A 53,349-nucleotide genomic window follows, 5' to 3' on the forward strand; every position below is an offset into this window, starting at 1 on the left:
GTTGCAGCAACGCGACCACCTCGGCAAACGGATCGACCATGGCCGGACTCTCGAACATGAGTTATGGACTCTGGATGGTAGCAAGTACGGCCCCGGCCACCTATCGTGAAGGCATTGCCATCCAAACCATCCACACGAAGGAAACCTCATGAAAACCGTATTGATCACCGGCTGCTCTTCCGGCTTCGGCCTCGAAACCGCGCGCCACTTTCTCGCGCAGGGCTGGCAGGTGGTCGCCACCATGCGCACGCCACGCGAGGACGTGCTGCCGCCATCCGAGCGCCTGCGCGTGCTGCAGCTCGACGTGACGGATGCACAGAGCATCCGCAACGCCGTCGAGGCTGCGGGGCCGATCGACGTGCTCGTCAACAACGCCGGCTTCGGCGCGCCCGCGCCGCTCGAACTCACCTCCATGGAGACGGTGCGCGCGCTGTTCGAGACCAACACCTTCGGCACGATCGCGGTCACGCAGGCGGTGTTGCCGCAGATGCGCGCGCGCAAGTCGGGCGTCGTGGTGAATGTGACGTCGAGCGTCACGTACAAGCCGCTGCCGCTGGTCGGCATCTACCGCGCGGCCAAGGCGGCGGTGAATGCGCTCACCGAATCGATGGCCAGCGAGGTCGAGCCGTTCGGCGTGCGCGTGCACATCGTGCTGCCCGGGTCTTCGGGCGAAACCAGCTTTCGCGACACCGCGCGGACCCGCCTGCGCGGCATCGACGACGAGGCCTATGGCGATTTCATGCAGCAGACCGTCGCCCGCATGCTCGCGTCCACGGGCCCGGGGACGCGCGCGAAGGACGTGGCCGAGGCCGTGTGGCGCGCGGCGACCGATCCGTCGGCCCCGATGCACATCCCGGCCGGTGCGGATGCCGTGCAGTGGGCCGCAGAAGCCCGCTGATCCGTCCGATCGTCGTCAAGGCCGCAGGGCCGGAGGCTCAGGCCGTGGCAAGAACCTGAGCGGCGCGCGCGCGGCGCGTCCGCGCGTCGGGTTGCAGCGGCCGGAGATATTCGTGCAGGGCGAGCGCGGCCGCGCCCACCGCCGGCGCCAGTGCGTCGTAGCGCGCGGTGCGCAGGTCGGGCGCCGGCATGCCGGCGCCGTCGGCGTGGTGCTTGACGCCCTCGAACGCGGCCTGTGCAAAGCCGCGATGTTCCGCGCAGGCCTTGCCGCCGAGCACGATGGCGCGCGGATTGAAGGTGACCCACAGGTTCTGCAGCAGCACGCCGAAGAAAGCGGCGGCGCGTTGCACGTCGGCGCCCTCGCGCTCGAGCACGCGCGAGCCGAAGAAGGCTTCGGCGCAACCGCGCCGGCCGCATGAGCACAAGGGGCCGTCGAGCTGGAGGATGGTGTGGCCGATCTCGCCGGCCATGCCCTGCGCACCGGTGAAGAGGCGGTCGTTCAGCACCACGCCCGCGCCCACGCCCACGTCGCAGTTGACGAAGATCAGCGGGTCTTCGCCCTCGCCCGCCGCGAACTCGTATTCGCCGAGCACTGCGGCATCGGCGTCGTTCTGCAGTTGCACGGTCACGCCGGGCAGGCCGACCGCGGCAAAGGCTTTTTCGAGTGCCGGCAGCAGGTTCACGTTGCGCCAGCCGAGGTTGGGCGCGAAGCGGACCACGCCGGTGCAGTCGTCCACCGCGCCGGGCACGCACACGCCGATGCTCGACAGGCGCAGGCCCAGTGCCTGCAGATGCGCGTGCGCCGCCGCCGCCATGCGCGCGACCTGCGCGCACACGCCGGCCGGGGAGCCATCGGTCAGCGCATGCGTGTCCGAGTACAGCACCTCGCCCTGCAGCGAGACGCACACGAGGCGCACAGTCTCGACGGCGATCTCCACGCCCATCAATGCGCGCACGCCGACGTTGATTTCGAGCGGCGTCGAGGGCCGCCCCAGGCCATCGGCCACGGCGGCGCCCGATTCGCTCAGCCAGCCTTCGTCGATCAGCTCGCGCACCAGCAGGCTCACGGTCGACTTGGTGAGGCCGCTCTCGATGGCCAGCCGCGCGCGAGACAGGCCCGGCTGCGCGCGCAGCAGCCGCAGCAGCACGCTGCGGTTCATGCGCTTGAGCAGTTGCTGGTCGCCGATGGTCTTCACGTCAGGCAGCCACGGCGGTACCGGCGGTGTCGGCGTGGTGGGCTTGCTCTTTTCCTTCGGGCCGCTTGCCCGCGATGATCATGCCCAGCACTTCGTCTTCGGTCACGTCGGCGGTGCGGTAGGTGCCCACCAGCTTGCCATTCTTCATGACCGCGAGGCGGTCGCTCAGCGAGAACACATCGGGCATGTCGTGCGTGATGAGGAAGATGCCCACGCCATCGGCCTTGAGCTGCTTCACGAGGCCGCCGACCATCGCGGTTTCTTCGGGGCCGAGCGCGGCGCAGGGCTCGTCCATGATGAGGATGCGTGCATTGAAGTACAGCGCCCGCGAGATCGCCACCACCTGCCGCTGCCCGCCCGAGAGTCGGCGCACCGGCACGCGGATGTTGGTGAAGTTCTTGTTGAGGCGATGGAACACCTTGCGCGCCTGCACTTCCATGAAGTGATCGTCGAGCGTGTTCCAGCGCGTCATCTTCTCGCGGCCGAGGAAGAGGTTGGACACGGAGTCGAGGTTGTCGGCCAGCGCGAGCGTCTGGTAGATGGTCTCGATGCCCTGCGCCTGTGCTTCGGAGGGCGTACGGATGTGGACCTTTTCTCCGGCGATGAGCGTGTCGCCCGAGTCGATGGGGTAGGCGCCCGCGAGCATCTTCATGAGCGTGGACTTGCCCGCGCCGTTGTGGCCGAGCAGCGCGACCACTTCGCCGGGGTAGAGGTTCACGCTCACGCCGTCCACGGCCTTCACGCCGCCGAAGGACTTGCGGATCTCGCGCAGTTCGACGAGGGGTTTGGAGGTATCGATGTCGGCCATGTCAGTTCTCCCCGAACTTGCGGCGGTAGAGCACGTCGAACACGACCGCCACGATCAGCACCTGGCCGATGATGACCATGCGCTTGCCGATGGGCACGTCGAGCAGCAGCATGCCGCTGTCGAGCGATTGCATGATGAGCGCCCCCAGCACCGAGCCGAAGATCGAGCCGCTGCCGCCCGCGAGCGCCGTGCCGCCGATGACGGCCGCCGCGATCACGTACAGCTCCATGCCCGTGCCCAGCGAGTTGGTGCCCGCGTTGAGCCGCGCGATCGACACGATGGCCGCGATGGTGACCAGCACCGCCAGCAGCGCGAACAGCATCAGCGTGACGCGCTTGACCGGAATGCCCACCAGCGCCGCCGCGTCGGGGTTGCCGCCCATCGCGAACACATAGCGGCCGAAGCGCGTGCGGTGCACGATGAACGACAGCACGATGGCCACCGCGGCCCAGATCAGCACCGGGATCGGAATGCCCTGCGGCTCGCTCTTGGACGAGATCTGGTAGTTGTTCATGACCGCCGCGAAGACGAACACCACGGCCACCGGCACGGCCGTGAGCAGGATGTCGAGCCACAGCGCCTCGGTCGGCATGTCGTAGCGCTGGCGCGCGCGGCGCTTTTGCACCATGCGCCCGAACAGCACCAGCGCCACCAGCCCCGCGAGCACCCAGCTCGCCGTGGTGCCGATGCCGCCGTCGTAGCCGCCGCCCAGGCGCTGGAAGAATTCGTCATTCACCGGTTGCGTCTTGCCGTCGGCCACGAGGAAGGCCGCGCCGCGGAACGACATCAGCCCGCCCAGCGTGACCACGAACGAAGGCACGCCCAGCACCGCCGTGAGCCAGCCCTGGTAGATCGACACCAGCAGCGCCACCGCGAGCCCCGCAAGGCAGGCCGTGGGCCACGACCAGCCCGAGGTGTATTGCAGGTACGCGATGAGCACGCCGACAAAACCCATCACCGAGCCGACCGACAGGTCGATGTGGCGCGCCACGATGATGAGCACCATCACGGTCGAGACGATGCCGACCACGGCCGTCTGCTGCGCGACGTTGTAGAGATTTTCGGGCGACAGGAACACGCCGCCCGACATGACGCTGAAGACCACGCCCATCGCCACCAGCAGCAGGCACATCAGGATCAGCCGCAGGTCGATGCCTGTGCGGCGCCACCAGCCTGGCGTTTCATTGCTCATTTTTTGGATACCCCCTTGAAGCGGATGCGCGAGAGCGTCCCGGCCGGGCCTCGGGAGCCCGGCCTGACGCCTGCATCGCGCGGATTGACGACTGCCGGTGTCGGCCTGCCTTGCCTTACTTGCAGGCCGCGGGCGCGCTGGCGCCCGTGGCGCCCTTGCACAGCTCGTCCTTCTTGATCCAGCCGGCCTTGACGATCACGTCGAGGTTGTCGCGCGTGATCGGCACCGGCGTCAGCAGCCGCGAGGACAGCGAGATCTTCTTGGCGCCGCCGGCCCACGGCGCGGCCTTGTCGACCGGCTTGCCGGCCGCCAGTGAAACGGCGGCGATGGCGGCTTCGCGGCCGAGTTCGCGCGAGTCCTTCCAGATGGTGGCGGTCTGCGTGCCGAGCGCGATGCGATTGAGCGCGGCGAAGTCGGCGTCCTGCCCCGACACCGGAATGCCGCGGATGCCCTTGGCCGTGAGCGCCGCCACCGCGCCGCCGGCCGTGCCGTCGTTGGCCGCGACCACCGCATCGACCTTGTTGCCGGCCTTGGTGAGGATCTGCTCCATGTTCTTCTGCGCGACCTCGGGCTTCCAGCCTTCGGTGTATTCGTCGCCGACGATCTTGATGTCGCCCTTCTTGATGGCGTCCGCCAGCACCTCTTGCTGGCCGGCACGCAGGAAGTCGGCGTTCGGGTCGCTTGGCGAGCCCTTGATGATCACGTAGTTGCCCTTGGGCTTGACCTTGAAGACCTCGCGCGCCTCCATGCGGCCGACCTCGACGTTGTCGAAGGTGATGTAGAAAACGCCGGGCGCCTCGATCAGCCGGTCATACGCGATCACGGGCACCTTCTGGCGCGTGGCCTTGGTGACGGCGGGCAGGATCGCGTCCTTGTCCATCGCCAGCACGATGAGCGCCTTGGCGCCCTTGGACATCAGGCCCTCGATGTCGCCCAGCTGCTTTTCGGGCGAGCCGCCCGCATCGGCACTGATGTACTTGGCGCCGAGCTTTTCCAGCTCTGCCTTGATCGCGGCTTCGTCGGTCTTCCAGCGCTCTTCCTGAAAGTTGGACCAGCTCACGCCGACCACGGTCTGCGCCAACGCGCCCACTGCCGTGAGACCGAAAGCCATGGCGGCCAGGGTGTGTTTCAGTTGCATCGATGTCTCTCCAGAGTTGGTTCGCCCGACAAGAAAGCCGAGTAAGAAATTAGTTAGTTTGAAGGGCGAACTAACTATCCCATCTGGGCTGGGCACTGGGCACCCGGGAATTCCCGGAGCGCTTTCCGCAAGTGCGTTGCGCCCGCGCGCGGCCGGCGAACGGCTGTTTCGCAGGCGGTTTCAGCCGATGTGCCAGGCCTGCGTCCACACGGCGATGCCGTCGAGCAGTTCGTCCAGCGCGTCCTCGTCGGTGCGCCCTGAGCGCTTGAGCACCTGGAACGAGTGGTCTGCGCCATCGATCTCCAGCACGGTGGCGATGGGGCCCAGCGCCTGTGTGACCGCATCGAACTGCGCCGGCTCGGCCAGCGTGTCGCGCGGACCGTGCGCGAAGAGCATGGGCACATCGACGTCCTGCAGATGCGCCGCCCGCGCGGCCGAGGCCGATGGCGCGCCCGAGGGATGCAGCGGAAAGCCGAGAAAGACGAGCCCCTGCACGCCGGGCAGCGGTTCCAGCGCGTGGGCTTGCGAGGTCATGCGCCCGCCGAACGATTTGCCGCCGGCAAAAAGACGCAGCCCGCCGAAGTGCCCCGACGCACAACCCACCGCCGCGCGCACCGTGGCGTGCGCCAGGGCCGGCGCGTCGGTGCGCTTGCTGCCGCGCTCCATGTAGGGAAACTGGTAGCGCAGCGTGGCGATGCGGCGCTGCGCGAGCCCTTCGGCCACCGCTTGCATGAACGGATGCGTCATGCCCGCACCGGCGCCGTGTGCCAGCACATAGCAGGCTTCAGGCGAGGGCGGCGACACGGCGAGGGCCGACACGACGGTGTCGGGTGCCACGGAAATGGAAAGGGGATGGGTGGTGATCACGGCCGCAGTTTGCCCAAGATCCAGAACCCCAAAACCGAAGACTCGCGAACGGCGCGCGGCCGCCCGCTCAATCGATCAGCTGCGTCTTGATGGCGTAGTACGTCAGGTCGCTGTTGGTGGAGAGGTTCATCTTCTCCATCAGCCGCGTGCGGTAGGTGCTGATGGTCTTCACCGACAGCGACAGCGCCTCGCCGATGCTGCCCACCGACTCGCCCTTGGCGAGCTTGAGGAACACCTGGAACTCGCGCTCCGACAGGTGCTTGTGCGGCGCGCCGTCCTTGCGTTCGAGCTGGCCCGCGAGCAGATCGGCGACCGAGGCTGAGATGTAGCGGCGCCCCAGCGCCACCGTGCGGATCGCCCTGGCGATTTCTTCCGGCTCGCATTCCTTGTTGAGGTAGCCCGACGCGCCCTGGCGGATCAGGTTGACCGCGTAGTGCTCCTCCGGGTAGCCGCTGAGGATCAGCACGCCGAGTTCGGGCGCCTTGGCGCGCACCATCGCGAGCGCGTCGATACCGCTCTGGCCGGGCATGGACAGGTCCATCACCAGCACGTCCATGTCGGCGGTGCGCACGAGGTCGATGGCTTCGCGGCCGGAGCCGGCTTCGCCGACCACGCGGAAATCGACGAAGGTTGAAAAGAAGGCCTTGAGGCCCGCGCGGACGACGGCGTGGTCGTCGACGATGCCGATCTTGATCATGGAATGTGTGCCTCCGGGCAGGTTCATGGACGCAAGAAGCGCCGGGGAATGCCCCACCATGCCACACGCATCCGCCGATCGGGCGGTGCCGGAGCGGGTCGGGCTGTTGTCCTGCACCGGAATGCTGGCATGTCTTTCGGCGGCGTAGGAGCCGTGCGCGTTCGGGCGTGCCTGGCGCACCGGTCGTCACCTGAATGCGGCATGCTGCGGCCGCTCAACCCCGGAGAAAACACGTGAAGCATTCGAACCCACCTACCCTGCACACACCGACCGGCTACAGCCATGTGGTCGAAGTCGTTGCGCGCCGCACGCTCTACGTGTCGGGCCAGATCGCGCTCGACGCCGAAGGCCGACTGGTCGGGCCCGACGACCTGCACGCGCAGACGACCCAGGTGTTCGAGAACCTGCGCACCGCGCTCGCAGCCAGCGAGGCCGGCCTGCGCGACGTGGTGAAGCTCACGGTGTTCGTGACCGACATGTCTCGGCTCGCCGCGTTCCGGGAAGCAAGGGACCGGTTCTTCTCGGCGCCGCTGCCCGCATGCAGCCTCATGGAAGTTTCGAGGCTTGCGCGACCGGACCTGCTCATCGAAATCGAGGCGGTGGCCGTCCTCGAATGAGCCGCTTTTTCACCGTGCAATGCCACATCGCTTCCGCGCTTCTTCTTTCTTAATTCTTCTTAATTAAATTAGTAGTAGTAGATAGGGGTAAACCCGATCTGTGGACAGCGCACTTTTTCCCTTGGCTGACAACGACTTGTCATGCCCGTGTCACTGTGTGCACCCGTGCTTCCGAGCTGTCTCGAAAAGAAGAACAACTTGGGCGCGGTCGATCCGACTGTGGATAACCGTGACTTTGTGCCGAAACTGTCCCCAGAGTTTTCCCTTGCATGCGGCGCGCGAGGCGCCAAGGGCCTGCGAACGGAAAAACAGGTGTGCCTTATGAGTCCGATGTGGTCAGCGGCGGCAAGAGGTCGGTGAGGAAGTCCACGAGCGACCTGACCGAAGGCAACATGTAGCGGCGCGAAGGAAAGACAAGGTGCAGCACCAGTTCCGGGGTGCTCCACCCATCCAGCACCTTGACCAGCTTCCCCTGATCCAGTGCCGTCTTGCATGCGGCGTCCGGCAACATGGCAATGCCCAAACCATGAACGGCGGCATTGAGAACGGCCTCGCTGTCCATGCATGTGAGCATGGGCCGGTGCTTCACGGTCACGGGCTGGCCGTCGGAGTTCACGAGCAGCCATTCCTGCCATTCGTCTCCGGCACCGTAGACGAGGGTCCGCTCCTCGCGCAGATCCTCCGGATGGGAAAGCGTCGAACGTTGCATGTAGCCCTTGCTTGCAACCAGGATGCGTCGGCTGACGCCAAGACGCTTCGTGACCAGATCGGGCTCCATGTCATCGGACCGGTAGAGCCTGATCGCAACGTCGATGGATTCGGCCAGCAGATCCACCCGTCGGTCTGTCGTGATCACCTGCAAGCGAACGCCGGGGAACTTGTCCATGAAGGTCGGCAAGTGCGGGGCGAGGTACAGCCTCGTTGCCAATGCAGGACAGCAGATGCGAACCATCCCGTTCGGCACCGCGCTGGCAACGTCGACCACTTCCTGCGCAGACAGTGCCTGTTCGATCGAAGCCTGGGCATGCGCAAAGAAGCGAGCCCCCAATTCGGTCAGCGTGACGTTCCGGGTGGTTCGATGCAGCAAGCGGGCGCCCAACCGGTTTTCGAGCACGGCGACCCGGGCACTGAGCCGTGACTTGGGGATGTCGAGCATGCGGGCCGCCGCGGAAAAGCCCCCGTGCTCGGCCACCATCGCAAAGTAGTAGAGGTCGTTGAGGTCTTCGAGGATGGGCTGACGGGCCATGGGATTGTCCGATTGCGGGTAACGGGTCGTCCGGCGCTGGCAGCTATGTGCGCAAGGTTTGAAGTTCTAACCTGCAGTGGCAGGCCCTTCGTGGCCAACCTCGTCAACTTCAGGAACGCCTTTCAATGCCAATAGTTTCCACTGCCACCTTGCGCCACTACGGAGATCCACATCCCCGCAGAAGAATCCATGTTCTGGATTCGGTGATGAGCTACGTCGACGTCGGGCAAGGCCGCCCCATCGTGTTCCTTCACGGCAATCCCACCTGGTCGTATGTATGGCGGAACATCATTCCGCATGCACAGCCCCATGGCCGGTGCCTGGCGCCCGATCTGATCGGGATGGGATTGTCAGCCAAATCTCCTTCGGGGAGCTATCGCTTCCAGGATCAGGCCCGATACCTGGATGCCTGGTTCGAAAGCCTCGCGCTGGAAGAGCAGGTCGTGCTTGTTTCCGACGATTGGGGGACGGCGCTTGCAGCCCATTGGGCCAACCGGAATCGCTCGCGTGTCAGCGGGTTCGTCTACATGGAAGGCGTCATACGACCGTCGACCTGGGCCGACTACCCGGAGGGGCCTCGACGTGTCTTCCAGGCACTGCGCTCGGAGGAAGGCCGCCGCATGGTCATCGAGAAAAACGCCTTCGTGGAAGACATATTGCCCCGCACCGTCGTGCACCCGCTGAGCCCAGCCACGATGGCAGGTTTTCGGGCGCCTTATCTCCACCCTGAAGATCGTGAAGCCATGCTGGCATGGCCCCGGGAGCTGCCTATCGAGGGCAGCCCTGCCGATGTCGTCGACATCGTGAAAGCGTCCGGCGACTGGTTGTCGAAGGCTCCCGTTCCGAAGCTGCTGATCGTCGGATCTCCCGGAGCAGCCCTGACGGGCGAAGCCCTCAGCTACGCAAGGAGCTGGTCGCATCAGGAGGAAGTCACGGTCACGGGTGCCCACGTCCTTCAGGAAGACTCTCCGCATGAAGTGGGCAAGGCTCTTTCGGCGTTCCTGCAAGCGCACGGCAATGGCAAGGGAGCTGGATCGTGAGTCAAGTGCTGCACGACCGTTCCGTTCCAACGCAAAGGCGCCATGCCATGAAGAAGATAGGCATCGCCGGCACGGGCCGGCTGGGGGCGGCCCTGGCATCGCGTCTCGTACAGGCGGGATACGAGGTGGTTCTTGCGAACAGGCGAGGCCCCGGGTCGCTCGGAAATCTGATTCGGGAGCTGGGACCGAACGCCTACGCGGGCACTCTGGAAACGGTTGCCGCCCAAGCTGTTGTCGTTCTGGCCATGAGATGGGAGGACATGCGCGAAGCGATTGCGGGCCTCGGCACGCTGGCTGGAAGGATCGTCATCGATACAACCAACCCCTACATGGAAAAAGACGGACAGCTTTCACTCATCGATATCGGCAAGCGAACGTCCAGTGAGATCGTCGCCAGCCTCATCCCTGATGCGCGCCTGGTCAAGGCATTCAATACCTTGGCCGCCAACACCCTCGCGGCCGATCCGGAACTGGCCGGAGGAGGTCGCCGGGTCATGTTCGTGTCGGGCGACCACGTGCCCTCCAAGGAATTGGTGAAGAACATCGCATCGACGGTGGGCTGGGTGCCGTTGGACCTGGGAGGGCTGGTCGCGGGTGGTCAACTGCAGCAGGCAGGCGGCCCTCTCGCTGGCATCGATCTGATCCGGGTCGCTTGAACATCAGGTGAGGGCCGGCCTGCGCCCCGTAGCAAGTGCCCGTCGAAGTGAGCGTTGGCAAAGGCCGGTTTCACCTTCTGGCTTTCTGTTGGCAAAACCTCGCTGCGGCCGCGCCGGGGTAAGCCCGCTGCATCCATTCCATCTCGCTTGATACGATTTTTGTCAAAGCGCCGATTCCCAGGGCGTTGGAGACAAGATGGACCCGAGCATTCCTGGCCGCGCCGGCGAGGCGCTGTACCGCGTCATGGTGCGCATCCGCGCCTTCGAGAACGCCGCCGAAACGGCCAGCCAGGGTGGCGTGAGTGCCTACGGCCAGCAGGCCGCCGGTGCCGCCAAGGTGCGCGGGCCGCTGCACCTCTCGACCGGGCAGGAGGCGGTGCCGGCCGGCGTCTGCGCGCACCTGCGCACGAGCGATTACCTCACCTCCACCCATCGGGGTCACGGCCACACGCTGGCCAAGGGCGCGGACCTCACGCGGATGATGTGCGAGCTGTTCGGCAAGGCCACGGGCTTCAACGGCGGCAAGGGCGGCTCGATGCACATCGCTGATTTTTCGGTCGGCATGCTCGGCGCCAACGGCGTGGTCGCCGCCGGTTTGCCGATAGCGGTGGGCGCGGCGCACGCGCAGAAGCTGCTCAAGAAAAGCGACGACATCACCGTCTGCTTCTTCGGCGACGGCGCCATCAACCGCGGGCCCTTTCTCGAAGCGCTGAACTGGGCGCGCGTGTACGAGTTGCCGGTGCTCTTCGTCTGCGAAGACAACCGCTGGAGCGCGACCACCGCGAGCGGCCCGATGACGGCCGGCGACGGCGCCTCGGCGCGCGCCGCGTCGATGGACATCGCGGCCACGCAGGTCGATGGCAACGACGTGTTCGCGGTGCACGCGGTAGCCGCGCGGCTGGTGGCCGAGGTGCGCGCCGGCGGCGGGCCGCGCCTGCTGCACGCGCTGACCTACCGGGTGAAGGGCCATGTGTCGGTCGACCTCGCGGCCTACCGCGACCCGGCCGAACTGGCCGCCGCGCTGGAAACGGACCCGATCGCGCGGGCGCGCGGACATCTTCTTTCAACGGGCATCGCCGCCGCGACGCTCGACGCCATCGAGAACGCGGCGCGCGACGAAGTCGACACCGCGCTGGCCGTGGCCGATGCCGCGCCCTGGCCCGATGCCAGCGCCGCCTTCACCGACGTGCAGACCATCGGAGCAGGCCAATGGCGCTGAAGAAAGAACTGAGTTATTCCGAGGCCGCGACGCTCGCGATCCAGCGCGAGATGGAGGCCGATGCACGCGTGGTCGTGCTCGGCGAAGACGTGGGCCGCGGCGGCATCTTCGGCCAGTACAAGGGATTGCAGCAGACCTTCGGCACCGAGCGCGTGATCGACACGCCGATCAGCGAGGCCGCGATCATGGGCGCCGGCGTGGGCATGGCGCTCGCGGGGCTGCGGCCGGTGGTCGAGATGCGCGTGGTCGACTTCGCGTTGTGCGGCATGGACGAGCTGGTGAACCAGGCCGCCAAGAACCGCTTCATGTTCGGCGGCCAGGGTCGCGTGCCGCTGGTGGCGCGCATGCCCGGCGGCATCTGGGACGCCTCGGCGGCGCAGCATTCGCAGTCGCTCGAAGCCTGGTTCACGCACCTGCCGGGTGTGGTGGTGGTGAGCCCGTCGACGCCGCAGGACAACCACAGCCTGCTGCGCGCCGCGCTGCAATGCGGCGACCCGGTCGTCTACATCGAGCACAAGACGCTGTGGGGCCTGCGCGGCGAAGTCGACGAAGACATCGCCGTGCCGCTGGGCAAGGCCGCGCGGGTGCGCGAAGGCAACGCGCTCACGCTGGTGAGCTGGAGCAAGCAGATGCAGGCCTGCGCCGCCGCCTGCGATGCGCTCGCGGCCGAAGGCATCGCGGTCGACCTGATCGACCTGCGCACGCTCTGGCCATGGGACCGCGACACGGTGCTGTCGTCCTGCGCGCGCACCGGCCGGCTGCTGGTCGTCCACGAGGCGGTGCAGGCCGCGGGCTTCGGCGCCGAGATCGCGGCCAGCGCGGCGGAAGCCACGGGCTGCCGCGTGGCGCGGCTGGGTGCGCCGCGCATTCCGGTCGGCTATGCGCCGGTGCTGGAGGCGCAGTCGCGCGTCGGCACCGAGGCCATCGTGGCCACCGCGAAGAAGCTGCTCGGCTGACGACGGCGCCGCGCCATGGACCCGCTCTTCTTCAAGCTGGTTCGGGTGGTCAACCTCACGGCGCGGCCGTTTCACGAACGCGTCGGCCACGCGCACCAGCTCACGCTGAACGAGTGGCGGACCATGGCCGTGCTCGCGACGCAGCCAGGGCTCAGCGCCACGCAGATCGCTGACCAGACGGGCCTCGACAAGATGGCGGTGAGCCGCGCGCTGGCCGGCCTGAAGCACCACCAGCGCGTGCAGCGCCGCGGCGACCCGACCGACCAGCGCCGTGGCCGGCTCTACCTCACGGCCACCGGCAAGGCGCTGCACGACACGGTGAGCGCGCTCGGCCGGCAACGCGAGGCCGAGCTGTTCGCCGGGCTCGATGCGAAAGAACTGGCCCGGCTGGACGCGACGCTCGACAAGCTGATCGCCGCCGTGCAGCACGCCGGATAGCCCGGCGCAAACGACTCAGGGGGCTCAGGCGGCAAAACCACCGTCGATGTTGATGCTGGCGCCCGTCACGAACGCCGCTTCCGGGCTCGCCAGATACGCCACCATGCCGGCGATTTCTTCCGGGCGTCCGTGGCGCGGCAGCGCCATCAGGCCATGCATCGCGGCGGCGTTCGGGCCGTCGACCGGGTTCATGTCGGTGTTGACCGGGCCCGGCTGCACGTTGTTGACCGTGATGCCGCGCGGTCCGAGATCGCGCGACAGGCCCTGCACCAGCCCGACCAGCGCCGACTTGCTCATCGCGTAGGCGCTGCCGCCGGGCCAGGGCATGCGCTCGGCGTTGGTGCTGCCGATGTTGATGACGCGGCCGCCTTCGCCCATGTGGCGCGAGGCCGCCTTGGCCGCCACGAACACGGCGCGCACGTTGATGTCCAGCGTCTTGTCGAAGTCTTCGAGCGAGAACTCGTCGAGCGTGCCGCCGAGGAACACGCCGGCGTTGTTGACGAGGATGTCGATCTTGCCGAGCGTGCGGGCCGCGTCGTCGATGCCGGCGGTCAGCGCGGCGGCGTCGGCGCTGTCGATCTTCAGCGCAAGTGCGCGGCCGCCTTCGGACTGGATGCTGCGCACGAGTTCGTCGGCCGGGGCGCTGGAGCTGGCGTAGCTGAAGGCCACGGCGGCGCCGTCGCGCGCCAGCCGGCGAACGATGGCGGCGCCGATGCCGCGCGAGCCGCCGGTGACGAAGGCGACCTTACCAGCCAGGACGGGAGAAGAAGAGGAGGAAGAAGCGTTGGAAGCCATGATTTTTCCGATCGATGTGTGGAGGAATGACTTCAGTGTCGGGATTCCACTCCTGCTCCGGTAGCCATCAATCGGCGCAATCAAATTCAACCAAAGGTTGAAGATGGCGTTGAAAATGCGCCCATGGAACCGCTCAATCACCTCGAATCCTTCGTGCAGAGCGCGGAGGGCGGCAGCTTCTCGGCCGCGGCACGGCGCCTGGGCCTCACGCCGGCGGCGGTCAGCAAGAACGTCGCGCGGCTCGAAGCGCGGCTCGGCGTGCGGCTGTTCCAGCGCAGCACGCGCCGCCTGACGCTGACCGAAGGCGGTGAGCGTTTTCTCGCGCAGATCGGCGGCGCGCTCGCCACCTTGCAGGAAGCCGTGGCCGGGATCGACAAGGACGACGGCCAGCCCGCCGGCACGCTGAAAGTGAGCATGGGCCAGGCCTTCGGCCGCGAGCATGTGCTGCCGATGCTGGGCGACTTCCTTGCGCGCTACCCGGCCATCCAGCCGGACTGGCATTTCGACAACCAGCAGGTGGACCTTGTCGGCGAAGGCTTCGACGCGGCCATCGGCGGCGGCATCGAGCTGCCGGCCGGGCTGGTGGCGCGCGAGCTGTCGCGCATCCACGTGGTCGCGGTCGCGGCGCCGGCGTACCTGCAAGGGCGCGCGCTGCCCGAGCAGCCCGCCGACCTGGCGCGGCTCGACACGCTGCTGCGGCGCTCCTCGCCCACGGGGCGGCTGCGCAGCTGGACCTTGCGGCGTGCGAACGGCGAAGAAACCACGGTCGATCTGCCGCGACCGCGCGCGATCTTCAACGACCCCGAAGCCATCGCGCATGCCGCGCTGATGGGCCTGGGCGTCGCGATGCTGCCGATGCCTTTTGTCGAACGCGGCCTGCGCAGCGGCGGGCTGGTGCGGCTGCTGCCCGAATGGCACCAGGACGCGGGCACCGTGTGGCTTTATTACCCGAGCAAGAAACTGCTGCCGCCCAAGACGCGCGTGTTCGTCGATTTCGTGCTGGAGCGCTTTCGCAACGAACGCTTCGCGCAGCGGATGCAGGTCGCGTAGGCGGCAACCCACGGGGTTTTTACCCGCGACGCGGGCGGCGCTCCCCTGTACAACCGCGCGCATGACTTTTCTTCTCTCTTTCTCTTCCTCTTCCTTTTCGTTGAATCGCCGCGGCGTGCTCGCGGCTTCGGTCGCCGCGGCCGTCACCCTGATGGCCGCTCCTTCGTGGGCGCAAAGCACGTGGCCGACCAAGCCGGTGCGCATCGTCGTGCCCTTCGCGGCCGGCGGCACCACCGACATCCTGGCGCGCGCCGTGGCGCCCGAACTGTCGAAGGCCTTCGGCCAGCAGTTCATCGTCGACAACCGGCCGGGCGCCGGTGGCAACCTGGGCGCCGAGATCGTGGCGCGCGCGCCGAACGACGGCTACACGCTGCTGATGGGCACGGTGGGCACGCACGGCATCAACCGCGCGCTTTACCCCAAGCTGCCCTTCGATCCGATCAAGGACTTCGCGCCGATCACCCTGGTGGCGGCCGTGCCGAACGTGATGGAGCTGAACGCCGAGAAGGCCAAGACGCTGAACATCCACAACGTACAGGACTTCATCAAGTACGCCAAGGCCAACCCCGGCAAGCTCAACATGGCGTCGAGCGGCAGCGGCACGTCGATCCACCTGGCGGGCGAGCTGTTCAAGAGCATGACGGGCACCTTCATGGCGCACATCCCGTACAAGGGCTCGGGCCCGGCGCTGCTGGACATGGTGGGCGGCAACGCCGACGTGATGTTCGACAACCTGCCCTCGTCGATGGCGCAGATCAAGGCCGGCAAGCTGACGGCGCTGGCCGTGACCAGCGCGCAGCGCTCGCCAGCGCTGCCCGACATTCCGACGGTGGCCGAAGTGGGTGGCCCATCGCTCAAGGGCTACGAGGCGAGTTCGTGGTTCGGGCTGCTGGCACCGGCCGGCACCTCGCCCGAGATCGTGAACCGGATTCAGCAGGAGGTGGCCAAGTCGCTCGGCACCCCGGCCATCAAGGAAAAGATGCTCGCCCAGGGCGCGATCCCGAGCGGCAATTCACCGGCCGACTTCACGAAGCTGATTGCCAGCGAGCACGTGAAGTGGGCGAAGGTCGTCAAGGACTCCGGGGCGAAAGTTGACTAACCCCTAGGCTTCGCGCACTTCGTGTCGCTTCTCCACCCCCTTGCAGGGGGCAACACCTGCGGCCCGGCAAAGCCGGTTCCGCGGTGTTTCACGAAGAAGACATGTCTCTCGTGATCAGGTCTTCCAGGTCACGTCCTTCTTTTCGGCCAGCGAATCCTTGAGCATGTGAAGCAGGGGGGCTGCACGCTGGTGCAGTCCGACATGCTGCTTCTCGGCGTCGGCCGCATGGCCTTCGACGGCGTAGTCGTCGTTGTTGTGGGCATTGCTGCCTTCGCGCGCCAGCGCGCCTTCGAGGGCGGCAATGGCGCCGGGGATCTGCTCGACCGTGATGATGCCCTGGGGCGCCACCGACTTGCCGACGATGTCGAGCAACTGGCGCGCATGCACTTCGAGCATCACGAAATCAGCGGAAGCCCGGGACTGGAAGCGATAGAGCATGGTGTTTTTCACTCACTTGTAGATGTAGTCACGGGCAAAAGGGTACACCGATTGCGCGCCACGCAAAACGCCATGTTCGACCTTGCCGTCGGGCTTGGTGGAAAGCATCTGGTGCAGCGAGATCCAGCCCTGCTCGAAGCTCATCGCCGAACCCGCAAGGTAGAGGCGGTAGGCGCGCAGCACGCGCTCCGCGTTCTCGCCCTGCCGGCCGCCGCTGCGCCGCAGCACTTCGCGCGCCGTGTCGAGCTGCGCCTCGAGCGCATCCGACCAGGCCCAGAGCGTGCGCGCGTAATGCGGGCGCAGGCTCTCGGTGTCGACCATCTCCAGGCCGGCCGCCGCCGTCTCGCGCAGCACGTGCGTCACGTGCAGCAGTTCGCCGCCCGGGAAGATGTACTTCTCGATGAAGTCGCCCATGCCCGCACCCAGCTGGCGGTAGTTGAGTTCGCCCGAGGTGATGCCGTGGTTCATGACCAGGCCGCCGGGCTTGAGCAGCGAATGGATCTTGCGGAAGTAGGTCGGCATGTTGGCCGCGCCCACGTGCTCGAACATGCCGACCGACGAGATCTTGTCGAAAGGCTGGTCGGCCGACACCTCGCGGTAGTCGCGCAATTCGACGCGCACGCGGCCCTGTAGGCCTTTCTCCTCAATCAGGCGCTGCACGTGCGCATGCTGGTTCTTCGACAGCGTGATGCCGGTCGCATCCACGCCATAGTGCTCGGCGGCCCACAACAGCAGCGCGCCCCAGCCGGAGCCGATGTCCAGGTAGCGCTCGCCCGGCTGCAGCATGAGCTTGCGGCAGATGTGGTCGAGCTTGGCCTCTTGCGCCTGCGCCAGCGTGAGGTCGGGTGTACGGAAATACGCGCACGAATAGACCCGGCGCGGATCGAGCCACAGCGCGTAGAAGTCGTCGGAAACGTCGTAGTGGAACTCGATCTGGGCCGCGTCCTTGCGCAGCGAATGCGAGCCGTGCGACTTGGCCATGTGCTGCAGGCGGCTCCACCAGCCGGTGTCTGTTTCGGCCGGGTTGCCGGGCAGCATGCCGACGGTGGCATCGATCAGGTCGCGCATTGCGCCTTCGATCTGCACCTTGCCCTCGACATAGGCCTCGCCGATGGCGCCGACCTGGCGGGCTGCCAGCTTGGCCAGCACCGCCCACTCCTTGAAGGCCAGGGTGACGCGGGCTCCGGCCTGGGCTACGCGACGGCCATCCGGCAGTTCCAGCGCGATGGGGACAGGCAGCGAAGCCAGCTGCGACTCGATCTTGGGTATCAAGTTTTGCATGGGGCTCATGGTATTGATTTTTACAAGGCTTTGCATCCCCGCCCCGCAACCGGACGCAACCAGCGGCCGTAACCATTCGGCATTGACAGCAGATTGTTTATGTCTAAACTATTGAACCATGAACAGCCTAAGCCACGTCCGCCCCGCTCCTGCCTCGGACCTCCAACGCATCCTGTGCATCGGCGGCGGGCCGGCCGGGCTCTACTTCGCCCTGTTGATGAAAGCGCGCAACCCGGCGCTGCAGATCACGGTGGTGGAACGCAACCGCCCCTTCGATACTTTCGGCTGGGGCGTGGTGCTGAGCGACCAGACGCTCGGCAACCTCAAGGCGGCCGACGCCGACACCGCGGCGCTCATCGGCAACGAGTTCCATCACTGGGACGACATCCAGGTGTTCTTCAAGGGCCGGCAGGTGCGCTCGGGCGGACATGGCTTCTGCGGCATCGGCCGCAAGCGCCTCTTGAACATCCTGCAGGAGCGCTGCCTTGCGCTGGGCGTCGACCTCGTGTTCGAGACCGACGCCACCGACGATCAGGCGATCGCCGCGCAGTACAACGCCGACCTCGTCATCGCCAGCGACGGCCTCAACAGCCGCATCCGCCAGCGCTACGCCGATGTGTTCAAGCCCGACGTCGACCTGCGCAACTGCCGCTTCGTGTGGCTCGGCACGCACCAGACCTTCGACGCCTTCACCTTCGCCTTCGAACAGACCGAGCACGGCTGGTTCCAGGCGCACGCCTACCAGTTCGACGACAAGACATCGACCTTCATCGTCGAGACGCCCGAAGCCGTGTGGAAGGCCCACGGCCTCGACCAGATGGAGCAGCCCGAAGCCATCGCCTTCTGCGAGAAGCTGTTCGCCAAATACCTCGGCGGCCACTCGCTCATCAGCAATGCCACGCACCTGCGCGGCTCGGCCAACTGGATCCGCTTTCCGCGCGTGGTGTGCGAGCGCTGGACGCACCGCATCGACGTCAATGGCCGCTCGGTGCCCGTGGTGCTGATGGGCGATGCAGCCCATACCGCGCACTTCTCGATCGGCTCGGGCACCAAGCTCGCGCTCGAAGACGCGATCGACCTCGCCAACGAATTCGCGCAGGGCGGCACCGTCGACCACGTGCTCGAAGGCTACGAGGCACGCCGCAGCGTCGAGGTTCTGAAGATCCAGAACGCCGCACGCAATTCCACCGAATGGTTCGAGAACGTGCCGCGCTACACCGGCATGCAGATCGAGCAGTTCGCCTACTCGCTGCTCACGCGCTCGCAGCGCATCAGCCACGAGAACCTGCGCGTGCGCGACACGCAATGGCTCGGCGGCTACGAAGAATGGCTCGCGGGCGGCAAGGCGATGGCGCCGATGCTCATGCCGTACAAGGTACGCGGGCTCACGCTGAAGAACCGCATCCTGGTGTCGCCGATGGCCACCTACAGCGCGGTCGATGGCGTGCCGCAAGACTTCCTGCTGGTGCACCTGGGCGCACGCGCGCTCGGCGGCGCCGCGATGGTGTTCGTCGAAATGACGAGCCCGACGCCCGAAGGCCGCATCACGCCGGCCTGCACCGGTCTCTACAACGACACGCAGCAAGCCGCCTTCAAGCGCATCGTCGATTTCGTGCACACGCAGTCGAGCGCGAAGATCGCGATGCAGCTCGGCCACAGCGGCCCCAAGGGCTCGACGCGTGTGGGCTGGGAAGGCACCGACGAGCCGCTCGAAGAAGGCAACTGGCCGCTGCTCGGCGCCAGCGCATTGCCCTACGGTGAACAGAACCAATTGCCAGCCGCCATCACGCGCGCCGAGATGGACGCGCTGCGCGACCAGTTCGTCGACTCCACGCGCCGCGCCGTCGAGTGCGGCTTCGACTGGCTCGAACTGCACTGCGCGCACGGCTACCTGCTGTCGGCCTTCATCAGCCCGCTCACGAACCAGCGCACCGACGAATACGGCGGCGACATCGAAGCGCGCTGCCGCTACCCGCTCGAAGTGTTCCGCGCCATGCGCGCCGTGTGGCCGCAAGACAAGCCGATGAGTGTGCGCATCTCCGCGCACGACTGGGCACCCCGCGGCAACACCGATGCCGACGCGGTCGTGGTCGCGCGCCTATTCAAGGAAGCCGGCGCCGATTTCATCGACGTGTCTTCCGGCCAGACCACGCGCGCGGCCAAGCCGATCTATGGCCGCATGTACCAGACGCCGTTCTCGGACCGCATCCGCAACGAGGTCGGCATCTCGACCATCGCCGTCGGCGCGATCACCGACGCGGACCAGGCCAACAGCATCATCGCGGCCGGCCGCGCCGACCTCTGCGCCATCGCGCGTCCGCACCTGGCGGACCCCGCATGGACGCTGCATGAAGCCGCCAAGCTGCAAAGCCGCGACGTCGACTGGCCCAAGCAGTACCTCAGTGGCCGCGACCAGATGTACCGCGAGATCGCCAAGCAGCAGCAGATCGCTGCCGCGAACGCCGCGATGGGTACCGCACCGAACCCCGAGGAGACACACTGACATGGACCTCGAAGCGCGCGCGCACAGCGAACACCCCGAAGCGCTGCGGCTCTGGCTGCGGTTGCTCACCTGCACACAACTCATCGAAAAGCAGGTGCGCAACGAATTGCGCTCGCAGTTCTCGACCACGCTGCCGCGCTTCGATCTGATGTCGCAGCTCGAGCGTTCGCCCGACGGTCTGAAGATGAACGAGCTCTCGCGCCGGATGATGGTGACGGGCGGCAACGTCACCGGCATCACCGACCAGCTCGTGACCGAAGGGCTGGTCGAGCGCATCAACGTCGAAGGCGACCGCCGCGCCTGGCGCGTGCGCCTGACGCCACGCGGCCGCAAGCTCTTCAACGAGATGGCGCAGCAGCATGAAGACTGGATCGTCGAGGCCTTTGCGGGCCTCAGCGGCAAAGAGATCTCGCAGCTTCACAAGCTGCTCGGCAAGGTCAAGCAACACTCACACAACCAATTGATGGCGGAGACCGAATGAAGCACTACATCGGCGCAAGCAATCCCATGCGCGCGCAATTCGAAGCGAAGGCAGCCTACAAGGCCGAACACTTCGCATGGCACTACGAAGCGGGCGTCGGCACGATCACGCTGAACCGGCCCGAGCGCAAGAACCCGCTGACCTTCGACTCGTACGCCGAGCTGCGCGACCTGTTCCGCGCGCTGAACTACGCCACCGACGTGAAGGCGATCGTGGTCACGGGCGCGGGCGGCAACTTCTGCTCGGGCGGCGACGTGCACGAGATCATCGGCCCGCTCACCGGCATGCGCATGCCCGAGCTGCTCGAGTTCACGCGCATGACGGGCGACCTGGTGAAGGCGATCCGCGCATGCCCGCAGCCGATCGTGGGCGCAATCGACGGCGTGTGCGCCGGTGCCGGCGCGATGATCGCGCTGGCCTGCGACCTGCGCTACGGCTCGCCCGCCACGCGCACTGCCTTCCTCTTCACGCGCGTCGGCCTGGCCGGCGCGGACATGGGTGCGTGCGCACTGCTGCCGCGTGTGATCGGCCAGGGCCGCGCATCGGAGCTGCTGTTCACCGGCCGCGCGATGACGGCGCAAGAAGGCCACGCCTGGGGCTTCTTCAATGCGCTGCACGAAAGCGACGCCCTGCTCGACGCCGCCACCAAGGTGGCACGCGAACTGGCCGAAGGCCCGAGCTTCGCGCATGGCATGACCAAGACCATGCTGTCGCAGGAATGGTCGATGACCATCGACCAGGCCATCGAGGCCGAAGCGCAGGCACAGGCCATCTGCATGCAGACCGAAGACTTCAAGCGTGCGTACGAAGCCTTCGCGGCCAAGCGCAAGCCGGTGTTCGGTGGGGACTGACGCCATGATGACCAAGATCTCCGCGCCACCTTCGACAGCACACCTTGCGCTGCCGTTCTTCGATGAGGCGCATCGCTCGCTCGCGCACGACCTGCTGCCGTGGTGCGCGGCGCAAGAGATCGACGAGCGCGACGACCGCGCGGCCTGCCGCGAATGGGTCCGCCGCCTGGGCGATGGCGGCTGGCTGCGCTATGCCGTGCCCGGCAGCGCGGGCGGTGCACTGGAGCGCCTCGATTCGCGCGCGCTCGTGCTGCTGCGCGAAACGCTGGGCTACCACTCGCCACTGGCCGACTTCGCCTTTGCGATGCAGGGGCTGGGCAGCGGCGCGATCACGCTCGACGGCACGCCGGCGCAACAGTCGCAGTACCTGACGGCCGTGGGCAGGGGCGACAAGATCGCTGCCTTCGCACTGAGCGAACCCGATGCTGGTTCTGATGTGGCCGCGATGGCCATGCGCGCCGAACCCACAGCCGACGGCTGGCGCCTGAACGGCGAGAAGACCTGGATCAGCAACGGCGGCATCGCCGACTTCTATTGCGTGTTCGCCAAGACCGATCCCACGGGCGGCACGCGCGGCATCACCGTGTTCATCGTCGATGCGACGACGCCCGGCCTCGACACCTCGGCGCACATCGACGTGATGGCACCGCACCCGCTGGCCACGCTGCGCTTCGACAACTGCATCGTGCCGCGCACGGCACAGCTGGGCGAACTCAACGGCGGCTTCAAGCTCGCGATGCGCACGCTCGACATCTTTCGTGCATCGGTTGCCGCTGCGGCGCTTGGCATGGGGCGTCGTGCGCTCGCCGAAGCCATTGCGCATGCAAAAGGCCGCCGCATGTTCGGGCAGACGCTCGCCGACTTCCAGCTCACGCAGGCCAAGCTCGGCGAGATGGCCGCGCTGATCGACAGCGCCGCATTGCTCACCTACCGCGCCGCATGGATGCGCGACGACGCCGAACGGCGCGGTGCACCCGCGGTGGGCGACGTGTCGGCCGCGGCGGCAATGGCCAAGATGTGCGCCACCGAGAACGCGAGCCGCGTGATCGACATGGCGCTGCAGATGCACGGCGGCCTGGGCGTGAAGGTTGGCACGAAGATTGAGAGCCTCTACCGCGACATCCGCTCGCTGCGCATCTACGAAGGCGCGACGGAGGTTCAACAACTGATCATTGGCAAATCCGTTCTGCGGGGATAAATACCGTGTCTGCCCAAGTCGACCGCTTCGTTCACGACCGCCTGCCGCCTGCACAGCAGTTGCCGGTCTTTCGTTATGACCTGCCAGAGCTTCAGCTGCCCGACCAGTTGAACCTGGTGGAGGAGCTGCTCGACAAGGCGGCCGCGAAGGGTTTCGGCGACAAGCCGATGCTGCGATCGCCGCAAGGCACGCTCACGTATGCGCAGGCTGCGCTCGAGGTCAATCGCATCGCGCAGGTGCTGACGGAAGACCTTGGCCTCGTGCCTGGCAACCGCGTGCTGCTGCGCGGCGGCAACTCGGTCGCGATGGCGCTGGCATGGCTCGCGGCAGTCAAGGCCGGCTTGATCGCGGTGGCGACGATGCCGCTGCTGCGTGCCAAGGAACTGGGCGAGATCATCGAGAAGTCGCGCCCCGTGGCCGCGCTGTGCGACGGGCGGCTGCTCGACGAACTCGTGGCGGCGCAGCAGGCGCACCCGGTGCTCGCGACGGTGATTGCCTTCAACAAGCCCGATGCACCGGATTCGCTGTCCGCACGCGCGGCAGGCAAGTGCGGCGTTTTCACCGCATGCCCGACGGCAGCCGACGACATCGCGCTGCTCGCCTTCACGTCAGGCACCACCGGCAAGCCGAAGGCGCCTGTCACCACCCACCGCGATGTGCTCGCGATGTGCGAGACCTGGCCGCGCCATGTGCTGAAGGCGCGCAGCGACGACATCGTGGTGGGCTCGCCGCCACTGGCCTTTACCTTCGGGCTCGGTGGCCTGCTGATCTTTCCGATGTGGGCGGGCGCCTCGGTCTACTTTGCCGATGCGCCGTTCACACCCGAAGGGCTGGTGAAGCTCATCAACGAGGTCGGCGCGACCATCTGCTACACCGCACCGACCTTCTATCGCCAGATGGCGCCCTTCGTGCGCCAGCACGGCATGCCGAGCCTGCGCATCAGCGTGAGCGCGGGCGAGGCACTGCCGGACGCGACGCGCCAGCTGTGGAAAGAAGCCACGGGCATCGAGATGCTCGACGGCATCGGTGGCACCGAGGTGTTTCACATCTACATTTCCGCGGCCGGCAACGAGGTGCGCAAGGGCGCGGTCGGCAAGGCGGTGCCGGGCTTCACCGCGAAAGTGGTGGACGACCAGGGCAATGAGGTGCCGCACGGCACGGTCGGCAAGCTGGCATTGCAAGGACCGGTCGGTTGCCGCTACCTGGACGATCCGCGCCAGGCCGACTACGTGAAGAACGGCTGGAACTACCCTGGCGATTCTTTCGTGCAGGACGACGACGGCTACTTCTTCTACCAGGCGCGCGCCGACGACATGATCATCACCGCCGGCTACAACGTCGGCGGCCCCGAGGTCGAAGACGCGCTGCTCAAGCACCCGGCCGTGGCCGAGTGCGGCGTGATCGGCAAGCCCGATGCCGAGCGCGGCATGATCGTGAAGGCCTTCTGCGTGCTCAAGCCGGGCAACGAAGGCAATGCCGCGCTGGTGAAGGCGCTGCAGGACCACGTGAAGGCGACGATCGCGCCTTTCAAATACCCGCGGGAGATCGAGTTCGTGGCGGCCTTGCCGCGCACCGAGACCGGCAAGCTCCAGCGATTCAAACTGAGACAACTGAACACCACACCATGATCCACAAACTTCTTCAACCCGAGGGCTGGTTGCCTCCCAAGGGCTATGCAAACGGCGTCGCCGCGCGCGGCACGACGCTGTTCGTCGGCGGCCAGATCGGCTGGAACGGACAGCAGCAGTTCGAGTCGGACGACTTCATCGACCAATGCGGCCAGGCGCTACGCAACATCGCCGAGGTGCTGCGCGCGGGCGGCGCGGGCCCCGAGCACATGGTGCGCATGACCTGGTACGTGACCGATCGCGACGAGTACAGCCGCCGTCTTGCCGAGCTGGGCCCGGTCTACCGCGATGCGATGGGCCGCAACTTTCCGGCGATGACCTGCGTGCAGGTGGCGGCGCTGGTCGAGCACCGCGCGAAGGTCGAGATCGAAGTGACGGCGGTCATTCCGGACTGATCGCGCTTTCTCCGCGCCACGTCGTCGTCGTTGTCGTTACTCGATGGCGTGCGCGTAGCGCTTGCGGTACTCCGCCGGCGTAATGCCGACCTGGCGCTGGAATGCGCGGCGCAGGGTGTCGACATCGGCGAATCCGCATTGCGATGCCACCTGCTTGGGCACCACATCGCCCGCCTCCAGCAGGCGGCGCGCGACGGCCACACGTGTTTCTTCCACCCACACGGCGGGCGTGACGCCCACCTCCTGGCTGAACAAGCGCGCGAAATGGCGGCTGCTGAGGCCCATCCGGCTGGCGAGCTGCCCCACGCTGTGGTCCATCGCCGGATTCGCGGCAATCCAGCGCTGCACCTCCTGCAGCGCAGACCGGCCTGTCGGCGCAGCCTCGCCCTTGCGGCTGAACTGCATCTGTCCACCGGGGCGCTTGAAGAACATCACCAGTTGCGACGCGACCTTCATGGCGATCTCGCGGCCGAGGTCTTCCTCGACAAGCGACAGCGACAGGTCGAGACCTGCGGTCACGCCGGCGGCGGTGCGCAGCCGGCCGTCACGCACATGGATCGCATCGACATCGACCGTGACCGACGGGAAGTCGCGGGCCAGTTGGTCGGCCACGGCCCAATGCGTCGTCACGCGCCGGCCGCTCAAAAGCCCTGCCTGCGCGAGCACGAAGGCACCACTGCACACCGAGCCGAAACGGCGCACCTTGGGCGTGAGCTTGCGCAGCCACGTGCCGACATTGGCGTCGAAGACGGTGTTCGCGGCCTGCGGAGAGCCCGCCACGAGCAAGGTGTGGATCGGGTCTTCGATCTCTTCACCGACGACCGCATCGGGCATCAGGCGCGCGCCCGAAGAACTGCGGACGGCACCTGGCTGGCTTGCGATGACGAGCAGCCTGTAGGCATTCATTCGCGCTTGCACGTTCGCTTCGGCGAACACGTCGAGCGGGCCTGACACGTCCAGCAACTGGACGCCGGGCATGGCGAGGATCGCGATGGTCTTGGTGGTTGTTCGCACGGCGCTTGTGTCTCTTTCGGCAATGCAATGGCTTGATTCGTCGCCTCACGTCTGTTGAGGACATTTTAGCCGACTCCTAAAGTTGTTCCCACACTTTCAGGAGAAATCCACATGGCTTTGACGACGACGACCATCGAAGGGGTGTCCGTCCCCGACAGCAAGCTCGCACGCGAGATCACGGAACTGGTTCGGGATACGGCGCCGCCGCTGCTGTTTCATCATTCGAGCCGGGTCTATTACTTCGGCGCGCTGGCCGGAAAGCACCGTGGCTTGGTTTTCGACCCGGAGCTGCTTTACGCGGGCGCGATGTTCCATGACATGGGGCTCCTGCAGAAACACAGCAGCGCGCACGAGCGCTTCGAGGTCGATGGCGCGAACGTGGCGTGCGATTTCCTGCGTGGCCATGGCATTTCGCAGCAGGAAGTCGACCTGGTCTGGACCGCGATCGCGCTGCATACGACGCCGGGGATCCCGCAGCACATGCATCCGGTGGTTGCACTGGTCACGGCGGGCGTCGAGATGGACGTGCTGGGCCTGACCTATCCGGAATACAGCGAAGCGGAGCGCACGCAGGTCGTGCATGCGCATCCACGCAGCGAGCACTTCAAGGAGGACATCATCCAGGCCTTCTACGATGGCATCAAACACAAGCCCGAGACCACCTTCGGCAACGTGAAGGCCGACGTGATCGCGGACAAGGAGCCGCACTTTCACCGAGGCAATTTCTGCAGCGTGATTCGCTGCTCGGCCTGGCACGGCTGAGAAATTCGAGAAATAAAAAAGCCCTCATTGCGAGGGCTTGATTCATTCAATTGACCGGCCAAAGAAAAAAGGCCCTTTGAAATTCAAAGGGCCTTTTAAATTGGTTGCGCGAGCAAGATTTGAACTTGCGACCTTTGGGTTATGAGCCCAACGAGCTACCAGGCTGCTCCATCGCGCGGCAAGATGGAATTATAACTTATTCTGCAGCGCCTTGGGCGGCATCTGCTTCTTTAATTTCAGGACGGTCGACCAGTTCGACCAGAGCCATCGGCGCGTTGTCGCCCACACGGAAACCCATTTTCAGGATACGCGTGTAGCCGCCCGGGCGAGCCGCAAAACGCGGGCCCAGATCGGCGAAGAGCTTGACGACGCTGTCGCGGTCGCGCAGGCGGTCGAAGGCCAGACGCTTGTTGGCGAGCGTGGGCTTCTTGGCGAGCGTGATCATCGGTTCGATGACGCGACGCAGTTCCTTGGCCTTGGGGACCGTGGTCTTGATGACTTCATGCTCGATGAGCGAATTCATCATGTTCTGCAGCATCGCAAGGCGGTGCGAGCTGGTGCGGTTGAGTTTGCGGAGTCCGTGTCCGTGACGCATGGTGCTTTCCTTTACTTTATAAAAACAGGCAGCCGTGTCAGGTACTGCCCGGTGCACTGGCCCTTTTCAGGGGGCCTCTTTCAAAAATTCAAATCAACGCTTGTCGAGACCGGCCGGCGGCCAGCTTTCGAGCTTCATACCCAAGGTCAGGCCGCGCGAAGCGAGGACCTCCTTGATTTCGTTGAGCGACTTGCGACCCAGATTCGGGGTCTTGAGCAGCTCGTTTTCGGTGCGCTGGATCAGATCACCGATGTAGTAGATGTTTTCGGCCTTCAGGCAGTTGGCCGAACGCACGGTGAGTTCGAGCTCGTCGACAGGGCGCAGCAGGATCGGGTCGAATTGCTGGGCGCTGCGCGGTGCCGGGGCATCGAATGCAGCCAGTTCGCCGCCTTCGAGCTGCGCGAACACGGCGAGCTGTTCGACCAGGATTTTAGCCGAAGCGCGCACGGCATCTTCAGCGGTGATCGCACCGTTGGTTTCGATCTCGACCAGCAGCTTGTCCAGGTCGGTACGCTGTTCGACACGGGCGCTTTCGACCGTGTAGCTCACGCGCTTGACGGGCGAGAACGAAGCGTCGAGAACGATACGGCCGATCGACTTGGTCGGCTCGTCGGCGTAGCGGCGCATCGTGCCGGGCACGTAGCCACGACCCTTTTCAACCTTGATCTGCATGTCGAGCTTGCCGCCTTGCGACAGGTGCGCGATCACGTGATCGGGGTTGATGATCTCGACGTCGTGCGGCGTCTGGATGTCCGATGCCAGCACCGGGCCTTCGCCGTCCTTGCGCAGGCTCAGCGTGACTTCGTCGCGGTTGTGGAGCTTGAACACCACGCCCTTGAGATTCAGAAGGATATTGACGACATCTTCCTGCACGCCGTCGATCGACGAGTACTCATGCAGAACGCCAGCGATCGTGACTTCGGTGGCCGAGTAGCCCACCATGGACGACAGCAGAACGCGACGCAGCGCGTTGCCGAGCGTGTGGCCGTAGCCGCGCTCGAAAGGCTCGAGCGTGACCTTGGCCTTGTTGGGGGCAAGTTGCTCGACCTGGATGGTCTTGGGTTTCAGCAGGGTGGTTTGCATGCAGACTTCCTCTCAATACCCCCGGCTCGTTACACCGGTAAGGCTGGTGAAGCACCTGATCCGCGGCAAAGCACGGAGCAGGAACGTGAACAACAATAACAATCTCCCGCACGCGCCACAGGGCGGGTGCGGGTAGAAAAAATCAACGCGAATACAGTTCGACGATCAGCGATTCGTTGATGTCGGCTGCGAATTCGTCGCGATCGGGGACCTTCTTGAAGGTGCCTTCGGCCTTGTCGGCATTCACATCGACCCAGGCCGGAATACCGACTTGCTGGGCGAGTTGCAGCGCTTCGGCGATGCGGTTCTGCTTCTTCGACTTGTCGCGCACGGCGATCACGTCACCAGTCTTGACCAGGTACGACGGGATGTTGACCGACTGGCCGTTCACCGTGATCGCCTTGTGCGACACAAGTTGACGTGCTTCAGCGCGGGTCGAGCCGAAGCCCATGCGGTAGACGACGTTGTCCAGGCGCGATTCGAGAATGAACAGCAGGTTGGCGCCAGTGTTGCCGCGGCGGCGGTCAGCTTCTTCGAAGTAGCGGCGGAATTGCTTTTCCAGCACGCCGTACATGCGCTTGACCTTCTGCTTTTCACGCAGTTGCAGACCGTAGTCCGACGTGCGCTGACCCGAAGTGCGACCGTGCTGGCCGGGCTTGGAATCGAACTTGGCCTTGTCTTGAATGGAGCGACGGGCGCTCTTCAGGAACAGGTCGGTGCCTTCACGGCGGGACAGTTTGGCCTTGGGGCCGAGGTAACGTGCCACGATTCTTCCTTTGTGTATCTGCCGCAGGTGCCTGCGGGAGCCATCTGCGAGACGCGGATGGCGGTGGGCTTAGTTAAAAAACAAATGCGCAGCCGCTCGAAAGCTGGCTGCGCCTTGCGGACTGACGATCAGATGCGGCGACGCTTCTGGGGACGGCAGCCGTTGTGCGGAACGGGCGTCACGTCGGCAATGGAATTGATCCGGATGCCGAGCGCAGCCAGTGCGCGCACCGACGATTCGCGACCAGGGCCCGGGCCCTTGATCTCGACGTCGAGGTTCTTGATACCTTGTTCGACAGCAGCACGGCCGGCCACTTCGGAAGCCACCTGCGCAGCGAACGGGGTCGACTTGCGCGAGCCCTTGAAGCCCTGGCCACCCGACGAAGCCCACGACAGGGCGTTGCCCTGGCGATCGGTGATCGTGATGATGGTGTTGTTGAACGAGGCATGCACGTGGGCGATACCGTCCGCAACGTTCTTGCGAACCTTCTTGCGAACGCGCTGTGCGGCGTTGTTTGCAGGTGCTTTAGCCATGCTGGTCTATCCTTATTTCTTCAGGGACTGCGCAGCCTTGCGCGGACCCTTGCGGGTGCGGGCGTTGGTGCGCGTGCGCTGGCCGCGCATCGGCAGGCCGCGACGGTGACGGAAGCCGCGATAGCAGCCGATGTCCATCAAACGCTTGATGTTCATCGTCGTCTCGCGACGCAGATCGCCTTCGATGGTGAACAGAGCGATCTGATCGCGGATCTTCTCGAGATCGCCGTCAGTCAGATCCTTGATCTTCTTCGAATATTCGATGCCGCTCGCTTCGCAGATTTGACGGGCGCGGGTGCGACCGATACCGAAAATGGCGGTCAGGCCGATTTCAGCGTGCTTGTGCGGCGGGATGTTGATGCCAGCAATACGTGCCATGTGCGTCCTCTAATACTCTTCAATCAACCCTGGCGCTGCTTGTGGCGCGGGTCGGTGCAAATCACACGCACCACACCTTTACGGCGGATGACCTTGCAATTACGGCAGATGGTTTTGACCGAAGCCGAAACTCTCATTTCATTCTCCTAAAACTGTTTAACGTGGCGGTACACCGCCCACTCACCCAATATTCTCAATACTGAAACTCACAGCCCTACGATGTCTTGAAGTTGGCCTTCTTCAGCAGCGATTCGTACTGCTGGGACATCATGTAGTTTTGCACCTGGGCCATGAAGTCCATCGTGACGACCACGATGATCAGCAGGGAGGTACCACCGAAGTAGAACGGCACGTTGTACTTCAGGATCAGGAACTCGGGCAGCAGGCAGACGAAGGTGATGTACACCGCGCCAGCCAACGTCAGGCGAACCAGAATCTTGTCGATATAGCGAGCGGTCTGGTCACCCGGGCGAATGCCAGGAATGAACGCACCACTCTTTTTCAGGTTGTCGGCCGTTTCCTTGCTGTTGAACACGAGTGCCGTGTAGAAGAAGCAGAAGAAAACGATCGCAGCGGCATACAGCAGCACGTAGATCGGCTCGCCCGGACGCAGAGCGCCAGCAATGTCCTTGATCCAGCGGAAGCCACCTTCACCGGTGCTGAACCAGCCAACCACCGTTGCGGGCAGCAGGATGATCGACGAAGCGAAGATCGGCGGGATCACGCCAGCCATGTTCAGCTTCAGGGGCAGGTGCGACGACTGACCGCCGTAGACCTTGTTGCCAACCTGGCGCCGCGCATAGTTCACGAGGATCTTGCGTTGGCCGCGTTCGACGAACACCACGAAGTAGGTAACCAGCACCACCACTGCGACGATGAAGAGCGCGACGATGACGTTCATGGCACCAGTACGCACCAGCTCCAGCAGTCCACCGATGGCGTTGGGCAAGCCGGCTGCGATACCTGCAAAGATCAGGATCGAGATACCGTTGCCAAGGCCGCGTTCAGTGATCTGCTCGCCGAGCCACATCAGGAACATCGAACCTGCCGTCAGGCTCACCATGGCAGTCAGGCGGAAGCCGAAGCCAGGGGAGATCACCAGACCAGCCGACGATTCGAGGGCCACTGCGATGCTGAACGACTGGAACAGGGCCAGACCCAGCGCGCCGTAGCGCGTGTACTGCGTGATCTTGCGGCGACCGGCCTCGCCTTCCTTCTTCAATTGCTCGAAGGTCGGAAGCACGTAGGTCATCAGCTGCATGATGATCGACGCCGAGATGTACGGCATGATCCCCAACGCGAACACGGTGAAGCGCGAAAGCGCACCGCCCGAGAACATGTTGAACAGGCTCAGAATGCCGCCCTGCTGGCCCTGGAACAACGCTGCCAGCTGGTCCGGGTTGATACCCGGCACAGGAATGTGCGCGCCAATCCGGTAGACCACGAGCGCGAGCAGCAAAAAGACGAGCCGACGACGAAGGTCGCCGAACTTGCCTGTTTTTGCGATCGTTGCCGCGTTAGTTGCCACGAAGAACTTCTTTCAGTCCGTTGGTGATCAGGCGATGCTGCCGCCGGCTGCTTCGATCGCAGCCTTGGCACCAGCGGTTGCACCCACGCCCGTCAGCTTGACGGCCTTGGTCAGTTCACCGGTCTTGACGATCTTGACGACCTTGGCGAGCTGACCCACGAGGCCGGCTTGCTTCAGCGCCAGGACGTCCACTTCGGCCAAGCCGAGCTGCTCGAGGGCAGTCAGCGTGACTTCGGCGTTGAACTTCAGCAGGTGCGACTTGAAACCACGCTTGGGCAGGCGACGTTGCAGCGGCATTTGGCCGCCTTCGAAACCAACCTTGTGGAAACCGCCAGCGCGCGACTTCTGACCCTTGTGACCGCGACCTGCGGTCTTGCCGATGCCAGAGCCGATACCGCGGCCAACGCGACGCTTTGCGTGCTTGGCGCCGGCTGCCGGCTTGATGCCATTGAGTTCCATATCAGTCTCTCTTACAGAACTTTGACCAGATAACTGATCTTGTTGATCATGCCGCGCACCGCTGGGGTGTCTTGCAGCTCGCTCACGCTGTTGAGCTTGCGCAGGCCGAGGCCACGCACGGTCGCGCGATGCGATTCCTTGGTGCCAATCGGGCTCTTGACCAATTGCACCTTGAGGGTTTGTTGTTGCGTCGTCATTTGAATGCTCTTCCGATTGCTTGCGCTCAGGCGAAGATTTCTTCGACGGTCAGGCCACGCTTGGCAGCCACTGCGGACGCGGTCGTCGAGTTCTTCAACCCGTCGAGCGTGGCGCGAACCATGTTGTAGGGGTTCGACGAACCATGGCTCTTGGCCACGATGTCGGTGATGCCCATGACTTCGAACACGGCGCGCATCGGGCCGCCGGCGATGATGCCGGTACCCTTGGGAGCCGGGTACATCACGACCGTCGAGGCGCCGTGGTGACCTTGCACCTGGTGATGCAGCGTGCCGTTCTTGATCGGAGCCTTGAACAGGTTGCGACGGGCTTCTTCCATCGCCTTCTGCACGGCAGCAGGCACTTCCTTCGACTTGCCCTTGCCCATGCCAACGCGGCCATCGCCGTCGCCGACCACGGTCAGTGCTGCGAAACCGAGGATACGACCACCCTTCACCACCTTGGTGACGCGGTTGATCGCGATCATCTTCTCGCGCAAACCGTCCTCAGGACCTTCGTTCTGCGTTCTTGCTTGAATCTTTGCCATTTTGAATCTCGTGTCCGATTAGAACTGCAGACCGGCTTCGCGGGCTGCCTCGGCCAGCGCCTTGACGCGGCCGTGGTAGGCGAAACCTGCGCGATCGAAAGCGACCTTCTCGACGCCGGCAGCCTTCGCCTTTTCAGCGATGCGCTTGCCGATGGCGGTGGCTGCAGCGGCATTGCCGCCCTTGCCCGAACCGCCGAGCGAGGCGCGCACTTCGGCTTCGGCCGTCGATGCGGTTGCGATCACCTTGGTACCGTCGTCGGAGATGACGGTGGCATAGATGTGCAGGTTGGTGCGGTTCACCGTCAGACGGGCCACGCCCTGCGTCGCGATGCGAATGCGGGTCTGGCGCGAGCGGCGAAGACGCTGTGCTTTTTTGGTCAACATCATTTTGCTGCCCCTTACTTCTTCTTGGTCTCTTTGATCACGATCTTCTCGTCCGCATAGCGGATGCCCTTGCCCTTGTAGGGCTCTGGCGGACGAACAGCGCGGATCTCAGCGGCGATTTGACCAACGCGCTGACGGTCAGCACCCTTGATCACGATTTCGGTCGGGGTCGCGGTGGCCACCGTGATGCCTTGCGGCATGTCGATGTTGACCGGGTGCGAATAACCGACTTGCAGGTTCAGCTTGTTGCTGGACGCTGCAGCCTTGTAGCCGACGCCGACCAGGTTGAGCTTCTTCTCGAAGCCCTTGGTCACGCCAACCACCATGTTGTTCACCAGCTGGCGCACGGTACCGCTCATCGCATTCGCTTCACGCGACTCGTTGGCGGGCTCGAAGCTCAGCTTGCCGTCATTGCTGACGACCTTGACCAGCGCATTGCGTGCCAGGTTGAGCGTGCCGCCCGTGCCCTTGACGCTGATCTGGTCTTCCTTGATCGACACATCCACGCCTGCGGGGATGGTGATCGGCATTTTTCCTACTCGGGACATTTCAGTAACTCCTCGATGTCTCGGTTAGGCGACGTAGCACAGAACTTCGCCACCGACACCGGTAGCGCGTGCCTTGCGGTCGGTCATCACGCCCTTGGGGGTCGTGACGATCGCAACGCCGAGGCCGTTCTGGACTTGCGGAATGGAACTGCTGGCCTTGTAGACACGCAGGCCGGGGCGGCTCACGCGCTCAATGCGCTCGATGACCGGACGGCCAGCGTAGTACTTCAGCGAGATTTCAAGCTCGCTCTTGCCGGCTTCGGTCTTGACCTGGAAGCCGTCGATGTAGCCCTCGTCCTTCAGGACTTGTGCGATCGCGATCTTCACCTTGGAAGACGGGACCGACACGGTGGGCTTCGCCACCATCTGCGCGTTACGGATACGCGTCAGCAGGTCGGCAATGGGATCACTCATGCTCATGTTGTTTGCTCCTGCCTGGCTTACCAGCTGGCCTTGGTGACACCGGGGATGTCGCCATTGAAAGCCAGTTCGCGGATCTTGGCGCGAGCCAGACCGAATTGACGGAAGGTGCCACGGGGGCGACCGGTGATTTCGCAACGGTTGCGCTGACGCGTGGGGTTCGCGTTGCGCGGGAGCTTCTGCAGGCCCAGGCGGGCAGCAGCGCGCTCTTCGTCGCTCTTCTTCACGTCGTTGGAAATTGCCTTCAGTTCCGCGTGCTTCGCAGCGAACTTGGCAACCAGCTTGTCGCGCTTGAGTTCGCGCTGGATCAAAGATGCTTTAGCCACAGATCACCTCAGTTCTTGAACGGGAAACGGAAACCAGCGAGAAGCGCCTTGGCTTCTTCGTCGGTCTTGGCCGTCGTCGTGATGCTGATATTGAGACCGCGCAGGGCATCGACCTTGTCGTACTCGATCTCAGGGAAAATGATCTGTTCCTTGACGCCGATGTTGTAGTTGCCACGGCCATCGAATGCACGACCGGAGATACCACGGAAGTCGCGAACGCGCGGCAGCGCGATGGTCACGAAGCGGTCCAGGAATTCGTACATGTGCACGCCACGCAGCGTGACCATGCAGCCGATCGGCTGGTTTTCGCGGATCTTGAAACCGGCGATAGCCTTCTTCGACTTGGTGACCACGGGCTTCTGGCCAGCGATCTTGGTCAGGTCGGCGACAGCGTTGTCGAGAACCTTCTTGTCGGCGACTGCTTCACCCACGCCCATGTTCAGGGTGATCTTGGTGAGGCGCGGAACCTGCATCGGCGATGTGTAGCCGAACTTTTCCGTCAGGTCTTTCGCGATCTTTTCGCGATAGTGTTGTTGGAGACGTGCCATGTGAGTACCTCTTAGGCGAACTTGATTTCGTCGCCGCTCGACTTGAAGACGCGAACAGCCACGCGCTTGCCGTCGGCACCCTGGGTGATCTTGATGCCCACGCGATCGGCCTTGCCGGTCGCGGCATTGAAGATCGCCACGTTGGATTGGTGAATGGGCATGGACTTCTCGACGATGCCACCGGTCGTACCCTTCAGGGGGTTCGGCTTGGTGTGCTTCTTGACGAGGTTCAGGCCGTCGATGACGACGTGCGAGTCGTCCTTGCGGAGCGACACGGTGCCGCGCTTGCCCTTGTCACGACCGGCCAACACGATGACCTGGTCGCCTTTGCGAATCTTGTTCATGGCGTTGTTGTCCTTACAGAACTTCAGGGGCCAGCGACACGATCTTCATGAACTTTTCGGTGCGCAGCTCGCGCGTCACCGGTCCGAAGATGCGGGTGCCGATAGGCTCCAGCTTGGCGTTGAGCAACACTGCAGCGTTGCCGTCGAATTTGACGAGCGAACCGTCGGCGCGACGGATGCCCTTGGCGGTACGGACCACCACTGCACTGTAGATCTCGCCCTTCTTGACGCGACCACGTGGAGCGGCTTCCTTGATGCTGACCTTGATGACGTCGCCCACGCTGGCATAACGCCGCTTGGAGCCACCGAGCACCTTGATACACAGGACGGATTTCGCGCCCGTGTTGTCGGCCACTTCGAGCCGGGATTCAGTTTGGATCATTTCTTGATATTCCCAACTTGTACCGATGTGCCTCCAGGAGGGAAGCACCGCGGTCAGTCTTGGGCCCGTCGTCTGCACCTCGAACCACTCGAGGCACTTCCGCTTTGGGCTGAAAGCTTCGCCTTTTGGAAGCGAAGCCCGCGATTGTTGCACGCAGTCGTGCTGATGTCAACAACCCCATTACACCACCATGCGCTGGCACTAGACTCCGGGGCGTGCGCAATCCTGCGAATTCCCCTTTGTCGCCCCCTGTGCTTGCCCGCCGTCGCCTCCTGGCGGGCGCGACGGGGCTGCTGGCGCTGGGCCTGGGCGGTTGCGGGAGTGCAACCCCAACGCCAGACCCAGGCCGGCTGAGACGCATCGCGGAAACACGCTGGCCGCACCGTCTTTCAATAGAGGGCACCACGGCCGGGGGCCTCTCGGGCGTCGACTACGATCCGTTGCGAGGTGAGTACCTGCTCATCAGCGATGACCGGTCAGCTCTGGCGCCCATCCGTTACTACGTCGCTCGCTGGCCCCAGCCGGAGGCCGCTCCACCCGCCCCTGCGGGCGTGGTGTTGCTGCAACGCCCGGGCGGCGGCCCCTGGCCCAACCGGCGCCAGGCCCTCGATGGCCTTCCGGTCCCCGACCCCGAAGCCCTCCGATTGCGGCCCGGCACCAACACTGTGTTGTGGACCAGCGAAGGCGACATCGCCCGCGGTTTCGGCCCCGCCCTGTATGAATCAGCGCGCGACGGCCGCTTCTTGCGCGAATTCGCCCTGCCCGCGATGTTCGCCGCCGACCCGACGGAGCGCCGCGGTCCGCGCGACAACCTGACTTTCGAGGGCCTGGCCCTCACCCCCGATGGCCGGTTCGCCTGGCTGGGGATGGAAAACGCCCTGATCCAGGACGGCCCCGTGCCCACCACCGGCGCCCGGGGCGGCCCCTGCCGCTTCACCCAGCTCGACCTGGAGACCGGAAAAGCCACCCGCCAGATCGCCTACATACCCGACGCCATCCCGCTACGCCCGCTGGTTCCGGGCACCTACGCCGACAACGGCGTGAGCGAGATCCTCATGCTCGACGCCCACCGCATGCTGGTGCTGGAGCGCGCCTATGCGGCCGGCGCGGGCAATTCGCTGCGTCTCTATGAGATAGACACCCGCGCGGCCAGCGACGTGCTGGCCGTCGATGCATTGGTGCCCGGCAACCACCGGCCGGCCGCCAAGACCCTCGTGGCCGACTTCGCCGCGCTCGGCCTGTCCCGTCTCGACAACACCGAGGGCATGTGCTGGGGGCCGCCGCTGCCCAATGGCAAGCGCATGCTGGTGGTCGTGAGCGACGACAATTTCAATCCCCTGCAAGTCACCCAGTTCGCTGCCTTCGAATACACCGACCGACCATGACCATCGCCGTGACCTTCCTCCCCCGCACCGCCCCCGCGCCGCTGCCGCCCGTCGCCTTCATCGGCGGCGGCAACATGGCCAGCGCCATCATCGGCGGGCTGATCCAGCAAGGCGCCCCGGCGGACGCGTTCGAGGTGGTCGAGCCCTTCGAGGAAGCCCGCACGAAGCTGGCGCAGTCCTTCGGCATCGTGGCGAAGGCCGAGGCCGGCGACAGCCTGTCGCGCTGCGCTGTCGTGGTGTGGGCGGTGAAACCCCAGACCTTCGCCGAGGCGGCCAAGTCCGTGCGCGCATTTGCCGCGAACGCCTTGCACCTGAGCGTGGCCGCGGGCATCCCGTCAGACAGCATCGCCCGCTGGCTCGGCACCGAGCGCGTGGTGCGCGCCATGCCCAACACGCCCGCGCTGGTGGGCAAGGGCATGACCGGCCTTTTCGCGCGCCCGGCCGTCGCGAGTGCGGACAGGGCGCTTGTCGCGCAGCTGCTGGCGCCCACCGGCGAGCTGATCTGGGTCGACGCCGAACCCGCGCTCGACGCAGTGACCGCGATGTCGGGCTCGGGCCCGGCCTACGTGTTCTATTTCATCGAGGCCATGACCGAAGCCGGCGTCGAGATGGGCCTGACGCCCGACCAGGCCCAGCGGCTGGCCATTGGCACCTTCACCGGCGCCTCGGCCCTCGCGCACAGCGCGACCGAGCCGCCCTCGGTGCTGCGCGAGCGCGTGACCTCCAAGGGCGGCACCACCTACGCGGCGATCACCTCGCTGCAGGGCGCGGACGTCAAGGCGCAGTTCAAGACCGCGATCCGCGCAGCGCAGAAGCGCGCGGCCGAGCTGGGCGAGGAATTCGGCCGCGGCTGAGCGCACGCGCAAGCCGACATTCGTCAGGCCGGGACCGGGACGGCCTCCACCACCCGCAGGCTGCGCGAAAACAGCGGCAGCAGCGACGCCGCCATCAGCAGCGCGGGCACGATGCCGAACAGCCACATCATCGCGGCGAGCGCTGAAGCCGGCTGCGCCACGGCCTCGCCGGTCGAGGGAATGAAGCCGCTCCAGCCCAGCACCAGCCCCGACAGCATGGCGCCCAGCGCCAGCCCGATCTTTTCCCAGCCGACCCACACGCCCGTGAAGGCACCGTCGCGGTTCTTGCCGCTGTGCCGCCGATGCTCGTCGATCACATCCGGCAGCAGCGAAAAGCCGAAGACCTGCCCCGCCGAAAAGCCGACACCCGCCAGCACCGCGCCGATCACCAGCACGGCCATCGACGTCGACAGGCCCAGCACCGACAGCAGAAAGCCGACCACGCCGATGCAGGTTCCCAACGCGAAGCAGGTGCGCTTGGGCAGGCGCCGCGCGACCATCGACCAGAGCACCATCGCGATCACGCTCGCCAGCGTCATCACGCCGAAGTACAGCGCAAGGAAGTTGCCGCCCAGCGGGCTCAGGTACTTGCCCACATACGCCAGCATGGTCGAGTTGGCGCTCTGCGCCAGCATCTGCAGCCCGTAGGCCAGCGCCAGCATCACGAAGGCCCGCTCGCCCAGCACCGTGCGCAGCTGCGCCGACAGGCTCGTGGCGTCCGTCGCGCCCTGCAGCAGCGGCATGCGGCGCGTGCCGAGCACGGTGACCAGCATGGCGATGAGGCACAGTGCGCCCACGCCCCACCCGACCACGCCATAGGCCTTCGCCGTGCCGCCCAGCGCCTTCAGCACCTCGGGCCAGCCCACGGCGGCGATCAACAGGCTCAGCCCCAGGAAGCCCATGCGCAGCGCGACGAGGCGCGTGCGTTCGTGCCGGTCGCCGGTGATCTCGCCAAGCAGCGCGGTGTACGGCACGCTGAACAGCGCATAGCCCGTCGTCGCCAGCACGAACATGAGCGTCACGTAGACCCAGCGCGCCTGCGGCGTGTCGAGCGCCGGCACGTTGAACACCAGCGCGATGCCGCTCGACAGCAGCACCGCGCCCAGCAGCATGAACGGGTGGCGCCGGCCCCAGCGCGTTTCGGCGCGGTCCGAGCGCAGCCCGATGTACGGGTCGGTCAAAAACTCCCACAGCTTGGGCAGCAGCAGCGTGAACGACGCCCACGCGGCCGCGATGCCCAGGTGGTCGGTCATGAAGAACAGCAGAAAGAGCTGCGGCACCACCAGGAAGCTGCCGGTGCCCAACGTGGCGAACCCATAGGCCACGCGCACGCGCAAGGCCAGCGGCTGCGTGGCCGCGATCGGTGTGGTGATGGTCATGCGGGCCTCGGTTCGGCGGGGAACACGGCAAGCGGCTCGCGCCCTGCCACGGCGGTGCGGGCGCGCGCCTTGAGCGCCAGCCGGTCGACCTTGCCGATGGGCAGCATCGGCAGGTCGCGGACGATCTCGATGTGCTTGGGCAGTTTGTAGTTGGCCAGCCGCTCGCGCAGCATGGCCTTCAGCGCGGCCGGGCTGCCGTCGCCCTTTTGCGTGACGACGAAGGCGTAGCCCACCTCGACGTAGTCATCGTCCGGCACCGGCACCACCACGGCCATCGCGACGGGCGCGAGCGCTTCCAGGGCCTGCTCGATCTCGAGCGGATAGACGTTGTAGCCGCCCGACTTGAACATCTCCTTGCTGCGCCCCACCAGCCTGACGCGGCCTTCGGGCGTCACGACGGCGATGTCGCCGGTGCGGAACCAGCCGCCTTCCGCGAAGGCCTCGGCGGTGGCATCGGGGCGTTGGAAGTAGCCCGTGAAGAGCCAATCGCCATGCAGCTGGATCTCGCCGGCGGTGCCCTTGGGACAGGGGCGCCCCACATCATCTGCCAGGCGCCATCCAATGCGTGAATCGAAGCGGCCGACGGTGCCGGCGATGGTCTCGGCGTCGTCGTTCATGTCGGTGAAGGTCGAGAAACCCATCGCCTCGGTCAGCCCGTAGCCGTTCATCACGGGCCGGCCCGTCACCTCCTGCAGCAGCCGCACCAGCGGCAGCGGCGGCTGGTTGCCGGCCAGGATGATCTTCTGCAGGCTCGAATAGTCGGTGCTGCGAAAGCGCGGCGAACGGCTGATGGCAAGGAACATCGCGGGCACGCCGCCGATCATGGTCAGGCGATGCGTCTCGATGGCCCGCAGCATCGCGTCGGGGTCAAAGTCGGGCTGGAACACCACGGTCGTTCCCGTCACCACGCAGTTGGTGCACAGGTCCACCACGCAACCGACGTGATTGACCGGCAGGTTGCACAGCGTGCGCCCCTGCCCCTCGACACCGAAGTGCACCGGGTCGTTGGTAACCGGCGCGATGAACACGATGCCGCGGTGCGTGAGCTGCGCGCCCTTCGGCGTGCCGGTCGTGCCCGAGGTGTAGACCAGCAGCGCCGTGTCTTGCCCGCGCACGGCATCGCGCGCCGCCTGCAGGCGCTCGGGCGCCACGTCCTTTCCGGTCCTTGCGAAGGCGTCGAGCCTGCGGCTGGACACGACCCAGCAACTGCCCTCAGCGCGCTCGGCCAGCGCCTCGATCTTGCGCACATGCGCCGGTTCGTCGTCGAGCAGGCCGAACAGCAGCGTGGGCTTGCAGTCGGCCATGATCACCGCGAGTTCGGCCTCGGTGTACTTGGGGTTCAGGCCCACGTAGATGCCACCGACGCTGGAGATCGCAAGAAACAGCGCCATGAACGCGGGGCAAGGCTTGGCGTAGACGGCCACGCGCTGGCCCGGTGCGAGCCCGTGCGCCAGCAGCGCGCTCGCCAGCGCATCGACCCACGCTTGCGCCTGGGCGAACGAGATGTGTTGATCGCCGTCGACCCATGCGTCGGTGTCGCCGCGGGTACGTGCGTGGTGCGCCAGCCAGGCGTCGGCGCGGGGCAGTTCAGGCAGCGGCATGGTCCGGCTCCCCGCTCTCGGTCAGCGCACGCGGCCCGAGAAAGAACAACCAGTCGGCCGCCAGCGTGACGGTGCCGTCTTCCAGCTCGAGCAGCACCTCTTCCTTCAGCAGGAAGCTGTCGTTGGGCCTAGGCGTGACCTCCGAGATGCGCACGCGCGCCCGGAAGCGCGCGCCGACCGGCATCGGCCGCACGAAGCGCAGCCGGTCGAAGCCGTAGTTCAGTGCATGGTTCATGTCGAAGGACACCAGCGTGCGCATCGCCTCGCCACTCAGCTTGATGAGGTGCGACACCTGGAAGAAGCCCTGCACGATGGTGCCGCCGTAAGAGGCCTCGCGGGCCGCGCGCTGCGGGTCGAGATGAATCCATTCGCCGGTGCCGTCGCCCGACAGATCCGCGTAGCGGTCGACCATGTCCTGGGTGATGCGGTGCCACTCGGACACGCCCTCCTGGCCGATCTTCTGTTGCATTCGGGCCAGCGCGGCGGCGGTCGATGGTGAGGTTTCAGCGGTCTGCATGGGGTCTTCGTCTCCTTCGGTTTTTCGGCATTCACATAACACTTGTTATGTTTTCGATAAAATATAACAAGCGTTATGTGGATGCGCAATAGGGATTCGACAGACCGCCATCCTCCTGTAGAGTCGTCGCACACCGGAGAGCGTTACCTTGGGAAAGACAACAGAAGCACAGGCACCGAAGCCACAGGCCGACAGGCGCGAAGCCATCGTCCACGCCGCCTGGCGCATGGCCGCCACAGGCGGGCTGGCCGCGGTCACGATCCGTTCGATCGCCGGCGAGATCGGGTTCACCACCGGCATCGTGATGCATCACTTCCCCACGAAGGAAGCGATCCTGGAAGAGATGATCGAACGCCTGTACCGCGGCCTGTTCGACGACTACCGTGCTGCCATCGAGCATGCGCCGACCGGGCGGCGGCTCGAACGCATGCTGCTGTCCTGCCTGCCGCTCAAGCCCCACACCGCCTTCGGCTGGAAGCTCTCGATCGTGCTTCAGAGCGAAGCGCTGCGTTCACCCGTCATCGCGAAGATGCAGCAGCGCCACTACCGCGTGTATGAAGACGACATGATGCGAGAGCTGGTGCAGCTGCAGGCAGACGGGCAGATCCCCGCGAAAACCGACCTTGCCTTCGCCATGTCCCGGCTGATCGCGCTGGTGGAAGGCATCGGCGCCACCTACGCGCTGCGGCCGCGCGCCATGCCGATCAAGCTGCAGCGCCAGCTCGTGCTCGACGAACTCGAGCGACTGCAGGCGCAGCCGCGCAGCTAGCGGTTAGCGAATCGCGTAGCCGGCCACGATGCCGACGAACACCGCGAAGCCCAGCCAGTGGTTCTCGCGGAAGGCCTTGAAGCAACCCTCGCGCGTGCGCTCGCGGATCAGGCGCCAATGCCAGAACGCCTGCGCCACGGCCGCAGCGATGCCTGCGTAGAACAGAGCGCCTAGAGAACGGCTGCTGCCGGCCCAGATCCAGACCGCCAGGAAGATCGCATAGCTCAGCATCACCGCCGCCACATCGAAGCGGCCGAAGGTGATGGCCGAAGTCTTCATGCCGATCTTGAGGTCGTCGTCGCGGTCGACCATCGCGTATTCGGTGTCGTAGGCCAGCACCCAGAACAGGTTGCCCGCGAGCAGCAGCCAGGCAAACCACGGCACCGTCGACTGCACGGCCGCGAACGCCATCGGAATGCCGAAGCTGAAGGCGATGCCCAGCACCGCCTGCGGGATCGACACGAAGCGCTTGGCGAAGGGATAGATCAGCGTGATCGCCAGCGCCGCGAACGACCACAGCACCGTCGTGCGGTTGGTGGTGAGCACGAGCCCGAAAGACACCAGCGCCAGCACCACGCCGAGGCCCAGCGCTTCCTTGACCGACATCGCGCCGCTGGTCACGGGGCGCTGGGCGGTGCGCTTCACGTGGCGGTCGAAATCGCGGTCGGCCACGTCGTTCACGCAGCAGCCCGCGCTGCGCATGAGGAAGGTGCCGAGCGTGAACACCACGATCAGGTGCCAGCCCGGCCAGCCGTCGGCGGCAAACCAGAGCGCACCCAGCGTGGGCCACAACAGCAGCAGCCAGCCGGCGGGACGGTTCCAGCGGATCAGGTCGAGGTAGAGCGCAAAACGACGGGCAAGCATGCGGGTGGCCGAACGGGCGGGAAAAAAAAGAGCGGCCATTGTGCCGCTCTTGGGGTTTCGCGAAGACGCCGGGGTGCGCTCAGTCTTCCAGCAGCGAACGCAGCATCCAGGCGGTCTGGTCGTGCACGGTGCAGCGCGCGGTCAACATGTCGGCCGTCGGGTCGTCGCCGGCTTCTTCGGCCACGGGAATGAATTCGCGTGCGATGCGCGACACGGTCTCGTGGCCCTTCACCAGGATGCGCACCATATCCATGGCCTTGGGCGGGGTCTGCGGCACGTCGGGCACGGTGGCGATCTTGCTGAACTCGGCATACGAGCCGGGCGCGTAGTGGCCAAGGGCGCGGATGCGTTCCGCGAGCACGTCGGTGGAGTTCCACAGCTCGGTGTACTGGCCCATGAACATCGCGTGCAGCGAGTTGAAGTGCGGGCCCGTCACGTTCCAGTGGAAGTTGTGCGTCGTGAGGTACAGCGTGTACGTGTCGGCCAGCACGCGGCTCAGGCCTTCGGCAATGGCCGCGCGGTCCTGGCGTTCGATGCCGATGTTGATGATCGGCGCGTTGCGGCTGCCCGACTCCTGCGCGACCACGGCGCGGCCCTTCTTGGGCACCTTGCCGGCGGAGGAAGCGGGCGACGATTTCTTCGAGGCTTTGGCCATGGCGAGAACTCTTTCTTCAAGTTGGGATGTGAACGAGTGATTCTCGAAGCCGCGCTGCGGCTTCGCAACAGCCTCACTCTATCCCAGCGATGAGCGATTCAAAACAGCCGCCGCGTAGGCCAATTCCTCGAATCTCTATGAGAGACGCTTGACGCCCGGCAGCTCGCACGCATAGATCGCGTTGCGCAGCGCGGCGATGGCTTCATAGCGCGTGAAGGTGCGGCGCCATGCGAGCACCACGCGGCGCGTGGGCGGATCGCGATCGTGCGCGTCGCGCACCGGCAGGTAGCGCACCATCTGCTCGGGCTCCTTGCGGCCCTTGACCTTGGGCTTGAGCGCCTCGGCCGGCACCGACAGGCGCGGCACCAGCGTCACGCCCATGCCCGAGGCCACCATGTGCTTGATGGTTTCGAGCGACGAGCCCTCGAAGCTCTTGCGGATGCCTTCGGCGTTGCTGGAGAAGCGCGCGAACTCGGGGCACACCTCGAGCACATGGTCGCGAAAGCAGTGGCCCGTGCCCAGCAGCAGCATCGTTTCGTTCTGCAGCTCTTCGGAGGTGATCGATTCGCGGTCGGCGAACTTGTGTTTGGTCGGCAGCGCCGCCATGAAGGGCTCGTCGTACAGCGGTGCCATCGCAAGGCCCGTATCGGGAAAAGGCTCGGCCATGATGGCGCAGTCGATCTCGCCGGCGCGCAGCATCTCGAGCAGCTTGGCGGTGAAGTTCTCCTGCAGCACCAGCGGCATCTGCGGTGTACGTGCGATCACCTGGCGTACCAGGTCGGGCAGCAGGTACGGCCCGATGGTGTAGATCACGCCCAGGTTCAGCGGGCCGGCCAGCGGGTCTTTGCCGCGCTTGGCGATTTCCTTGATGCTGGCGGCCTGGTCGAGCACGCTTTGCGCCTGCTGCACGATCTGCTCGCCGAGCGGCGTGACGGTCACTTCGCCGGCGCTGCGCTCGAAGAGCTTGACCTCGAGCTCGTCCTCGAGTTTCTTGATGGCCACCGAGAGAGTCGGTTGGGAGACGTAGCAGGCCTCGGCCGCCTTGCCGAAGTGCCGTTCGCGGGCTACTGCGACGATGTATTTGAGTTCGGTGAGAGTCATAGCTTGCGTCAATTATGCGCAAGCATGTGTGACCCGGCACGAGCGGGGTTTAAGCCGCCTGCCCGGGCGCCTTCAGCCGATGGTCGCGATCGCCACACCCGCCGCCACGTAAGCCCCCGCCGCGGCCGACATCGCGATGCGCCCCGCGCGGTGCGCCACGACCTGCATCTCCATCTTCATCGCTTCCATCACGGCGATGACGGTGCCTTGCGCGACCTCGTCGCCATCGGCGACCTTCCAGCCTTGCAGGGTGCCCGAGACCGGCGCGGGCACGGCGGCCGCATCTGCCACCGGCGCCGCAGCCAGAGGCACGGCACCCGCAGCGCCAACAGCGGCCGACGACAACCCACGCAGCAGCTCAGGCGGCAGGCCCAGCGACATGCGGCGCCCGCCCACCTCGATGGCCGTGCGGTGCAGCGTGGTGTCCGACATGGGCTCGGGCCGCTCGGCTGCGATCTCGGTGTTCGCGAAATCGGTTTCGATCCAGCGCGTGTGCACCCTGAAGGCGTCTTCCGACACGAAGTCCGGGTGCGCCATGGCCGCTCGGTGAAACGGCAGCACCGTCGCCAGGCCCTCGATGCGGAATTCCTTGAGCGCGCGGCGCGCCCGCGCAATCGCCTGCGTACGCGTGGCACCGGTGACGATCAGCTTGGCCATCAGCGAATCGAAAGTGCCCGGCACGGTCGAGCCGGCCACCACGCCCGTATCGACGCGAATGCCAGGACCCGAGGGCGCGTCGAACACCTTGACCGGCCCCGGCGAAGGCAGAAAGCCACGGCCCACGTCTTCGGCGTTGATGCGGAACTCGAAGGAATGGCCGCGCGGCGCCGGCGTCCGCGTGATCGACAACGGCAGGCCGTCGGCAATGCGCAGCTGCTCGATCACGAGGTCGATGCCGGTGGTTTCCTCGGTCACCGGATGCTCGACCTGCAGCCGCGTGTTGACTTCGAGGAACGAGATCGCACCGCTCGCGCTGAGCATGAACTCGACCGTGCCCGCACCGGTGTAGCCGGCCTCGGCGCAGATGTCGCGCGCCGACTGGTGGATGCGCTCGCGCTGCGCATCGCTGAGGAAGGGCGCGGGCGCCTCTTCCACCAGCTTCTGGTTGCGCCGCTGCAGCGAACAGTCGCGCGTGCCGAGCACCACCACGTTGCCGTGCGTGTCGGCGATGACCTGCGCTTCGACATGGCGCGGCCGGTCGAGAAACTGCTCGACATAGCACTCGCCGCGACCGAAGGCGGTCACGGCCTCGCGCACCGCCGATTCGTACAGCCCCGCGACTTCGTCCATGCGCCACGCGACCTTGATGCCGCGGCCGCCACCGCCGAACGCGGCCTTGATGGCCACCGGCAGGCCGTGCTTCTCTGCGAAGGCCAGCACTTCGCTCGCGTCCTTCACCGGATCGGCGGTACCGGCCACCAGCGGCGCGCCGACCTGCATCGCGAGCTTGCGCGCCTGCACCTTGTCGCCCAGGCGGGCGATGGCGGACGGCGACGGGCCGATCCAGACCAGGCCGGCGTCGATGACCGCCTGCGCGAAGGCCGCGCTTTCGGAGAGGAAGCCGTAGCCGGGGTGCACCGCGTCGGCGCCGCTGCGCTTGGCGACCGCGAGCAGCTTGCCGATGTTCAGGTAGGTGTCGGCGGGGCGGTTGCCGTCCAGGCCGTAGGCCTCGTCGGCCATGCGCGCGTGCAGCGCATCCAGATCGGCGTCGGCGTAGACGGCGACCGATGGCACGCCGTAGTCGGCACAGGCGCGTGCGATGCGCACGGCGATTTCGCCACGGTTGGCGATCAGGACTTTTTTCATCGGAAGACTCTCGATCTCAAGGTTCGACGGGGTCGAGGCCGCAGCCCTGGCCCGCAATGGGTTGGAAGCGGACGCGCGCGTTCACGGGGATCTGCCCCGCCCGGTCCAGGTGGTGGGTGGCGACGGAGGCGATCACGGGGTAGCCGCCGGTCAGCGGGTGATCGGCCAGGAACAGCACGGGCTGGCCGCTCGGCGGCACCTGGATCGAGCCCCGGGCCGTGCCCTCGCTGGGCAGCTCGGACGCATTCGCGCGCACCAGCGCCTGCTCGCCCGCCAGCCGGATGCCGACGCGATTCGACTGCGGCGTGACCACCCACGGCTGGCCGCACAGGCGCTCGACCGCATCGGCCGTGAACCAGTCGGTGCGCGGGCCGAGCACGATGTCGAGCAGGACCTCTTCGTGCACGGTGGGCAGATCGGCTGGCGCCACCTCGGGCGCGCCGACGACGGCGCCGGATGCGACCGCGCGCACCGGCAGCACATCGCCCGTGGCCAACGCGGGCGGGCCGATGCGGGCCAGCGTGTCGGTGGCGCAGCTGCCGAGCACGGGTGCGATGGCGAAGCCACCCCGCACCGCCAGGTAGCTGCGGATGCCGGCGCTGGGCTCGCCCAGCGTCACGACGTCGCCATCGGCCAGCGCGACGGGCTGGTGGCGCGGCAACGGCCACTGCGCGCCATCGGCGCGGGTCAGCGAGAGCGGCCCGTCGGCGCCGGTGATGGCGATCACGGCCTCGCCACGGCAGGCGAACTGAAAGCCGCCGTAGGCGATCTCGACGCAGGCCGTGTCGGACGCATTGCCGACCAGCCGATTCGCCGCCTGCAGCGCCTGCTGGTCCATCGCACCGGAGGCGGACACGCCCTGCTTCGCCTGCCCGTGGCGGCCACGGTCCTGCCACAGCGCCTGCAGTCCGGTGGCGCGCACTTCGAAGGCACAGCCACCTTCAGCGACAGCAGGCACGGGCGCCACCGCGGCTTGCTGAACCACAGGCAACGACACCTGCGATGCCGTGACATCCACGAAGCGCACCGTGTCGCCAGGCTGCAGCAACGCCGGTGTTTCACGCGCCAGGTCCCACATCGGCGCCTCGGTCACGCCGATGATCTGCCAGCCGCCCGGGCTGGCCTGCGGGTACACGCCGCTGAAGCTGCCCGCGAGACCCACCGCGCCCGCGGGAATGCGGGTGCGCGGCACCGCGCGCCGTGGCACGTTCAGGCTGGGGTGACCGCCGGCGAGGTAGGCGAAGCCGGGCGCAAAGCCGGTGAAGGCGACGGTGTAGTCGCTGCCCGTGTGACGGCGCACCACTTCGTCGGGCGTGATGCCCAGCAGGCCGGCCACTTCGGCCAGGTCCTCGCCGGTGTAGCGCACGGGAATCTCGATGCGCTTGTCGACACGCGTCTCGCGGGCATCCAGGCTGCGCTGCCCGATCTCGCGTGCGAGCGCCGCTGCCGAAATCGCGGCGGGCCGAAAGCTGACGAGGATCGTGCGCGCAGCGGGCACCAGTTCTTCGACGCCTGCGATGGGCTCGGCGCGCAGCGACGCCAGCAGCGCGAGCGTCTGGGCCAGGTCGTCGAGCTCGACCAGCACCGCATTCAGGTTGACCGGCAGGAAGCGCATCGTCATGCGGCGGCCGCTTCCGTGGATGCGACGAAGGGCCGGATCGTCACGCCGGCCGCCTCGAGCCGCTCGCGCACGCGGCGCGCCATCTCGACCGCGCCCGGGCTGTCGCCGTGCACACAGACCGAGTCGGCCTGGATGCGCACCATGCTGCCGTCGATGGCGGTGACCACGCCATCGCTGGCCAGCCGCAGCATGCGCTCGGCCACGTCCTGCGCGTCGTGCAGCACGGCGCCGGGTTCGCGGCGCGACACCAGCGTGCCTTGCGGCGTGTAGGCGCGGTCGGCAAAGGCCTCGGCCACCGCGCGCAGGCCCTGCGCCTCGGCCCAGCCCAGCAGCGGTGAACCCGCCAGCGCCACGAGGCACAGACCGGGGTCGACCTCGCGGATGGCCGCGATGACGTCGCACGCCTGGCGCTCGTCGTGGGCGATGGTGTTGTAGAGCGCGCCGTGCGGCTTCACATAGCGCACGGTGGTGTCGGCCGCCGCGGCCAGGCCCTTCAGCGCGCCGATCTGGTAGATCACGTCGGCGCGCAGGTCGGCGCTGTCCACGTCCATGTTGCGGCGCCCGAAGCCCACCAGGTCGCGGTAGGCCACGTGGGCGCCGACCGCGACGCCGCGCTCCTTCGCCTGGCGCAGCGTGCGCAGGATGCCCGCGGGGTCGCCCGCATGGAAGCCGCAGGCCACGTTGGCGCTGCTCACGATACCCAGCATGGCGGCGTCGTCGCCCATGCGCCAGACCCCCAGGCTTTCGCCGAGGTCGCTGTTCAAGTCGATGTTCATCGTTGGTCTCCGGCGTGCGATGCACGCCTTGGGGTCAATGCAGGCGGCCTGCGGTCTCGCGCACGTCATTGCGCACCGTGAGCGCGGTGCGGATCGCCACGCGCATCGCGTCCACCTGCGTGGACAGCGCCATGCTGGCCACGCCCGGCTTGGACGCCGCCTGCTCAGGCAGGTAGGGCACGTGGATAAAGCCGCCGCGCGCGTGCGCCAGCGCCGGACGCGTCGCGAGCCGATGCATCAGCGCGTAGAAGATGTGGTTGCACACGAAAGTGCCGGCACTGTTCGACACGGCCGCGGGCAGGCCCGCCGCGCGCATGTCGCGCACCATGGCCTTGATCGGCAGCGTCGTGAAGTAGGCCGCCGGGCCGTCTTTGAACACGGGAAGATCGATGGGCTGCTGTCCGACGTTGTCGGGGATGCGCGCGTCATCGATGTTCAGCGCGGCGCGCTCCATCGAAATTTCAGTGCGCCCGCCCGCCGCGCCGAGGCACAGCACCAGCTGCGGAGGCGGGCCTGTCAACGCGGCGTCGAGCGTGTCGATGGCACGGCCGAACACGCAGGGCAACTGCAGCGCCTGCACGGTGGCGCCTTCGCAGGTCCAGCCGTCGAGCGCGCGCGCGATTTCCCAGGCGGGGTTGACGGGATCGTTCTCGAAGGGCTCGAAGCCCGCGACCAGCACGCGCGGGGCCGAACCGTCTGTCGTCTTGCGCAGGTCCATCAGCGGAACATCAGGAAGTACAGCAGGAAGATGTTGACCACCAGCAGCGCGGCCGCGGTCGGTATCTGCACCTTGATCACCGCGTTCTTGTCGGGCAGCTCCAGCAGCGCCGCCGGCACGATGTTGAAGTTGGCCGCCATCGGCGTCATGAGCGTGCCGCAGTAGCCCGAGAACATGCCGATGGCCGCCATCACGGCCGGGTCGCCGTGGTACACGCCCACCAGCACCGGCACGCCGACGCCGCCCGTCATCACCGGGAAGGCCGCGAAGCCGTTGCCCATGATGATGGTGAACAGCGCCATGCCCAGCACGTAGACCACCACCGCCACGAAGCGGATGTCCATGTTGATGTAGCTGGTGGTGATGTACGCCACCGCCTTGCCCACGCCGGCGTCGGAGAACACCAGGCCCAGCATGCCCAGCATCTGCGGCAGCACCACGGCCCAGCCGAGCGCGTCGGTCAGGCGGCGCGATTCGCGCATGCCCTGCACCGGGGTTTCGCGCGTCAGCCAGCAGGCCAGCGCCAGCGCCACCACGCAGCCCACGCCCAGGCTCACCAGCGTGGTGTTCTTGGGGTCGAGCAGGAAGGCGTCGCCGATCTTGACCTTGCTCATCAGCACGGTGCCGATGACCGTGACCAGCGGAATCGCCAGCGCCGGCATGAAGAGCTTGTTGCCCAGCCGCGTGGCGCTGGCCTGGTATTGCTCGGGCGTGGGTTCGCGGTGCTTGCCCGCGCCCACGCCGCGCATGCCGGCGATGACGGCCATGGCGATGGCGCCGACGCCGACCCACGCGGGCGGCAGCTTGTCGCCGATCAGGAAGACCAGCGAATAGAGGCCCCAGAACAGCGCGCTCGTGTAGCGCTTGGGGTGCTTGGTGTCGGTCAGCGTCATGATCGCCGTGATGGCGAGGATGAGGCCGACCAGGATGTACAGGTGCTGGATCGACAGGATCATGATCAGCGTCCTTCGTTGGCGGGCACGGCGGCCGAGGGTGCGGTGGCGGCGTCACCGCCCAGCTCGCGGGCCAGCGCCTGGTCCAGACGGCGCAGGCGCCACGAGTGGATGACGAAGGCGGCGATGGCGGTCGGAATGCCCCACATCGCGATGTGCAGCGGCTCGACGTCGATGCCGGCCTCGTGCAGGAAAGTGGTCATCAGCACGATGGCACCGAAGGCCACGAAGATGTCTTCGCCGAAGAACAGGCCCACGTTGTCGGTGGCCGCCGCGTAGGCGCGCAGCTTGTGGCGGATGCGGTCGGGCAGCTTGCCGTAGCGGGTCTCGGTGGCGCCTTCGGCCATCGGCGCGAGCAGCGGACGCACCATCTGCGGATGGCCGCCCAGGCTGGTCAGGCCCATGGCCGCGGTGAGTTCGCGCGCGGCGAGGTAGACGATCAGCAGGCGGCCGGCGGTGGCCGACTTGATGCGGCTGATCCAGTTCTGCGCGTGCTGGCGCAGGCCGTGCCGCTCGAGCAGCCCGATCACCGCCAGTGGCAGAAGAATGATCAGCGGCAGGTTTCGCGTCTTGATGAAGCCCGTGCCGATGGCCGTCAGCACCGCCATCGGGCCGAAGCCGGCGGCCACGGCCGTCACGATGGCCGTGACGATCACCACCAGCATCGGATTGAAGCGCAGGATGAACCCCGCAATGATCACGGCCACGCCGATCAGCGGCCACAGAGGGATGTCAGGAGTCATGTTGGTCTTTCGTTTGGATTCGGAAACCACCCTGCGCGGGGTGCGCCGGCGAAGCTATTGATGCAAACCCCGTGCCAATGAATGAGCAATTCAATTCCAATGAATCACTCATTTCAAACAAGTTGTTGAACAATTTGCGGTAGTGTGCCCAACAACGGTGCCCGGACGCCCCCATGGAAACCCTGAAAAAAGCATCCTTTGGTGCACATGCCGGCGCCCCGCCCCGCGCGGCTTGGCGCCGCGGAAATCTGTTAGAAAGCAGGCTCGCCGCGCCCTGTGGGACGGTGTCGCCCAGTCGGCATGGCCGGTGAGCGCGCGGCATCCACGCTCCCTTTCCACCCCCTCCCGGCATGAACCGACTGGTCTCTCCCACTTCCCCTGCCGCGCCGGCCGCCGGCGCGCTGACACTCAACGACCGGGTGGCCGAGCTCATCCGCCAGAAGATCGTCAAGGGCGAGTTCTCGCCGGGGCAGCGGCTGTCGGAGGCCGCGCTGGCCGACAGCCTGGAGATTTCGCGCAACACCCTGCGCGAGGTGTTCCGCACGCTCACCAAGGAAGGGTTGCTCAAGCACGCGCCCAACCGCGGCGTGTTCGTGGCGGTGCCGAGCATCGCGTCGATCATCGACATCTACCGCGTGCGGCGCCTCATCGAATGCCAGGCGCTGGCGCAGGCCTACCCGCGCCACCCCGCCAAGAAGCACATGCGCGACGCGGTCGAAATGGCGCACCGGTGCCGCGAAGCCGGCGACTGGCTGGGCGTGGGCACGGCCAACATGGAGTTCCACATGGCCATCGTGGAACTGGCCGACAGCGAACGGCTGAACACCCTGTTCGCGCACATCCTGGTCGAGCTGCGGCTGGCCTTCGGCCTGCTGAAAGACCCGGAGTTCCTGCACGCGCCCTACGTGGACATGAACACCAAGCTGCTCGAGCTCATCGAGGCCGGCAAGTTCGCCGAAGGCTCGGTGGCGCTGAACGACTACCTGATCCACTCCGAGCGGATCGTGCTCGCGGTCTACGCCCGCCAGATGCCCGAAGGCGGCATCGACGGCTGACTGTGCGCGCTAGCGGGCCCCGGCCGCGGCGCCCAGTTCCAGCTTCATGCCTTCGTGCGTGGCCTCGAAGCCCAGGCGCTCGTAGAAGCGGTGCGCGTCGGTGCGGCGCTTGTCGGTGGTGAGCTGCACGAGGTGGCAGCCCGCCGCGCGGGCACGTTCGATGGCGTGGACGAACATGCGCTCGCCGATGTCCTGCCCGCGATGGGTGGACGCCACCCGCACGCCCTCGATCTGCGCCCGCAGCGCGCCCTGCCGCGCCAGCCCCGGAATGACGATGAGCTGCAGGCAGCCCACGACCTGCGCCCCCACCACCGCGACCAGCACCTCGTTGCCGGCCTGCGCCTGCATCTGCCGCCAGGCGCTTTCGTAGACCGAGAGATCGCCAGGGCGCTCGCGCGACGCGCCGAGCACGTCGTCGGCCAGCATGGCTGCGATGGCAGGCAGGTCCGCCTGCACGGCGGTGCGGATGTTCAGGGGTGGGTTCGTTGTCATTGCGTGCCTCGGGTGAACTGAAATAATGACCGACCCTGCCACGCCACGCCGACGGATACGTGCCATGACCCTGTCTGCCTACCTGCTCTTCCTGCCCGCCTGCTTCGCCATCAACATGGCGTTCGGCCCCAACAACCTGCTGTCGGTGACCAACGGCGCGAAGCATGGCGTGTCGCCTGCCGTGCTCGCGGCCGGCGGGCGCCTGCTGGCCTTCTCGATCATGATCGCCATCGCGGGCCTGGGCATGGGCGCGGTGCTGGTGGCGTCGGAGATGGCCTTCGACATCATCAAGTACATCGGCGCCGCGTACCTCGTGTGGATCGGCATCCGCCTGCTGCGCGCCCCAGCCCCCACGGCCGAGGTGCAGGCGCGCGATGCGTCCGCGCCGCCCTCGCTGCGCGCACTGGCGCGCCAGGAGTTCACCGTGGCGGCGGGCAACCCGAAGGCCATCCTGGTGTTCACCGCCTTCTTTCCGCAGTTCGTGGTGCCCGGCGCGTACGCATCGAGCTACATGCTGCTGGGCCTGACCTTCCTGGTGTTCGAGCTGGTCGCGATCGCGCTC

63 protein-coding genes and 1 tRNA gene (2 of these 64 cut by a window edge) are annotated in these 53,349 nt (G+C 66.1%); 21 read left to right on the top strand and 43 right to left on the bottom strand.

Translation table 11 applies throughout. The features are described from left to right. Positions 1-40 carry the beginning of an AraC family transcriptional regulator gene (locus ACGLHS_RS20150; RefSeq protein ID WP_394483516.1) on the bottom strand. It extends 872 nt beyond the left edge of the window, so the window shows 40 of its 912 coding nt (coding positions 1-40); its start codon is at positions 38-40; its stop codon lies off the left edge, out of view. A gap of 108 nt (positions 41-148) precedes the next feature. Between ACGLHS_RS20150 and ACGLHS_RS20155 the strand changes: the two genes are divergently transcribed. Beyond that, on the top strand, positions 149-898 hold the full coding sequence (locus ACGLHS_RS20155) for an SDR family oxidoreductase (protein WP_394482618.1): 750 nt from the start codon (positions 149-151) through the stop codon (positions 896-898). Between the two features lie 37 nt (positions 899-935). Here the strand turns inward: ACGLHS_RS20155 and ACGLHS_RS20160 are convergent, their stop codons facing one another. From ACGLHS_RS20160 to ACGLHS_RS20185, 6 genes are all read right to left on the bottom strand, one after another. After that, positions 936-2,093, bottom strand: coding sequence for an ROK family protein (locus tag ACGLHS_RS20160; RefSeq protein WP_394482621.1), 1,158 nt, complete (start codon positions 2,091-2,093; stop codon positions 936-938). 1 nt (position 2,094) lies between these two features. Then, a complete protein-coding gene (locus ACGLHS_RS20165; protein ID WP_394482623.1) occupies positions 2,095-2,901 on the bottom strand; it encodes an ATP-binding cassette domain-containing protein in 807 nt (268 codons plus the stop codon). A gap of 1 nt (position 2,902) precedes the next feature. Further along, positions 2,903-4,093: a sugar ABC transporter permease gene (locus ACGLHS_RS20170; RefSeq protein WP_093243045.1), complete on the bottom strand. Its 1,191-nt coding sequence runs from the start codon at positions 4,091-4,093 to the stop codon at positions 2,903-2,905. Positions 4,094-4,208: 115 nt separating this feature from the next. Next, on the bottom strand, positions 4,209-5,231 hold the full coding sequence (xylF, locus tag ACGLHS_RS20175) for a D-xylose ABC transporter substrate-binding protein (RefSeq protein ID WP_093243043.1): 1,023 nt from the start codon (positions 5,229-5,231) through the stop codon (positions 4,209-4,211). A gap of 180 nt (positions 5,232-5,411) precedes the next feature. Further along, on the bottom strand, positions 5,412-6,098 hold the full coding sequence (locus ACGLHS_RS20180; protein WP_394482626.1) for an alpha/beta family hydrolase: 687 nt from the start codon (positions 6,096-6,098) through the stop codon (positions 5,412-5,414). Positions 6,099-6,165: 67 nt separating this feature from the next. Continuing rightward, on the bottom strand, positions 6,166-6,795 hold the full coding sequence (locus tag ACGLHS_RS20185; RefSeq protein ID WP_093243041.1) for a response regulator transcription factor: 630 nt from the start codon (positions 6,793-6,795) through the stop codon (positions 6,166-6,168). 233 nt (positions 6,796-7,028) lie between these two features. Here ACGLHS_RS20185 and ACGLHS_RS20190 point away from each other — a divergent pair, with 233 nt between their 5' ends. Further along, positions 7,029-7,412, top strand: coding sequence for a RidA family protein (locus tag ACGLHS_RS20190; RefSeq protein WP_394482629.1), 384 nt, complete (start codon positions 7,029-7,031; stop codon positions 7,410-7,412). 319 nt (positions 7,413-7,731) lie between these two features. Here the strand turns inward: ACGLHS_RS20190 and ACGLHS_RS20195 are convergent, their stop codons facing one another. Next, complete coding sequence (locus tag ACGLHS_RS20195; protein WP_394482631.1) at positions 7,732-8,658, bottom strand: LysR substrate-binding domain-containing protein; 927 nt, start codon at positions 8,656-8,658, stop codon at positions 7,732-7,734. Between the two features lie 125 nt (positions 8,659-8,783). On the opposite strand from ACGLHS_RS20195, the gene ACGLHS_RS20200 reads away from it, so the two are divergent. From ACGLHS_RS20200 to ACGLHS_RS20220, 5 genes are all read left to right on the top strand, one after another. Beyond that, positions 8,784-9,698 (top strand): haloalkane dehalogenase, encoded by a 915-nt coding sequence (locus ACGLHS_RS20200; protein WP_394482633.1) that lies wholly within the window; start codon positions 8,784-8,786, stop codon positions 9,696-9,698. A gap of 5 nt (positions 9,699-9,703) precedes the next feature. Next, positions 9,704-10,354, top strand: coding sequence for an NADPH-dependent F420 reductase (locus ACGLHS_RS20205; protein WP_394483518.1), 651 nt, complete (start codon positions 9,704-9,706; stop codon positions 10,352-10,354). A gap of 196 nt (positions 10,355-10,550) precedes the next feature. Beyond that, entirely contained in the window at positions 10,551-11,573 is a 1,023-nt protein-coding gene (locus ACGLHS_RS20210; RefSeq protein WP_394482635.1) for a thiamine pyrophosphate-dependent dehydrogenase E1 component subunit alpha, read from the top strand. Further along, positions 11,564-12,529, top strand: a complete 966-nt coding sequence (locus ACGLHS_RS20215; protein WP_394482637.1) for an alpha-ketoacid dehydrogenase subunit beta — start codon at positions 11,564-11,566, stop codon at positions 12,527-12,529. Before ACGLHS_RS20210 ends, ACGLHS_RS20215 begins: the two co-directional genes overlap by 10 nt. Positions 12,530-12,544: 15 nt before the next feature. Continuing rightward, the gene (locus tag ACGLHS_RS20220) at positions 12,545-12,967 is read left to right on the top strand and encodes a MarR family winged helix-turn-helix transcriptional regulator (protein ID WP_394482639.1); all 423 of its coding nucleotides are present in this window, start codon (positions 12,545-12,547) and stop codon (positions 12,965-12,967) included. A 24-nt stretch (positions 12,968-12,991) separates the two neighbouring features. On the opposite strand, the gene ACGLHS_RS20225 is transcribed toward ACGLHS_RS20220, so the two are convergent. Beyond that, on the bottom strand, positions 12,992-13,762 hold the full coding sequence (locus ACGLHS_RS20225) for an SDR family oxidoreductase (RefSeq protein ID WP_394482641.1): 771 nt from the start codon (positions 13,760-13,762) through the stop codon (positions 12,992-12,994). 123 nt (positions 13,763-13,885) lie between these two features. Between ACGLHS_RS20225 and ACGLHS_RS20230 the strand changes: the two genes are divergently transcribed. Both ACGLHS_RS20230 and ACGLHS_RS20235 read left to right on the top strand, forming a co-directional pair. Next, complete coding sequence (locus tag ACGLHS_RS20230; RefSeq protein ID WP_394482644.1) at positions 13,886-14,812, top strand: LysR family transcriptional regulator; 927 nt, start codon at positions 13,886-13,888, stop codon at positions 14,810-14,812. A 61-nt stretch (positions 14,813-14,873) separates the two neighbouring features. Then, the gene (locus ACGLHS_RS20235) at positions 14,874-15,911 is read left to right on the top strand and encodes a Bug family tripartite tricarboxylate transporter substrate binding protein (RefSeq protein WP_394482646.1); all 1,038 of its coding nucleotides are present in this window, start codon (positions 14,874-14,876) and stop codon (positions 15,909-15,911) included. Positions 15,912-16,025: 114 nt separating this feature from the next. Here ACGLHS_RS20235 and ACGLHS_RS20240 read toward each other — a convergent pair whose 3' ends face one another. Further along, positions 16,026-16,349 (bottom strand): DUF1840 domain-containing protein, encoded by a 324-nt coding sequence (locus ACGLHS_RS20240; RefSeq protein WP_394483520.1) that lies wholly within the window; start codon positions 16,347-16,349, stop codon positions 16,026-16,028. A 12-nt stretch (positions 16,350-16,361) separates the two neighbouring features. Continuing rightward, positions 16,362-17,630, bottom strand: a complete 1,269-nt coding sequence (locus ACGLHS_RS20245; protein ID WP_394482648.1) for a class I SAM-dependent methyltransferase — start codon at positions 17,628-17,630, stop codon at positions 16,362-16,364. Between the two features lie 118 nt (positions 17,631-17,748). Here ACGLHS_RS20245 and ACGLHS_RS20250 point away from each other — a divergent pair, with 118 nt between their 5' ends. From ACGLHS_RS20250 to ACGLHS_RS20275, 6 genes are read left to right on the top strand one after another with little or no spacing between them, the layout of a single operon-like run. Next, positions 17,749-20,133, top strand: a complete 2,385-nt coding sequence (locus ACGLHS_RS20250) for a bifunctional salicylyl-CoA 5-hydroxylase/oxidoreductase (protein WP_394482650.1) — start codon at positions 17,749-17,751, stop codon at positions 20,131-20,133. Position 20,134: 1 nt separating this feature from the next. Then, positions 20,135-20,614 carry a MarR family winged helix-turn-helix transcriptional regulator gene (locus tag ACGLHS_RS20255; protein ID WP_093243021.1) on the top strand — a complete coding sequence of 160 codons (480 nt, stop codon included), beginning with the start codon at positions 20,135-20,137 and terminating at the stop codon, positions 20,612-20,614. Then, positions 20,611-21,465 (top strand): enoyl-CoA hydratase family protein, encoded by an 855-nt coding sequence (locus ACGLHS_RS20260; protein ID WP_394482653.1) that lies wholly within the window; start codon positions 20,611-20,613, stop codon positions 21,463-21,465. Before ACGLHS_RS20255 ends, ACGLHS_RS20260 begins: the two co-directional genes overlap by 4 nt. 4 nt (positions 21,466-21,469) lie before the next feature. Continuing rightward, the gene (locus tag ACGLHS_RS20265) at positions 21,470-22,663 is read left to right on the top strand and encodes an acyl-CoA dehydrogenase family protein (RefSeq protein WP_394482655.1); all 1,194 of its coding nucleotides are present in this window, start codon (positions 21,470-21,472) and stop codon (positions 22,661-22,663) included. Between the two features lie 5 nt (positions 22,664-22,668). Further along, a complete protein-coding gene (locus tag ACGLHS_RS20270) occupies positions 22,669-24,291 on the top strand; it encodes an AMP-binding protein (RefSeq protein WP_394482657.1) in 1,623 nt (540 codons plus the stop codon). Further along, a complete protein-coding gene (locus ACGLHS_RS20275; RefSeq protein ID WP_093243013.1) occupies positions 24,288-24,686 on the top strand; it encodes a RidA family protein in 399 nt (132 codons plus the stop codon). Before ACGLHS_RS20270 ends, ACGLHS_RS20275 begins: the two co-directional genes overlap by 4 nt. 36 nt (positions 24,687-24,722) lie before the next feature. Here ACGLHS_RS20275 and ACGLHS_RS20280 read toward each other — a convergent pair whose 3' ends face one another. Further along, complete coding sequence (locus tag ACGLHS_RS20280) at positions 24,723-25,700, bottom strand: GlxA family transcriptional regulator (protein WP_394482660.1); 978 nt, start codon at positions 25,698-25,700, stop codon at positions 24,723-24,725. Between the two features lie 111 nt (positions 25,701-25,811). Between ACGLHS_RS20280 and ACGLHS_RS20285 the strand changes: the two genes are divergently transcribed. Continuing rightward, complete coding sequence (locus tag ACGLHS_RS20285) at positions 25,812-26,462, top strand: HD domain-containing protein (RefSeq protein WP_394482662.1); 651 nt, start codon at positions 25,812-25,814, stop codon at positions 26,460-26,462. Positions 26,463-26,563: 101 nt separating this feature from the next. Here the strand turns inward: ACGLHS_RS20285 and ACGLHS_RS20290 are convergent. From ACGLHS_RS20290 to rplN, 18 genes are all read right to left on the bottom strand, one after another. Continuing rightward, positions 26,564-26,640 (bottom strand) — tRNA-Met (locus ACGLHS_RS20290). Positions 26,641-26,658: 18 nt separating this feature from the next. Then, on the bottom strand, positions 26,659-27,057 hold the full coding sequence (gene rplQ, locus ACGLHS_RS20295) for a 50S ribosomal protein L17 (protein WP_093243007.1): 399 nt from the start codon (positions 27,055-27,057) through the stop codon (positions 26,659-26,661). A gap of 93 nt (positions 27,058-27,150) precedes the next feature. Continuing rightward, positions 27,151-28,140 (bottom strand): DNA-directed RNA polymerase subunit alpha, encoded by a 990-nt coding sequence (locus tag ACGLHS_RS20300; RefSeq protein ID WP_093059385.1) that lies wholly within the window; start codon positions 28,138-28,140, stop codon positions 27,151-27,153. A 142-nt stretch (positions 28,141-28,282) separates the two neighbouring features. Then, positions 28,283-28,906 (bottom strand): 30S ribosomal protein S4, encoded by a 624-nt coding sequence (gene rpsD / locus ACGLHS_RS20305; protein WP_394482666.1) that lies wholly within the window; start codon positions 28,904-28,906, stop codon positions 28,283-28,285. Between the two features lie 128 nt (positions 28,907-29,034). After that, complete coding sequence (gene rpsK, locus ACGLHS_RS20310) at positions 29,035-29,439, bottom strand: 30S ribosomal protein S11 (protein WP_009124825.1); 405 nt, start codon at positions 29,437-29,439, stop codon at positions 29,035-29,037. Positions 29,440-29,451: 12 nt separating this feature from the next. Next, complete coding sequence (gene rpsM / locus ACGLHS_RS20315; protein ID WP_093243005.1) at positions 29,452-29,817, bottom strand: 30S ribosomal protein S13; 366 nt, start codon at positions 29,815-29,817, stop codon at positions 29,452-29,454. Between the two features lie 23 nt (positions 29,818-29,840). Further along, positions 29,841-29,954, bottom strand: a complete 114-nt coding sequence (rpmJ, locus tag ACGLHS_RS20320) for a 50S ribosomal protein L36 (RefSeq protein WP_013544106.1) — start codon at positions 29,952-29,954, stop codon at positions 29,841-29,843. Between the two features lie 77 nt (positions 29,955-30,031). Beyond that, complete coding sequence (secY, locus tag ACGLHS_RS20325) at positions 30,032-31,345, bottom strand: preprotein translocase subunit SecY (RefSeq protein ID WP_093243003.1); 1,314 nt, start codon at positions 31,343-31,345, stop codon at positions 30,032-30,034. Between the two features lie 27 nt (positions 31,346-31,372). Further along, entirely contained in the window at positions 31,373-31,804 is a 432-nt protein-coding gene (gene rplO / locus ACGLHS_RS20330) for a 50S ribosomal protein L15 (protein WP_394482672.1), read from the bottom strand. 11 nt (positions 31,805-31,815) lie between these two features. Continuing rightward, positions 31,816-32,001, bottom strand: a complete 186-nt coding sequence (gene rpmD / locus ACGLHS_RS20335; protein ID WP_009124818.1) for a 50S ribosomal protein L30 — start codon at positions 31,999-32,001, stop codon at positions 31,816-31,818. 26 nt (positions 32,002-32,027) lie between these two features. Continuing rightward, complete coding sequence (gene rpsE / locus ACGLHS_RS20340; protein ID WP_093242999.1) at positions 32,028-32,546, bottom strand: 30S ribosomal protein S5; 519 nt, start codon at positions 32,544-32,546, stop codon at positions 32,028-32,030. Positions 32,547-32,564: 18 nt separating this feature from the next. Then, positions 32,565-32,930 (bottom strand): 50S ribosomal protein L18, encoded by a 366-nt coding sequence (gene rplR, locus ACGLHS_RS20345; RefSeq protein ID WP_093243465.1) that lies wholly within the window; start codon positions 32,928-32,930, stop codon positions 32,565-32,567. 14 nt (positions 32,931-32,944) lie between these two features. Further along, complete coding sequence (rplF, locus tag ACGLHS_RS20350) at positions 32,945-33,478, bottom strand: 50S ribosomal protein L6 (protein ID WP_093242997.1); 534 nt, start codon at positions 33,476-33,478, stop codon at positions 32,945-32,947. A gap of 24 nt (positions 33,479-33,502) precedes the next feature. Next, positions 33,503-33,898, bottom strand: coding sequence for a 30S ribosomal protein S8 (gene rpsH, locus ACGLHS_RS20355; protein ID WP_093242995.1), 396 nt, complete (start codon positions 33,896-33,898; stop codon positions 33,503-33,505). Positions 33,899-33,918: 20 nt separating this feature from the next. Beyond that, positions 33,919-34,224: a 30S ribosomal protein S14 gene (rpsN, locus tag ACGLHS_RS20360; protein WP_042577476.1), complete on the bottom strand. Its 306-nt coding sequence runs from the start codon at positions 34,222-34,224 to the stop codon at positions 33,919-33,921. An 8-nt stretch (positions 34,225-34,232) separates the two neighbouring features. Further along, positions 34,233-34,772, bottom strand: coding sequence for a 50S ribosomal protein L5 (gene rplE / locus ACGLHS_RS20365; protein WP_093196100.1), 540 nt, complete (start codon positions 34,770-34,772; stop codon positions 34,233-34,235). An 11-nt stretch (positions 34,773-34,783) separates the two neighbouring features. Next, entirely contained in the window at positions 34,784-35,116 is a 333-nt protein-coding gene (gene rplX, locus ACGLHS_RS20370) for a 50S ribosomal protein L24 (protein WP_093242993.1), read from the bottom strand. Positions 35,117-35,129: 13 nt separating this feature from the next. After that, a complete protein-coding gene (rplN, locus tag ACGLHS_RS20375; RefSeq protein WP_009124801.1) occupies positions 35,130-35,498 on the bottom strand; it encodes a 50S ribosomal protein L14 in 369 nt (122 codons plus the stop codon). A 239-nt stretch (positions 35,499-35,737) separates the two neighbouring features. Here rplN and ACGLHS_RS20380 point away from each other — a divergent pair, with 239 nt between their 5' ends. Both ACGLHS_RS20380 and proC read left to right on the top strand, forming a co-directional pair. Next, on the top strand, positions 35,738-36,883 hold the full coding sequence (locus ACGLHS_RS20380) for an esterase-like activity of phytase family protein (RefSeq protein WP_394482680.1): 1,146 nt from the start codon (positions 35,738-35,740) through the stop codon (positions 36,881-36,883). Further along, a complete protein-coding gene (gene proC / locus ACGLHS_RS20385) occupies positions 36,880-37,737 on the top strand; it encodes a pyrroline-5-carboxylate reductase (protein WP_093242989.1) in 858 nt (285 codons plus the stop codon). The genes ACGLHS_RS20380 and proC overlap by 4 nt, the downstream gene beginning before the upstream one ends. A 23-nt stretch (positions 37,738-37,760) precedes the next feature. On the opposite strand, the gene ACGLHS_RS20390 is transcribed toward proC, so the two are convergent. Genes ACGLHS_RS20390 through ACGLHS_RS20400 form a run of 3 tightly spaced genes read right to left on the bottom strand, consistent with a single transcriptional unit; the run spans position 37,761 to position 41,234 of the window. Further along, positions 37,761-39,116, bottom strand: coding sequence for an MFS transporter (locus ACGLHS_RS20390; protein WP_394482682.1), 1,356 nt, complete (start codon positions 39,114-39,116; stop codon positions 37,761-37,763). Then, positions 39,113-40,717 carry a class I adenylate-forming enzyme family protein gene (locus ACGLHS_RS20395; RefSeq protein ID WP_394482684.1) on the bottom strand — a complete coding sequence of 535 codons (1,605 nt, stop codon included), beginning with the start codon at positions 40,715-40,717 and terminating at the stop codon, positions 39,113-39,115. Before ACGLHS_RS20395 ends, ACGLHS_RS20390 begins: the two co-directional genes overlap by 4 nt. Beyond that, positions 40,704-41,234 (bottom strand): MaoC/PaaZ C-terminal domain-containing protein, encoded by a 531-nt coding sequence (locus ACGLHS_RS20400; RefSeq protein ID WP_394482686.1) that lies wholly within the window; start codon positions 41,232-41,234, stop codon positions 40,704-40,706. Before ACGLHS_RS20400 ends, ACGLHS_RS20395 begins: the two co-directional genes overlap by 14 nt. 148 nt (positions 41,235-41,382) lie before the next feature. On the opposite strand from ACGLHS_RS20400, the gene ACGLHS_RS20405 reads away from it, so the two are divergent. Continuing rightward, a complete protein-coding gene (locus ACGLHS_RS20405) occupies positions 41,383-42,003 on the top strand; it encodes a TetR/AcrR family transcriptional regulator (RefSeq protein ID WP_394482689.1) in 621 nt (206 codons plus the stop codon). A gap of 3 nt (positions 42,004-42,006) precedes the next feature. On the opposite strand, the gene ubiA is transcribed toward ACGLHS_RS20405, so the two are convergent. The 9 genes from ubiA to ACGLHS_RS20450 all read right to left on the bottom strand — a co-directional run bounded on the left by ubiA (position 42,007) and on the right by ACGLHS_RS20450 (position 51,240). Further along, on the bottom strand, positions 42,007-42,867 hold the full coding sequence (ubiA, locus tag ACGLHS_RS20410) for a 4-hydroxybenzoate octaprenyltransferase (RefSeq protein ID WP_394483522.1): 861 nt from the start codon (positions 42,865-42,867) through the stop codon (positions 42,007-42,009). Between the two features lie 79 nt (positions 42,868-42,946). Next, positions 42,947-43,522, bottom strand: coding sequence for a Dps family protein (locus ACGLHS_RS20415; protein ID WP_093242977.1), 576 nt, complete (start codon positions 43,520-43,522; stop codon positions 42,947-42,949). A 135-nt stretch (positions 43,523-43,657) separates the two neighbouring features. After that, complete coding sequence (locus ACGLHS_RS20420; protein ID WP_021012935.1) at positions 43,658-44,623, bottom strand: LysR substrate-binding domain-containing protein; 966 nt, start codon at positions 44,621-44,623, stop codon at positions 43,658-43,660. A 72-nt stretch (positions 44,624-44,695) separates the two neighbouring features. Then, entirely contained in the window at positions 44,696-46,429 is a 1,734-nt protein-coding gene (locus ACGLHS_RS20425; protein ID WP_394482692.1) for an acetyl/propionyl/methylcrotonyl-CoA carboxylase subunit alpha, read from the bottom strand. 16 nt (positions 46,430-46,445) lie between these two features. Next, positions 46,446-48,044 (bottom strand): 5-oxoprolinase subunit PxpB, encoded by a 1,599-nt coding sequence (pxpB, locus tag ACGLHS_RS20430; protein ID WP_394483524.1) that lies wholly within the window; start codon positions 48,042-48,044, stop codon positions 46,446-46,448. Positions 48,045-48,046: 2 nt separating this feature from the next. Next, positions 48,047-48,826, bottom strand: a complete 780-nt coding sequence (locus ACGLHS_RS20435; protein ID WP_394482694.1) for a LamB/YcsF family protein — start codon at positions 48,824-48,826, stop codon at positions 48,047-48,049. 34 nt (positions 48,827-48,860) lie between these two features. Further along, positions 48,861-49,544: a pyroglutamyl-peptidase I gene (gene pcp, locus ACGLHS_RS20440; protein WP_394482697.1), complete on the bottom strand. Its 684-nt coding sequence runs from the start codon at positions 49,542-49,544 to the stop codon at positions 48,861-48,863. Further along, complete coding sequence (locus tag ACGLHS_RS20445; RefSeq protein ID WP_093242833.1) at positions 49,544-50,500, bottom strand: DUF979 domain-containing protein; 957 nt, start codon at positions 50,498-50,500, stop codon at positions 49,544-49,546. Before ACGLHS_RS20445 ends, pcp begins: the two co-directional genes overlap by 1 nt. 2 nt (positions 50,501-50,502) lie before the next feature. Continuing rightward, complete coding sequence (locus ACGLHS_RS20450) at positions 50,503-51,240, bottom strand: DUF969 domain-containing protein (RefSeq protein WP_093242831.1); 738 nt, start codon at positions 51,238-51,240, stop codon at positions 50,503-50,505. A 350-nt stretch (positions 51,241-51,590) separates the two neighbouring features. Between ACGLHS_RS20450 and ACGLHS_RS20455 the strand changes: the two genes are divergently transcribed. Beyond that, entirely contained in the window at positions 51,591-52,295 is a 705-nt protein-coding gene (locus tag ACGLHS_RS20455) for a GntR family transcriptional regulator (RefSeq protein WP_256327369.1), read from the top strand. A 9-nt stretch (positions 52,296-52,304) separates the two neighbouring features. Here ACGLHS_RS20455 and ACGLHS_RS20460 read toward each other — a convergent pair whose 3' ends face one another. Further along, positions 52,305-52,787 carry a GNAT family N-acetyltransferase gene (locus ACGLHS_RS20460; protein ID WP_394482701.1) on the bottom strand — a complete coding sequence of 161 codons (483 nt, stop codon included), beginning with the start codon at positions 52,785-52,787 and terminating at the stop codon, positions 52,305-52,307. Between the two features lie 64 nt (positions 52,788-52,851). Here ACGLHS_RS20460 and ACGLHS_RS20465 point away from each other — a divergent pair, with 64 nt between their 5' ends. Beyond that, on the top strand, positions 52,852-53,349 hold the 5' portion of the coding sequence (locus ACGLHS_RS20465) for a LysE family translocator (RefSeq protein WP_394482703.1). 135 nt of this gene lie beyond the right edge of the window; 498 of the gene's 633 nt are visible here — the first part of the coding sequence; its start codon is at positions 52,852-52,854; the stop codon falls past the right edge of the window.

It is taken from the genome of Variovorax sp. VaC1, assembly GCF_043658315.1.
Classification (GTDB): domain Bacteria; phylum Pseudomonadota; class Gammaproteobacteria; order Burkholderiales; family Burkholderiaceae_C; genus Variovorax.

What these genes read in the sequence shown, in the direction of transcription:
- ACGLHS_RS20155 (WP_394482618.1), top strand. Translation starts at nt 149, where the DNA reads ATGAAAACCGTATTGATCACCGGCTGCTCTTCCGGCTTCGGCCTCGAA.
- ACGLHS_RS20165 (WP_394482623.1), bottom strand. Translation starts at nt 2,901, where the DNA reads ATGGCCGACATCGATACCTCCAAACCCCTCGTCGAACTGCGCGAGATC.
- ACGLHS_RS20170 (WP_093243045.1), bottom strand. Translation starts at nt 4,093, where the DNA reads ATGAGCAATGAAACGCCAGGCTGGTGGCGCCGCACAGGCATCGACCTG.
- xylF (WP_093243043.1), bottom strand. Translation starts at nt 5,231, where the DNA reads ATGCAACTGAAACACACCCTGGCCGCCATGGCTTTCGGTCTCACGGCA.
- ACGLHS_RS20185 (WP_093243041.1), bottom strand. Translation starts at nt 6,795, where the DNA reads ATGATCAAGATCGGCATCGTCGACGACCACGCCGTCGTCCGCGCGGGC.
- ACGLHS_RS20195 (WP_394482631.1), bottom strand. Translation starts at nt 8,658, where the DNA reads ATGGCCCGTCAGCCCATCCTCGAAGACCTCAACGACCTCTACTACTTT.
- ACGLHS_RS20200 (WP_394482633.1), top strand. Translation starts at nt 8,784, where the DNA reads ATGCCAATAGTTTCCACTGCCACCTTGCGCCACTACGGAGATCCACAT.
- ACGLHS_RS20210 (WP_394482635.1), top strand. Translation starts at nt 10,551, where the DNA reads ATGGACCCGAGCATTCCTGGCCGCGCCGGCGAGGCGCTGTACCGCGTC.
- ACGLHS_RS20215 (WP_394482637.1), top strand. Translation starts at nt 11,564, where the DNA reads ATGGCGCTGAAGAAAGAACTGAGTTATTCCGAGGCCGCGACGCTCGCG.
- ACGLHS_RS20220 (WP_394482639.1), top strand. Translation starts at nt 12,545, where the DNA reads ATGGACCCGCTCTTCTTCAAGCTGGTTCGGGTGGTCAACCTCACGGCG.
- ACGLHS_RS20225 (WP_394482641.1), bottom strand. Translation starts at nt 13,762, where the DNA reads ATGGCTTCCAACGCTTCTTCCTCCTCTTCTTCTCCCGTCCTGGCTGGT.
- ACGLHS_RS20230 (WP_394482644.1), top strand. Translation starts at nt 13,886, where the DNA reads ATGGAACCGCTCAATCACCTCGAATCCTTCGTGCAGAGCGCGGAGGGC.
- ACGLHS_RS20235 (WP_394482646.1), top strand. Translation starts at nt 14,874, where the DNA reads ATGACTTTTCTTCTCTCTTTCTCTTCCTCTTCCTTTTCGTTGAATCGC.
- ACGLHS_RS20240 (WP_394483520.1), bottom strand. Translation starts at nt 16,349, where the DNA reads ATGCTCTATCGCTTCCAGTCCCGGGCTTCCGCTGATTTCGTGATGCTC.
- ACGLHS_RS20245 (WP_394482648.1), bottom strand. Translation starts at nt 17,630, where the DNA reads ATGCAAAACTTGATACCCAAGATCGAGTCGCAGCTGGCTTCGCTGCCT.
- ACGLHS_RS20250 (WP_394482650.1), top strand. Translation starts at nt 17,749, where the DNA reads ATGAACAGCCTAAGCCACGTCCGCCCCGCTCCTGCCTCGGACCTCCAA.
- ACGLHS_RS20255 (WP_093243021.1), top strand. Translation starts at nt 20,135, where the DNA reads ATGGACCTCGAAGCGCGCGCGCACAGCGAACACCCCGAAGCGCTGCGG.
- ACGLHS_RS20260 (WP_394482653.1), top strand. Translation starts at nt 20,611, where the DNA reads ATGAAGCACTACATCGGCGCAAGCAATCCCATGCGCGCGCAATTCGAA.
- ACGLHS_RS20265 (WP_394482655.1), top strand. Translation starts at nt 21,470, where the DNA reads ATGATGACCAAGATCTCCGCGCCACCTTCGACAGCACACCTTGCGCTG.
- ACGLHS_RS20275 (WP_093243013.1), top strand. Translation starts at nt 24,288, where the DNA reads ATGATCCACAAACTTCTTCAACCCGAGGGCTGGTTGCCTCCCAAGGGC.
- ACGLHS_RS20285 (WP_394482662.1), top strand. Translation starts at nt 25,812, where the DNA reads ATGGCTTTGACGACGACGACCATCGAAGGGGTGTCCGTCCCCGACAGC.
- rplQ (WP_093243007.1), bottom strand. Translation starts at nt 27,057, where the DNA reads ATGCGTCACGGACACGGACTCCGCAAACTCAACCGCACCAGCTCGCAC.
- ACGLHS_RS20300 (WP_093059385.1), bottom strand. Translation starts at nt 28,140, where the DNA reads ATGCAAACCACCCTGCTGAAACCCAAGACCATCCAGGTCGAGCAACTT.
- rpsK (WP_009124825.1), bottom strand. Translation starts at nt 29,439, where the DNA reads ATGGCTAAAGCACCTGCAAACAACGCCGCACAGCGCGTTCGCAAGAAG.
- rpsM (WP_093243005.1), bottom strand. Translation starts at nt 29,817, where the DNA reads ATGGCACGTATTGCTGGCATCAACATCCCGCCGCACAAGCACGCTGAA.
- rpmJ (WP_013544106.1), bottom strand. Translation starts at nt 29,954, where the DNA reads ATGAGAGTTTCGGCTTCGGTCAAAACCATCTGCCGTAATTGCAAGGTC.
- rplO (WP_394482672.1), bottom strand. Translation starts at nt 31,804, where the DNA reads ATGGAACTCAATGGCATCAAGCCGGCAGCCGGCGCCAAGCACGCAAAG.
- rpmD (WP_009124818.1), bottom strand. Translation starts at nt 32,001, where the DNA reads ATGACGACGCAACAACAAACCCTCAAGGTGCAATTGGTCAAGAGCCCG.
- rpsE (WP_093242999.1), bottom strand. Translation starts at nt 32,546, where the DNA reads ATGGCAAAGATTCAAGCAAGAACGCAGAACGAAGGTCCTGAGGACGGT.
- rplR (WP_093243465.1), bottom strand. Translation starts at nt 32,930, where the DNA reads ATGTTGACCAAAAAAGCACAGCGTCTTCGCCGCTCGCGCCAGACCCGC.
- rplF (WP_093242997.1), bottom strand. Translation starts at nt 33,478, where the DNA reads ATGTCCCGAGTAGGAAAAATGCCGATCACCATCCCCGCAGGCGTGGAT.
- rpsH (WP_093242995.1), bottom strand. Translation starts at nt 33,898, where the DNA reads ATGAGCATGAGTGATCCCATTGCCGACCTGCTGACGCGTATCCGTAAC.
- rplE (WP_093196100.1), bottom strand. Translation starts at nt 34,772, where the DNA reads ATGGCACGTCTCCAACAACACTATCGCGAAAAGATCGCGAAAGACCTG.
- rplX (WP_093242993.1), bottom strand. Translation starts at nt 35,116, where the DNA reads ATGAACAAGATTCGCAAAGGCGACCAGGTCATCGTGTTGGCCGGTCGT.
- rplN (WP_009124801.1), bottom strand. Translation starts at nt 35,498, where the DNA reads ATGATCCAAACTGAATCCCGGCTCGAAGTGGCCGACAACACGGGCGCG.
- proC (WP_093242989.1), top strand. Translation starts at nt 36,880, where the DNA reads ATGACCATCGCCGTGACCTTCCTCCCCCGCACCGCCCCCGCGCCGCTG.
- ACGLHS_RS20390 (WP_394482682.1), bottom strand. Translation starts at nt 39,116, where the DNA reads ATGACCATCACCACACCGATCGCGGCCACGCAGCCGCTGGCCTTGCGC.
- ACGLHS_RS20395 (WP_394482684.1), bottom strand. Translation starts at nt 40,717, where the DNA reads ATGCCGCTGCCTGAACTGCCCCGCGCCGACGCCTGGCTGGCGCACCAC.
- ACGLHS_RS20400 (WP_394482686.1), bottom strand. Translation starts at nt 41,234, where the DNA reads ATGCAGACCGCTGAAACCTCACCATCGACCGCCGCCGCGCTGGCCCGA.
- ubiA (WP_394483522.1), bottom strand. Translation starts at nt 42,867, where the DNA reads ATGCTTGCCCGTCGTTTTGCGCTCTACCTCGACCTGATCCGCTGGAAC.
- ACGLHS_RS20415 (WP_093242977.1), bottom strand. Translation starts at nt 43,522, where the DNA reads ATGGCCAAAGCCTCGAAGAAATCGTCGCCCGCTTCCTCCGCCGGCAAG.
- ACGLHS_RS20420 (WP_021012935.1), bottom strand. Translation starts at nt 44,623, where the DNA reads ATGACTCTCACCGAACTCAAATACATCGTCGCAGTAGCCCGCGAACGG.
- ACGLHS_RS20425 (WP_394482692.1), bottom strand. Translation starts at nt 46,429, where the DNA reads ATGAAAAAAGTCCTGATCGCCAACCGTGGCGAAATCGCCGTGCGCATC.
- pxpB (WP_394483524.1), bottom strand. Translation starts at nt 48,044, where the DNA reads ATGCGCTTCCTGCCGGTCAACCTGAATGCGGTGCTGGTCGAGCTCGAC.
- ACGLHS_RS20435 (WP_394482694.1), bottom strand. Translation starts at nt 48,826, where the DNA reads ATGAACATCGACTTGAACAGCGACCTCGGCGAAAGCCTGGGGGTCTGG.
- pcp (WP_394482697.1), bottom strand. Translation starts at nt 49,544, where the DNA reads ATGGACCTGCGCAAGACGACAGACGGTTCGGCCCCGCGCGTGCTGGTC.
- ACGLHS_RS20445 (WP_093242833.1), bottom strand. Translation starts at nt 50,500, where the DNA reads ATGATCCTGTCGATCCAGCACCTGTACATCCTGGTCGGCCTCATCCTC.
- ACGLHS_RS20450 (WP_093242831.1), bottom strand. Translation starts at nt 51,240, where the DNA reads ATGACTCCTGACATCCCTCTGTGGCCGCTGATCGGCGTGGCCGTGATC.
- ACGLHS_RS20455 (WP_256327369.1), top strand. Translation starts at nt 51,591, where the DNA reads ATGAACCGACTGGTCTCTCCCACTTCCCCTGCCGCGCCGGCCGCCGGC.
- ACGLHS_RS20460 (WP_394482701.1), bottom strand. Translation starts at nt 52,787, where the DNA reads ATGACAACGAACCCACCCCTGAACATCCGCACCGCCGTGCAGGCGGAC.